The 57,411-nt window shown below is 39.5% G+C and carries 59 protein-coding genes (1 of these 59 only partly in view); 34 read left to right on the forward strand and 25 right to left on the reverse strand.

Annotation, left to right across the window (positions count from 1 at the left end; translation table 11 throughout):
* Nucleotides 1-448 precede the first annotated feature (448 nt).
* From SFU91_07915 to SFU91_07930, 4 genes are all read left to right on the forward strand, one after another.
* On the forward strand, nucleotides 449-691 hold the full coding sequence (locus SFU91_07915; GenBank protein ID MDX2128945.1) for a hypothetical protein: 243 nt from the start codon (nucleotides 449-451) through the stop codon (nucleotides 689-691).
* A gap of 67 nt (nucleotides 692-758) precedes the next feature.
* A complete protein-coding gene (locus SFU91_07920) occupies nucleotides 759-923 on the forward strand; it encodes a hypothetical protein (protein ID MDX2128946.1) in 165 nt (54 codons plus the stop codon).
* On the forward strand, nucleotides 920-1,717 hold the full coding sequence (locus SFU91_07925) for a hypothetical protein (GenBank protein ID MDX2128947.1): 798 nt from the start codon (nucleotides 920-922) through the stop codon (nucleotides 1,715-1,717). Before SFU91_07920 ends, SFU91_07925 begins: the two co-directional genes overlap by 4 nt.
* Before the next feature lie 18 nt (nucleotides 1,718-1,735).
* On the forward strand, nucleotides 1,736-2,557 hold the full coding sequence (locus tag SFU91_07930) for an RNA methyltransferase (protein MDX2128948.1): 822 nt from the start codon (nucleotides 1,736-1,738) through the stop codon (nucleotides 2,555-2,557).
* Nucleotides 2,558-2,586: 29 nt separating this feature from the next.
* Here the strand turns inward: SFU91_07930 and SFU91_07935 are convergent, their stop codons facing one another.
* On the reverse strand, nucleotides 2,587-3,240 hold the full coding sequence (locus tag SFU91_07935) for a DUF1287 domain-containing protein (protein ID MDX2128949.1): 654 nt from the start codon (nucleotides 3,238-3,240) through the stop codon (nucleotides 2,587-2,589).
* A gap of 306 nt (nucleotides 3,241-3,546) precedes the next feature.
* On the opposite strand from SFU91_07935, the gene SFU91_07940 reads away from it, so the two are divergent.
* From SFU91_07940 to SFU91_07965, 6 genes are read left to right on the forward strand one after another with little or no spacing between them, the layout of a single operon-like run.
* Complete coding sequence (locus SFU91_07940) at nucleotides 3,547-4,482, forward strand: hypothetical protein (GenBank protein ID MDX2128950.1); 936 nt, start codon at nucleotides 3,547-3,549, stop codon at nucleotides 4,480-4,482.
* A gap of 26 nt (nucleotides 4,483-4,508) precedes the next feature.
* Nucleotides 4,509-6,221 (forward strand): adenylate/guanylate cyclase domain-containing protein, encoded by a 1,713-nt coding sequence (locus SFU91_07945; GenBank protein MDX2128951.1) that lies wholly within the window; start codon nucleotides 4,509-4,511, stop codon nucleotides 6,219-6,221.
* A 28-nt stretch (nucleotides 6,222-6,249) separates the two neighbouring features.
* Complete coding sequence (locus SFU91_07950; GenBank protein ID MDX2128952.1) at nucleotides 6,250-7,470, forward strand: hypothetical protein; 1,221 nt, start codon at nucleotides 6,250-6,252, stop codon at nucleotides 7,468-7,470.
* A gap of 5 nt (nucleotides 7,471-7,475) precedes the next feature.
* The gene (locus SFU91_07955) at nucleotides 7,476-7,922 is read left to right on the forward strand and encodes a peroxiredoxin (GenBank protein ID MDX2128953.1); all 447 of its coding nucleotides are present in this window, start codon (nucleotides 7,476-7,478) and stop codon (nucleotides 7,920-7,922) included.
* A 1-nt stretch (nucleotide 7,923) separates the two neighbouring features.
* A complete protein-coding gene (locus SFU91_07960) occupies nucleotides 7,924-8,769 on the forward strand; it encodes a hypothetical protein (protein ID MDX2128954.1) in 846 nt (281 codons plus the stop codon).
* Nucleotides 8,769-9,725, forward strand: coding sequence for a UbiA family prenyltransferase (locus SFU91_07965; protein ID MDX2128955.1), 957 nt, complete (start codon nucleotides 8,769-8,771; stop codon nucleotides 9,723-9,725). Before SFU91_07960 ends, SFU91_07965 begins: the two co-directional genes overlap by 1 nt.
* Nucleotides 9,726-9,732: 7 nt before the next feature.
* Here the strand turns inward: SFU91_07965 and trpC are convergent, their stop codons facing one another.
* The 4 genes from trpC to SFU91_07985 are packed head-to-tail and all read right to left on the reverse strand — an operon-like array spanning nucleotide 9,733 to nucleotide 12,847.
* Nucleotides 9,733-10,533, reverse strand: coding sequence for an indole-3-glycerol phosphate synthase TrpC (trpC, locus tag SFU91_07970; protein MDX2128956.1), 801 nt, complete (start codon nucleotides 10,531-10,533; stop codon nucleotides 9,733-9,735).
* On the reverse strand, nucleotides 10,530-11,207 hold the full coding sequence (locus SFU91_07975; protein ID MDX2128957.1) for an ABC transporter ATP-binding protein: 678 nt from the start codon (nucleotides 11,205-11,207) through the stop codon (nucleotides 10,530-10,532). The genes trpC and SFU91_07975 overlap by 4 nt, the downstream gene beginning before the upstream one ends.
* Before the next feature lie 14 nt (nucleotides 11,208-11,221).
* Nucleotides 11,222-12,178, reverse strand: coding sequence for a hypothetical protein (locus SFU91_07980; protein ID MDX2128958.1), 957 nt, complete (start codon nucleotides 12,176-12,178; stop codon nucleotides 11,222-11,224).
* A 3-nt stretch (nucleotides 12,179-12,181) separates the two neighbouring features.
* The gene (locus SFU91_07985; GenBank protein ID MDX2128959.1) at nucleotides 12,182-12,847 is read right to left on the reverse strand and encodes a riboflavin synthase; all 666 of its coding nucleotides are present in this window, start codon (nucleotides 12,845-12,847) and stop codon (nucleotides 12,182-12,184) included.
* A 104-nt stretch (nucleotides 12,848-12,951) separates the two neighbouring features.
* Here SFU91_07985 and SFU91_07990 point away from each other — a divergent pair, with 104 nt between their 5' ends.
* The 3 genes from SFU91_07990 to coaE are packed head-to-tail and all read left to right on the forward strand — an operon-like array spanning nucleotide 12,952 to nucleotide 14,556.
* Nucleotides 12,952-13,566, forward strand: coding sequence for a hypothetical protein (locus SFU91_07990; GenBank protein ID MDX2128960.1), 615 nt, complete (start codon nucleotides 12,952-12,954; stop codon nucleotides 13,564-13,566).
* The gene (locus SFU91_07995) at nucleotides 13,550-13,939 is read left to right on the forward strand and encodes a hypothetical protein (protein MDX2128961.1); all 390 of its coding nucleotides are present in this window, start codon (nucleotides 13,550-13,552) and stop codon (nucleotides 13,937-13,939) included. The genes SFU91_07990 and SFU91_07995 overlap by 17 nt, the downstream gene beginning before the upstream one ends.
* Nucleotides 13,940-13,956: 17 nt before the next feature.
* Nucleotides 13,957-14,556 (forward strand): dephospho-CoA kinase, encoded by a 600-nt coding sequence (coaE, locus tag SFU91_08000; GenBank protein ID MDX2128962.1) that lies wholly within the window; start codon nucleotides 13,957-13,959, stop codon nucleotides 14,554-14,556.
* A 20-nt stretch (nucleotides 14,557-14,576) separates the two neighbouring features.
* Here the strand turns inward: coaE and SFU91_08005 are convergent, their stop codons facing one another.
* Nucleotides 14,577-15,923 (reverse strand): glycosyltransferase, encoded by a 1,347-nt coding sequence (locus SFU91_08005; GenBank protein ID MDX2128963.1) that lies wholly within the window; start codon nucleotides 15,921-15,923, stop codon nucleotides 14,577-14,579.
* Between the two features lie 182 nt (nucleotides 15,924-16,105).
* A complete protein-coding gene (locus SFU91_08010; protein MDX2128964.1) occupies nucleotides 16,106-17,641 on the reverse strand; it encodes a GNAT family N-acetyltransferase in 1,536 nt (511 codons plus the stop codon).
* A 105-nt stretch (nucleotides 17,642-17,746) separates the two neighbouring features.
* Between SFU91_08010 and SFU91_08015 the strand changes: the two genes are divergently transcribed.
* The 7 genes from SFU91_08015 (at nucleotide 17,747) to SFU91_08045 (ending at nucleotide 23,456) form a co-directional block, all read left to right on the forward strand.
* Nucleotides 17,747-19,036, forward strand: a complete 1,290-nt coding sequence (locus tag SFU91_08015; protein MDX2128965.1) for a tetratricopeptide repeat protein — start codon at nucleotides 17,747-17,749, stop codon at nucleotides 19,034-19,036.
* 2 nt (nucleotides 19,037-19,038) lie between these two features.
* Nucleotides 19,039-19,431, forward strand: a complete 393-nt coding sequence (locus SFU91_08020; protein ID MDX2128966.1) for an EVE domain-containing protein — start codon at nucleotides 19,039-19,041, stop codon at nucleotides 19,429-19,431.
* 1 nt (nucleotide 19,432) lies between these two features.
* On the forward strand, nucleotides 19,433-20,020 hold the full coding sequence (locus tag SFU91_08025; GenBank protein ID MDX2128967.1) for a hypothetical protein: 588 nt from the start codon (nucleotides 19,433-19,435) through the stop codon (nucleotides 20,018-20,020).
* Entirely contained in the window at nucleotides 19,924-21,462 is a 1,539-nt protein-coding gene (locus tag SFU91_08030; protein ID MDX2128968.1) for a tetratricopeptide repeat protein, read from the forward strand. Before SFU91_08025 ends, SFU91_08030 begins: the two co-directional genes overlap by 97 nt.
* A gap of 183 nt (nucleotides 21,463-21,645) precedes the next feature.
* Nucleotides 21,646-21,903, forward strand: coding sequence for a helix-turn-helix domain-containing protein (locus tag SFU91_08035; protein MDX2128969.1), 258 nt, complete (start codon nucleotides 21,646-21,648; stop codon nucleotides 21,901-21,903).
* The gene (locus tag SFU91_08040; GenBank protein ID MDX2128970.1) at nucleotides 21,900-22,259 is read left to right on the forward strand and encodes a HipA N-terminal domain-containing protein; all 360 of its coding nucleotides are present in this window, start codon (nucleotides 21,900-21,902) and stop codon (nucleotides 22,257-22,259) included. Before SFU91_08035 ends, SFU91_08040 begins: the two co-directional genes overlap by 4 nt.
* 6 nt (nucleotides 22,260-22,265) lie before the next feature.
* A complete protein-coding gene (locus tag SFU91_08045; GenBank protein MDX2128971.1) occupies nucleotides 22,266-23,456 on the forward strand; it encodes a HipA domain-containing protein in 1,191 nt (396 codons plus the stop codon).
* Nucleotides 23,457-23,518: 62 nt separating this feature from the next.
* Here SFU91_08045 and SFU91_08050 read toward each other — a convergent pair whose 3' ends face one another.
* Nucleotides 23,519-24,739 carry a DUF2914 domain-containing protein gene (locus SFU91_08050; protein MDX2128972.1) on the reverse strand — a complete coding sequence of 407 codons (1,221 nt, stop codon included), beginning with the start codon at nucleotides 24,737-24,739 and terminating at the stop codon, nucleotides 23,519-23,521.
* A gap of 2 nt (nucleotides 24,740-24,741) precedes the next feature.
* Nucleotides 24,742-25,428, reverse strand: coding sequence for a hypothetical protein (locus tag SFU91_08055; GenBank protein ID MDX2128973.1), 687 nt, complete (start codon nucleotides 25,426-25,428; stop codon nucleotides 24,742-24,744).
* A 309-nt stretch (nucleotides 25,429-25,737) separates the two neighbouring features.
* On the opposite strand from SFU91_08055, the gene SFU91_08060 reads away from it, so the two are divergent.
* Together SFU91_08060 and SFU91_08065 are read left to right on the forward strand one after the other, a co-directional pair.
* Nucleotides 25,738-26,466 carry a methyltransferase domain-containing protein gene (locus tag SFU91_08060; GenBank protein ID MDX2128974.1) on the forward strand — a complete coding sequence of 243 codons (729 nt, stop codon included), beginning with the start codon at nucleotides 25,738-25,740 and terminating at the stop codon, nucleotides 26,464-26,466.
* 56 nt (nucleotides 26,467-26,522) lie between these two features.
* Nucleotides 26,523-26,954, forward strand: coding sequence for a rhodanese-like domain-containing protein (locus SFU91_08065; protein MDX2128975.1), 432 nt, complete (start codon nucleotides 26,523-26,525; stop codon nucleotides 26,952-26,954).
* A gap of 32 nt (nucleotides 26,955-26,986) precedes the next feature.
* On the opposite strand, the gene SFU91_08070 is transcribed toward SFU91_08065, so the two are convergent.
* The 5 genes from SFU91_08070 to SFU91_08090 all read right to left on the reverse strand — a co-directional run bounded on the left by SFU91_08070 (nucleotide 26,987) and on the right by SFU91_08090 (nucleotide 32,062).
* Nucleotides 26,987-29,020 carry a jacalin-like lectin gene (locus tag SFU91_08070; protein MDX2128976.1) on the reverse strand — a complete coding sequence of 678 codons (2,034 nt, stop codon included), beginning with the start codon at nucleotides 29,018-29,020 and terminating at the stop codon, nucleotides 26,987-26,989.
* 96 nt (nucleotides 29,021-29,116) lie between these two features.
* Nucleotides 29,117-29,935, reverse strand: coding sequence for a nitroreductase family protein (locus SFU91_08075; GenBank protein MDX2128977.1), 819 nt, complete (start codon nucleotides 29,933-29,935; stop codon nucleotides 29,117-29,119).
* A 9-nt stretch (nucleotides 29,936-29,944) separates the two neighbouring features.
* The gene (locus SFU91_08080; protein ID MDX2128978.1) at nucleotides 29,945-30,292 is read right to left on the reverse strand and encodes a hypothetical protein; all 348 of its coding nucleotides are present in this window, start codon (nucleotides 30,290-30,292) and stop codon (nucleotides 29,945-29,947) included.
* A gap of 120 nt (nucleotides 30,293-30,412) precedes the next feature.
* Nucleotides 30,413-30,937 carry an isoprenylcysteine carboxylmethyltransferase family protein gene (locus tag SFU91_08085; GenBank protein ID MDX2128979.1) on the reverse strand — a complete coding sequence of 175 codons (525 nt, stop codon included), beginning with the start codon at nucleotides 30,935-30,937 and terminating at the stop codon, nucleotides 30,413-30,415.
* A gap of 21 nt (nucleotides 30,938-30,958) precedes the next feature.
* Nucleotides 30,959-32,062: a 3-oxoacyl-[acyl-carrier-protein] synthase III C-terminal domain-containing protein gene (locus SFU91_08090; GenBank protein ID MDX2128980.1), complete on the reverse strand. Its 1,104-nt coding sequence runs from the start codon at nucleotides 32,060-32,062 to the stop codon at nucleotides 30,959-30,961.
* 307 nt (nucleotides 32,063-32,369) lie between these two features.
* On the opposite strand from SFU91_08090, the gene SFU91_08095 reads away from it, so the two are divergent.
* From SFU91_08095 to SFU91_08125, 7 genes are all read left to right on the forward strand, one after another.
* Nucleotides 32,370-33,701: a dihydrolipoamide acetyltransferase family protein gene (locus tag SFU91_08095; protein MDX2128981.1), complete on the forward strand. Its 1,332-nt coding sequence runs from the start codon at nucleotides 32,370-32,372 to the stop codon at nucleotides 33,699-33,701.
* 53 nt (nucleotides 33,702-33,754) lie between these two features.
* Nucleotides 33,755-34,093, forward strand: coding sequence for a hypothetical protein (locus tag SFU91_08100; protein ID MDX2128982.1), 339 nt, complete (start codon nucleotides 33,755-33,757; stop codon nucleotides 34,091-34,093).
* Between the two features lie 17 nt (nucleotides 34,094-34,110).
* Nucleotides 34,111-35,013 (forward strand): lipoyl synthase, encoded by a 903-nt coding sequence (gene lipA / locus SFU91_08105; protein ID MDX2128983.1) that lies wholly within the window; start codon nucleotides 34,111-34,113, stop codon nucleotides 35,011-35,013.
* Nucleotides 35,014-35,046: 33 nt separating this feature from the next.
* The gene (locus SFU91_08110) at nucleotides 35,047-35,646 is read left to right on the forward strand and encodes a hypothetical protein (protein ID MDX2128984.1); all 600 of its coding nucleotides are present in this window, start codon (nucleotides 35,047-35,049) and stop codon (nucleotides 35,644-35,646) included.
* Nucleotides 35,647-35,726: 80 nt separating this feature from the next.
* A complete protein-coding gene (locus SFU91_08115; protein MDX2128985.1) occupies nucleotides 35,727-36,413 on the forward strand; it encodes an SDR family oxidoreductase in 687 nt (228 codons plus the stop codon).
* 250 nt (nucleotides 36,414-36,663) lie between these two features.
* Entirely contained in the window at nucleotides 36,664-37,725 is a 1,062-nt protein-coding gene (mutY, locus tag SFU91_08120) for an A/G-specific adenine glycosylase (GenBank protein MDX2128986.1), read from the forward strand.
* 63 nt (nucleotides 37,726-37,788) lie between these two features.
* Nucleotides 37,789-38,778: a DNA glycosylase gene (locus SFU91_08125; GenBank protein MDX2128987.1), complete on the forward strand. Its 990-nt coding sequence runs from the start codon at nucleotides 37,789-37,791 to the stop codon at nucleotides 38,776-38,778.
* Between the two features lie 11 nt (nucleotides 38,779-38,789).
* Here the strand turns inward: SFU91_08125 and SFU91_08130 are convergent, their stop codons facing one another.
* Together SFU91_08130 and SFU91_08135 are read right to left on the reverse strand one after the other, a co-directional pair.
* A complete protein-coding gene (locus tag SFU91_08130; protein MDX2128988.1) occupies nucleotides 38,790-40,454 on the reverse strand; it encodes a Ppx/GppA phosphatase family protein in 1,665 nt (554 codons plus the stop codon).
* Nucleotides 40,455-40,534: 80 nt separating this feature from the next.
* Entirely contained in the window at nucleotides 40,535-42,811 is a 2,277-nt protein-coding gene (locus SFU91_08135) for a tetratricopeptide repeat protein (GenBank protein ID MDX2128989.1), read from the reverse strand.
* A gap of 155 nt (nucleotides 42,812-42,966) precedes the next feature.
* Between SFU91_08135 and SFU91_08140 the strand changes: the two genes are divergently transcribed.
* Nucleotides 42,967-43,998: an ABC transporter ATP-binding protein gene (locus SFU91_08140; GenBank protein ID MDX2128990.1), complete on the forward strand. Its 1,032-nt coding sequence runs from the start codon at nucleotides 42,967-42,969 to the stop codon at nucleotides 43,996-43,998.
* Here the strand turns inward: SFU91_08140 and SFU91_08145 are convergent.
* Complete coding sequence (locus SFU91_08145) at nucleotides 43,991-45,451, reverse strand: PQQ-dependent sugar dehydrogenase (protein MDX2128991.1); 1,461 nt, start codon at nucleotides 45,449-45,451, stop codon at nucleotides 43,991-43,993. The two genes, SFU91_08140 and SFU91_08145, sit on opposite strands and share 8 nt — an antisense overlap.
* A 114-nt stretch (nucleotides 45,452-45,565) precedes the next feature.
* Between SFU91_08145 and SFU91_08150 the strand changes: the two genes are divergently transcribed.
* Entirely contained in the window at nucleotides 45,566-46,678 is a 1,113-nt protein-coding gene (locus SFU91_08150; protein MDX2128992.1) for a glycosyl hydrolase 53 family protein, read from the forward strand.
* 197 nt (nucleotides 46,679-46,875) lie between these two features.
* On the opposite strand, the gene SFU91_08155 is transcribed toward SFU91_08150, so the two are convergent.
* The 8 genes from SFU91_08155 to SFU91_08190 form a co-directional block, all read right to left on the reverse strand.
* A complete protein-coding gene (locus SFU91_08155) occupies nucleotides 46,876-47,649 on the reverse strand; it encodes a TdeIII family type II restriction endonuclease (GenBank protein ID MDX2128993.1) in 774 nt (257 codons plus the stop codon).
* Nucleotide 47,650: 1 nt separating this feature from the next.
* A complete protein-coding gene (locus tag SFU91_08160) occupies nucleotides 47,651-47,839 on the reverse strand; it encodes a hypothetical protein (GenBank protein ID MDX2128994.1) in 189 nt (62 codons plus the stop codon).
* A gap of 2 nt (nucleotides 47,840-47,841) precedes the next feature.
* A complete protein-coding gene (locus SFU91_08165; protein MDX2128995.1) occupies nucleotides 47,842-49,428 on the reverse strand; it encodes a DNA methyltransferase in 1,587 nt (528 codons plus the stop codon).
* Nucleotides 49,429-49,480: 52 nt separating this feature from the next.
* Entirely contained in the window at nucleotides 49,481-49,879 is a 399-nt protein-coding gene (locus tag SFU91_08170; GenBank protein MDX2128996.1) for a hypothetical protein, read from the reverse strand.
* Nucleotides 49,863-50,513, reverse strand: a complete 651-nt coding sequence (locus tag SFU91_08175; protein ID MDX2128997.1) for a DUF4065 domain-containing protein — start codon at nucleotides 50,511-50,513, stop codon at nucleotides 49,863-49,865. Before SFU91_08175 ends, SFU91_08170 begins: the two co-directional genes overlap by 17 nt.
* A gap of 61 nt (nucleotides 50,514-50,574) precedes the next feature.
* Nucleotides 50,575-51,783, reverse strand: coding sequence for a DUF1343 domain-containing protein (locus tag SFU91_08180; GenBank protein ID MDX2128998.1), 1,209 nt, complete (start codon nucleotides 51,781-51,783; stop codon nucleotides 50,575-50,577).
* Nucleotides 51,784-51,808: 25 nt separating this feature from the next.
* Nucleotides 51,809-52,303 (reverse strand): DUF4149 domain-containing protein, encoded by a 495-nt coding sequence (locus tag SFU91_08185; GenBank protein MDX2128999.1) that lies wholly within the window; start codon nucleotides 52,301-52,303, stop codon nucleotides 51,809-51,811.
* A gap of 130 nt (nucleotides 52,304-52,433) precedes the next feature.
* On the reverse strand, nucleotides 52,434-53,282 hold the full coding sequence (locus tag SFU91_08190) for a TSUP family transporter (GenBank protein ID MDX2129000.1): 849 nt from the start codon (nucleotides 53,280-53,282) through the stop codon (nucleotides 52,434-52,436).
* A gap of 813 nt (nucleotides 53,283-54,095) precedes the next feature.
* On the opposite strand from SFU91_08190, the gene SFU91_08195 reads away from it, so the two are divergent.
* The 3 genes from SFU91_08195 to SFU91_08205 all read left to right on the forward strand — a co-directional run.
* Complete coding sequence (locus SFU91_08195) at nucleotides 54,096-55,268, forward strand: transglutaminase domain-containing protein (protein ID MDX2129001.1); 1,173 nt, start codon at nucleotides 54,096-54,098, stop codon at nucleotides 55,266-55,268.
* Between the two features lie 125 nt (nucleotides 55,269-55,393).
* Nucleotides 55,394-56,146, forward strand: coding sequence for a hypothetical protein (locus tag SFU91_08200; GenBank protein ID MDX2129002.1), 753 nt, complete (start codon nucleotides 55,394-55,396; stop codon nucleotides 56,144-56,146).
* Between the two features lie 147 nt (nucleotides 56,147-56,293).
* Nucleotides 56,294-57,411, forward strand: partial view of an FAD-dependent oxidoreductase gene (locus SFU91_08205; GenBank protein MDX2129003.1) — the 5' portion only. The gene runs 97 nt beyond the window's last position; only the first 1,118 of its 1,215 coding nucleotides appear in the window; its start codon is at nucleotides 56,294-56,296; its stop codon lies beyond the right edge, outside the window.

Genomic DNA, 57,411 nt, shown 5'->3' on the forward strand with positions numbered 1-57,411 from the left:
TGCGAGCTTGACGAGCATCATAAAAGTCTCGAAATGACAAGGAGTGAGGTCATTGATCCTGTCGAAATGACCGTGTCGTTTGTGCGGGTGTTTCGACAAGCCGTGGCCACCTCATCTATCGCGTGCAGGATTCCGAACGCGCTTCGCTTGTCGGAATGACATGCTTAATCCTGTTCATCATTTTAATCCCATAAATCATAGTTCAGACAGTGGTTTCGGCAGGCTCAACACCTTAAATTGGTGCATGTGGAAGGCCAGAGATTTCTCGCTTCGCGCTTGACGAGCATCATAAAAGCCTCGAAATGACAAAGTGCAAGGTCACCGATTCGACCAATTCGCCTGCAAGTTGCTGTTTTAAGGAAGAAAAAACATTGCCAAGCATCCTCAATTCGCTTAACTTCACCTGTCTTGCAAAGTGCAAGAAAACACTTATGAAAAGGAGATAAAAATGACAAAGTTTGGAGAACTCCTGAAACCAAAACGCCTCAAACTCGCTGATGTGGCCGAAAGAACCGGATTCACCGAGGCGTATTTGAAAACCCTAATTGACTCCTCAACCGAATCATTGACAGTGAAAGAGGCCACAATATTAGCGCATCTGATTGATATGCCTTCGGATGAATTTATGAAAGCTGTGAAACCATCGCTGATTAAAACCCCACCGGCTTTGCGTTCAATTCAAAAATCATAAACGTGGTTTGGCATACAGGTGTTTTGAAAAAATATTTTGAGAAAAGTCAACTGTTTTGGAGGTGTTTATGGCGGAGAGTCGTTTAGCAAAAGTCTTGCTGTTCATTTCTGCAATCTATGTGATTTCGCAAGTGGTGTTACTCTTGACGCTCGGCGCAAATCTGCTTTGGATTATGCTTTCGCTCGGTCTTTTTTTGGCTTCTCTCGTCATCAGCACAATGGCGATTGTTTGAAACCCGGCAGACCCGTCATTGAAAGCGTTTCGATGCGGCGTGCGATGCGCTCGAAAGAGGATCAAGAGCGAATGATTCGTGAGGGATATGAAATTGATGATGAATTTTTAGGAAACGGGGTTTCAAAAAAAGTTAAGTCTGTTTCAAAAGCCCGTTCGCAAAGCGCGGTTTCCGATTTCTCTTTGCCCGACGCCCCGCTGTTTGAACTTCCTGAATCCACCGCGCTTCAAACAAAGTCCAATCAGCTCTTAACAAAAGAGCGCGAGATGCAAATGAAGCTTTTGGCCCAAGCCCCAATGTTTGGCGGTGTTGAGAAGATGTCGGCAATGCTCGCCAATATTGACGATAAAAAACTTTCCGCAATGCTAAAGAATATGGGGTATGAAGAGATTGAACCCCTTGCGGTGCGAAATGCCGTGCAATCGTTGGTTCAAATCAAAGAAGAAGGAAAAATTGAAACGGTGACACAGGGCAGTGCGATTCCAAAAACATCCTTAGATACAGACGGCTTTTACGACTACATTCGCCGCTGTATGAAAAGTGATGAAGCCGGAGCGCGAGCAGAAGCACCAAAAATTATTGATACCGCCAATTTATTGAGCCTAAGCGCCGGTAGTTCAGGGCTTTCTCCAAGAGCCTTAAAAGTAATGAAAGGTGTTCACACGGCTTATGGCGAGCGAAAGTGCGCCAATTGTGTTGCCTTTAACCAATCAGCGAAATTGTGCGGGAAACTTTCCATAGCTGTTGAAGTTGCCGATGTCTGCGATGGCTGGGAGCGTGGGTCTTATTATTGATTCAATGAACCTAAGCTTATGAAAGCAGCGCTCAGTCTAGCAAAGCGCAAAGTTTACTCTCGCTTATCGGAAAAAAAATTTCGCTTGACCTCAGGTCTATTCTTAGCCGAAGGCGAACGCACTGTGATGCAGCTTGTTTCCAACTTGCCTTCACCCGATTTCTTGGAAGCAATCATCCTACGCGAAACTTCGCCCGAATCCATTCATCACATCGCTCCGCCCGCCAAGCGATTTCACCTTGAAAACATCCCAAACGACCTGCATTCAAAAGTATATTGGGCAACGAAGGATGAATTTGATCTCATCGCAACGACCGAAGAGCCGCAATTTATGATAGGTATATTTCGAGAACCCAAGTGGGTGATGGAAGCCTTCCTGCAAAACCCCAATCGCAGCCCATTCATCGTGGCTTTAGACGGCGTTCAAGACCCCGGCAATGCCGGAACAATTCTTCGAACGGCGGCTTGGTTTCGAGCCACCGGTGTTATTGGTGGGGAAGGCACTGTTGACTTTTATAATCCGAAAACCGTTCGCTCATCGGCCGGGGCGCTTTATTCCATCCCCAATCTTCGTGTTCAAAATCTTGAAGAAACCGTAAAAAGTTTAAAGCAGAACGGGTATAAAGTTTACGCAGCCGATATGCACGGAGAAGCGTATCGCACGGTTTCAATTGAGGCGAAATCGCTCTTGGTCATCGGGAACGAAGGCAACGGGATTTCCGAAACGATTCTGAGCCAAGCCACCCGGCTTTCAATTTCAGGGGATGCGAACGCAGTGGAATCGCTCAATGCCGGGGTTTCTGCTGCAATTTTAATCGCTCATTTTGCACGGGCGTATTGAGAATATTTCTTGAGCGTTATTCCAGAGGGTTATTTTAACGGGGGATAAAGGTAGTGCCCAATAATTTTGAAATCGAAAAGGCAATCCTCAATTACTTGTCCTCTCCCAATGTTGTGAATAATTTTATAGCCTTGATGCTTATCTGAACGAACGGCGGAAACAAGCCCAATGTGGGTTATCGCGCCGCCTAAATTCCAACAGACAATATCGCCGGGCTGGTAATCAAGGGCGGATAAAGTAATGGGTTTTTCAATTCCTTTTCTGGCGAAGAACCGCATCAAATTGGGTACCCTTCGGTGGTCGATATTTTTATCCGGCTTTTTCAATCCCCATAGCTTTGGATAACGACTAAAATTTTCTTTGATGTCAAGATGAACTTCTCGTTGCAGATCGATTTGGAACATTCGATAGGCACGAATCACGACATCGGTGCAAACGCCCTTATTAGGAGGAAGGTCGCCATTGGGATATGAAAGGACATAGTATGCGGGGTCGTAGTGGACTTTCGTGAGCGTTAATCGAAAAGCAGAATCGGCGAGTGCCTTTTGAAATGGGGCTTGTGCGGCCACAGTTTGATAAAAAGCGAGGATGAATAAAAGAATTGTGCCGTGCAAAATCAAACGGTACATTTCTAAGAGGAGGCTGAATCGGAGGGCGTGTAAGCCGTGGTCAATTGTTTTCATGAAACGATGAAGTCTTGTAAAAGCCTTGCACGAAGAAATGTTTGCTTAAAAACAAGTGTTCATTATATCACACGAATTAAGGTAAGAATGAAGTAACTTTCAATTAGGATATAGATTTTCATCTCTGCGTATTATGAAGAATGTCCTCAAGACTTAAATCAGAGGCATAAAATATTTGAAATCACTTCAATGCAAAATTCTCATATGATATTAAAATTTCTCTCGATGAGAGGTGTTTTTTTGTTCACTATTGTGTTTTTCATTTTTGCAAAAAATGTATTCTCACTTGAATTCAAGTCAAGTCATGTGCTTACACCGCATGAAGTTGAATTTTCGGAAATGATTGACACGGCGAAAACAAAGAAAAAAAACTCCCCCAAAAAAGCAACATCCAAAACTAAGGTTTCATCTCCCGCGAAAGTAACCAAAGAACCCAAAGCGCAAACAAAGGGAAGTTCGGTTGAATCAAAACCGATAGCCCCTCAAAGTGCTCCGATTCCGCAGGAAGTGAAATCCAAAGACGTGACACCGAGTCAAAATTCTTTAGAAATGCCTACGAAAGAGCCGATTCCGATTGAAGCGCCCAAAAAAGAAGTCGCTCCTAAATTTGGTTCTTTAACAGGAACAGTCAAATTACCAACAGCAACTCGAGGGAAGCGGGTTTTCCGTGGAAGTGCCTACCGTAGCCGCCTCTCTTCAACGAATGAATCGTGCTGCGGCTCCGAATCTGATGGAGAGTCGAAAGCGTCATTTGATGTGGTCGTGAGTGCTCATCCGTTGTCATTCAAGGTTGAAACCGAACCAACGACGGTTCAAATGAAACAAAAGAATGCGGTCTTTGTGCCACATGTTTTGCCCGTAACTCCGGGTACAACCGTAGAGTTTATCAATAACGACGGGTTTTATCATAATGTCTTCAGTAAAACACCCGGAAATACATTTAACATTGGACGTCGAGCAACGGGAGAGGTGGTATCGAAAACCATCGCTAAACAAAAAATTGTGGGAGCAGGAGAGGTGAAAATATTCTGCGATATTCACGCTCAAATGAATGCCGTGATTCTCTCTTTGGAAACCCCTTACTTTACTAAGCCCTCGGATAATGGTACTTTTGAATTAAAAAATCTTCCCCCGGGGAAATATGAAATTCGCTTGTATCATCCTGATTTTACAGAGGTTCGAGAAGAACTTGTGATTGAACCCGGCCGTGCCACGCGCCGCGATTTCCAATTTTCAAATTAATTGACTTAAGAAGATTACACCAAAGAATGAGAATTACCATTCAAACCAAGCTTTTCTTGCTCACTTTTGGAATCACGACCGTTGTATTGCTTGCGGTGGTTTTCTCGGTGAATTATGTTCAAACAAAAACTATTGAGGCCAAAATCTCTCGTGATTTCTCCCAAACCCAAGCCGTTTTTAATCAAGCGCAAAGCCTTCGGTACGAACGCCTTGTCGAATCCGCTTATCTGATCAGTGAAAATTCACTCTTCAAAGCCAATGTTGAATTGCGCGACCCCGCGTCAGTGTATTTTAGCATTGAAGAATTTTCAAAGTTTTTGAAAGTGGATGTGTTTTTTGTAACTGACCCCGATGGGAATCTCTTGGCTTTTTTGGGAGACACCTCGCGGCACGGCGTTGATTTCAGTTTCGCACCAACTGTTCAAAAAGCCCTTCGCGGGGAAGACCCCGAAATCAACCCCACTTTACCCGATTTATGGAGCATCGGAATCGATACAATTTTTCAAATCGTTACGGTTCCTATTTTTACTGCAAATGATAATCGCTTGTTAGGAACTACAACGCTTGGCATCAAACTAACACAATTTGAAGCAAAACAATTGAAAGGAAATTCAAACATTGATATCACATTTTTCTTAGGCAATGTTTTGGTTGCAAGCACGATTGATTCACTCAAAAAGGAAGATGCGAGAAATTTTTATTCTTCTTTTGAAAAGGAGGTTCAAGTGAATATGAGTCAATTGAAGGCAAGTGATGTGTTTGAATCAAGTCTTTTTAACGAAATTCAATACACCTTTATTTCGCCACTCGGAAGAGGCGCGCCGGGGTATTATGTCGCAACAGTGAAGAAATCGCAAGAGCTTCAAATTCTAACCACGCTTCGCGAAACCATTTTATATGTGGCAGGAATCAGCTTATTACTAACCATCGTATTTGCGGTTTTAATGGGAAGATTGCTCTCAAAGCCAATTGTAACCCTTTCCGGCGCAATGACTCGTGTTCAAAATGGCGATTTGGGTGTTGAAGTAACTCCCACGACAAAAGATGAAATCGGTCAGCTTTCTATTGACTTTAATAAGATGATTGTTGGGCTGCGCGAGAGAATGCAACTTCAGCGATATGTAGGAAGTCATACGCTTGAAATGATTCAAAAAACCTCCGGTTCGTCGGAAAACAACCAAACAATGCTGGGAGGTTTGAGAGAAGAAATCACGATGCTTTTCTCTGATATTCGTGGCTTTACTTCATACAGCGAATCTCGCTCACCCGAAGAAGTCATTGGAATGCTCAATCGCTACCTTGGGTTTCAAGCAGATTTAGTGAGTGACTTTGGCGGCTCTGTCGATAAATTTGTGGGAGACGAAATGGTGGCACTTTTTGCCGGAAAAGATGGCTTAAAGCGTGCTTTGCAGTGTGCTATTGAGATTCAAAAAAGGAAACAAATTGAACGTTCAAAAAACCCTAACGATTCAATGATTGACATTGGAATTGGTGTTAATTTTGGTGCGGTGGTCTTAGGAAATATGGGCGCACAAGACCGAATGGATTATACTGTAATCGGCTCAGCCGTCAATCTTTCTGCGCGGCTTTGTTCTGCGGCCAAAGGCGGTCAAATTCTTGTGCGAAAAGATTTATTGCGGTTGCTCGAACTTGAACGGAATTTTCAGATTGGAACCATCGAATCAATGACATTCAAGGGAATTTCAACACCGTTGGAAATCGCAGAGATTCGCTATTAAATTCTTCACTCAATTGATTAGAAATTTTATGAACAAAAGAATCTTGATTTTAGGGTTACTCTTTCTCATCGCTCTCCAAAATAAATCCCTCCACGCCCAAGTGGAAATTGGGGGAGAGGCTGTTTTTGAAATCTCGAAGGGCGGGAATCAATCAAATTTCATCTACAATGAAATCCCAAACGAATTCCGAAATTGGCACCCTTCAATCACGCAATTCAATCTCTTCGTGAATGCACTGATTGGTGAGAGTTTTGAATTCAACGGTCGCGTTCTTTTTGATACTTGGGGCACTGGTCGGTTGAATTCACCTCGCATCGCGCTTGCTTCGCTAAATTGGATTATCTCAGATGATTTATCCGCCTCCTTTGGAAGAATCCTAAGCCCAATTGGGTTATTTCCTCGTCGGCAACTATTAAGCCAAAGCCTTTTTGCGAATTCACCCTTGACTTATAATTATCATACAAAAATTTCAGATCAACGCGGGTTTTGGGGAGCCGCCGGTACCAGTGGCACTGCTTACACGACGGATGATGTTGGAACCACCACTTTGAATTTCGCTGCATACACCACAGGTGCTTCAATCAATCTACGTCTCATTTCTGATGCGATGAACCTTGAATTGGCTGTCCTTGCCGCGTCTGCTAATCAATCTCTTTATACTAACCTAGCTAATTTCGCTGTTGCCGGACGTTTAGGTGTATCACCCTTTATCTTTTGGCAACAAGGGTTTTCTGCAAGTTATGGTGGATTTATGCAAGGAAGCGGGGTCAATGCGATTGCAAGAGAGAATCGGGCGTTTGAAAATTATCGTCAATTGACAGTTTCTACCGATATTACGCTTGCATATTCTTATTTTGAACTCACCGGTGAAGCATTTTACTCAAAATGGAATGTTCCAAGATTCACTAACGCAGCTGGCTTTGAAACGAATGCTGCTGGAAATTTGGTTGAATACTCGCTTGAAAATATTAGCGGCTATGTTGACTTTAAGTATGAGCCTGATTTTTTTACCGGAAGTTTCATCGCAGTTCGATATGAAAAAATGATTTTCCCGAAGTACACTCATCCAACCACGGCACTTAAGGAGACTTGGGATACGGATATTCAACGCATCTCAATGGCAATTGGGTATAAACTCACACGCGGGGTTTTGCTCAAAGTCGCTGTTTCAGATCAAGCGCTTAGTGGTCAAACTTGGCAAAGTATTGATGATTACACTTTTCGAGCAATGATTATCGCAACGTTTTAATTAATATGATTTCAATAGGAACAAAAGCACCTGATTTTTCACTTCCAGATTCATTTGGAAAAATGATTTCTCTTTCAGCATTTGCCGGAAAATATGTATTGCTCGTTTTTTATCCCGGCGATAATACTCCGGTTTGCACTGCTCAGCTTTGCGGCTACAGAGAAAATTTTTCAGCGTTTACAGAAAAGGGGATTGAAGTGCTTGCGATTAGTACAGATAGTGTGGCTTCTCACGAGAAGTTTTCAACTCAATACAGTTTTCCATTTCCTCTTTTAAGCGATGAGAAAAGAGAAGTTTCTCGTCTTTATGATGCTTTATCTTTTTTGGGGATTTCACAACGGGCGTATGTGCTCATAGGAAAAGATGGTTTTGTGAAGTTTTCTTTGAGCGAAGTCCTGCCGCTCTTTCATCATAATGCAACTGAACTGCTATCCAAAATTTCGCTTGATTAGGATGATTCAAGACAAGCTTTTCTTTTTCCGCTTTAATAAAATTAAATCTTTCCCTTACCGCTTTCTGTGTGCAATTTTCTTAGTTCATGCTTTTTTTTGTGCCTTCACAGTTCAAGCACAGCATGTACTTCAACATCAAATTGATTCCCTTACTTCAAGTTTCAATCATGAATTCGCACTTCTTGAGGCGGCAAGCCCTCAGGGAGATTCAACTTCTGCGAAATTAACGGGCAACTTGATTGATCTGACCTCCAAACTCGCAAAGTCTTATTGGATGCTTTCCTATTCCTTTTCAACACCAAATGAACGAAAAGAAACCCTTGAAAAAGGGATAGCCATTTTGGAAAAAACAAAGAAGCTAAAGAATAATGAATTAATTCGGGGATTAATTTCGCTTCTTGAAGTTGAACGGCTTCCTCTAATTGGCTTTGAGGAAAAGTTTACTAAAATTCCTCTCCTAAAATCAGAGATTCAAAATTTGGTTTTTCAATACCCGCATCAAAATGAAGGGAATATTGCGTACTCATTGCTTTTCCAACATATCAGTCAACTGAATTTTTTTGAACGCGCTCTCGCCAAATATTGGTATAAAGTTCAATTGCCTGAACCTGTTAGCCCTGATATTGAAATTATATTCTTGTTGCAAGCCAAAGTCGATGGTGCATATCCGGCTTTTGTTCACTATAAACTGGCAGAAACTTATATAAAGCTCTATAATTTTCTTGGTATAGAAGAATCTTTGAATCAAGTTCTATCAGTACCAAATGAGTATCCTTATTTGGATGACCATTATAAAAAACTTGCGTTCGATTTAAAGGCATATTATAAAACCCGGGGTGCTCGGTAATGTCACAAGGTTCGATCATCATTTCGCCGCTACCGAATCCGTTTTTACGCGCGTTAGATTACTTTTTTTTACTCCGACCGACTCAATTTTTTCCACTGTGGACAACCGTTTTAGCTGGCTATATTTTATCATTAAACCTCCCGATTTTTTCATTTCCTATGTTCCCCATAATGGCATTTACAATGCTCACCTTGAATTATGCGGGGATATTTGTCCTCAATCAGATTGTCGATCGAGAAACTGATCGAATTAATAACAAGTGTTTCATTGTCTCTCACGAGATGATTTCTCTTTGGTCTGCGTGGGTTATCGGAATTGGTATCACCACGATTCCACTTGTATGGGCATTGATGAATTCCAAACCTTTATTATGGGTCATGATTTCGTGGACGGTTGCCGGCGTATTATACAACTTTGTTGGGTTCATGAATCAACCTGTGTTAGGCGCATTAACAAACGGTTGGCTTGGGTTTACATCGTTTTTTGGAGGTGTTTATTTGAACCCTGAGTTTCAAGGCCCTTCAGCGGGGCTTGTGTTTCTTTATGCTGCACCCTATGGGCTTGCGTGGCTTGCCGTTCATTTTTTAGTCACAATTCCAGACGCAACAGGAGATAAGAAATCTCAAAAAAATACTTTCGCGGTGCGCTATGGAATGAAAGCGACTGCAGCGGCGGCATTTGTAACAGATGCAATCTGCTTGCTGATTTCACTTTCTATTCAAGAGTGGATTGTAGGTTCGGTTGCGTTAATTTCACTTCCTTTCTTTTTTATTGCTTATAAGGCAAAAACGTCTGAGAAGATTTTTCTGCCCGTAAAGCTTTCGATCATCCTGCTTTCACTCGGGGTAATGCTATTTATTCCGCTATATGCCTTGGGTTTTATCCTGATTTACTTCTTATCAAAATTTTATTACAAAAAAAGGTTGAATCTCAACTACCCATCACTAAAGCCTTAACCCAAAGTTATTCTCGGAATCGCCAAGGGTAATGAAAAAGTGATTCCTCGAGTGGAAGGTTTTTCGTAAGTCCTTCTCCAATCAAAACGGCATCGAAACCCGCTTCTTCCATCAGGCGAACATCATTTGCACAATTTAGCCCGCTTTCTGAAACTGTTACAATACCATTTGGCAATTTTGATTTTAACTTAAGTGATAAATCAATATTTACTGAGAAATCTCTCAGGTTTCGATTATTGATGCCGATAATATCCGCCCCAACGGATATCGCTCGGGAAAGCTCTGTTTCATCATGAATTTCAGTTAAAACAGCAAGTTGGAGTGTTTTTGCTAATCGAAGCAATCGATACAGTTGCTCATCGCCCAAGGCTGCTACGATTAAGAGAATCGCATCTGCGCCATAAAGCCGCGATTGATAAACTTGTAATTCATCAATGATAAAATCCTTTCTTAAAATGGGCAATTGAATCTGATTCTTGATGAGTTGGAGATAAGATAAGTGCCCTTGAAAAAATTGTTCATCTGTAAGAATAGAAAAGGCACTCGCGCCAATTTTCTCGTAAGTCTCTGCTCGGGAGAGGGGATCAAAATCCTTAACGATCACCCCTTTTGAAGGAGAAGCCTTCTTTATTTCTGCAATCAACCGAATTGAATCGGGAGCATGTCGCTTTAAGCTCTCATGAAATTTTCGTGGCGCAGAAAGAAAGGGTAGGGAAGCCTCATATTGGGAAATAATGTTCGATTTTGATAGCTCAGAAACTTCACTTCGCTTTTCTTCTAAAATGACATCCAAATAGGTCGTGTTCATAGCGCAGGCTCGCTTTGCGGCTTTTGTATGATTGTTTTAAGATTAAGTTGGGTTGGAAATCGTTCGGCGACTTCTTTTTCGTGCGTGACTAAAATTAAGGTTCTATCGGTTTGCGCAGTTAAGTTAAAAAGTAACTCAAGAACAATTCTTGTGTTTTCTTCATCTAAATTTGCGGTGGGTTCATCGGCTAAGATGATTTTGGGATCATTGGCAATAGCGCGAACAATCGCAACCCGTTGCTGCTCGCCGACACTGAGTTCACGGGGTTTTTTATCAGCTTTATCGGATAAGCCAACCGTATCAAGTAACAACGCTGCTTTCTCCGATTTGTTTTTTTCATTGGAGCCGAATTTCATCGCTAAAAGGATGTTTTCTTTAGCACTGAAACCTTGCAGAAGATTAAAAGACTGGAAAACATACCCAATTGACTTTGCACGGAAGGCGTCTCTTTGAGATTCGCTGAGAGATGTAATTTCTTCATTCAGTACCTTGATGGTTCCTTCGGTGGGTTTCAAAATCCCCGCAATCAAGTTGAGTAGCGTTGATTTCCCCGAACCGGAGCGACCAACCAACGCAATTTTAGCCCCCGATTCAATTGAAAACTGAGGAATCTTTAGCAATGGCTCACGGCTTTGATGATACTTCATTACCACATTGTTGATTTCAATAGACATATCGATTGAGTTTGTTAATCAATTGGAATTTCTTCGCTTAAAATCCTTTCAATATTGAGTGCTAAACTTCGGCGTATTGAAAGATAATCTTTCGGTTGAAATGAAATTTCATCTTCAAAGGTCGGTGCCGAAAACCGTTGTGATAAAAGATGAAGCGAGGGTAGTGGAAGTTTTCGAAGTGAATCCGGATTGCAGTCGATTTTCCGGCGAAATCCGATTCCTTCTACTTCATAAAGTACACCACGCCACTTTAAAAATTCCATTAACTCATGATTCGATGCAATCTCGAATTCAGATGTTAATTTTTCACCATAAAGCCTTGCTTTAGTTGTTGAAGTGGCGTATGCAAAATAAAAATAAGCCAAACGATTGGCTGATAGTGATCGAATATTTTTCTCGTCTTTGTCAAAAATGGAGGCATTAAGATCAGATGTTTCGATTTCATCAATTGAGAAAAAGGTTAGGGTTGAGTTTGAAGGAACTTTTTTCTTCACCCATCGACCATTAAAGCCTAAATACCGTTCCGATTGCAGTTGTTTCGATACAGGAAAGCACTCAACCCACACTTCATTCTTTTGAGGAAAAACCCTTTCAAGGCAATTAATTAGCTGTGTCAATTCATCATTATGAAAGGAAGCGGAACTCCCGATATAAATCCAAACCTCACGAGCCTCGTTTGACGCGATTGCGTCACGAGAGTAATCTGAAAATAAAGATTGAATCTCAAGAATAGCTTTAAGTGTATCATCCGGGAGATACGAAAGTGACTCAAGTGAAGGCTTATGTGAAGTTGCCGCATTAAGCAGCGCACTATCAACCAAAGACTTGAACCAAAAGTAAGTCGTCCCTAAAATGAGAAGAATCAAAAGGAGGAGAAATCCCGTTTGAGATGCAGGAAGCCGAACGGGAAATCGCTTTGAAAACCAACTTCGACGGCGTCTTTTTAAGCTGCGATTTTCCTGACTGCTCATTGATTAATAACCGCTTTCTTTGAATCCTGATTTGACAAGCGAATCGAGCGTTATTGCCGTTGAAGGTTCTTGCGAAAAGTAAGATGCCGTAATTTTTTCAATGTATTTCCCTACGATGTCAAATTCTAAGTTAACAACTTCCCCGGCTTTTTTGTGTTTAAGTATAGTATTGGCGTAGGTGTAAGGAATGATTGCAACTTCAAAGGTATTATCTTTGATTGAAGCAACCGTTAAGCTAATCCCGTCAATACAAATCGACCCTTTCGCAACTATCCAATTTTTGAATTTAAGGTCAAATGAAATCTGAAATCGCCAACTATTTCCTTCTTCAATCACAGAAAGAATTTTCCCGATGGTATCCACATGACCTTGAACAATATGGCCGCCAAAACGCTCGGTAGCCAGCATCGCCCGCTCGATATTAACTTCATCTCCAACTTTAAGGTGACCTAAAGTGGATTTCATGAGCGTTTCTTCAACAGCGTCAAAAGTAACTCTCGATTTTGAAACATTGGTTACCGTAAGGCAAACTCCATTGATTGCAATACTTTCATCAACACGAAAGGGTTCATCATTTTTTGGAACAATATCAACGGCAATCACCATCGATTTTCCCTTCTTTTCTAAAGAATTCACTTTCCCGATTGCTCGGATTAACCCGGTAAACATCGTTTTATTATTGATTGATGAAAAATAACGATTAAATTCAATCGTTAATTCAACAAGGGATATTTTCAGCCTTGTCAAAAAATAAAATAACCTTCGAAGTAATTATGAACATCTCTGTGAAATTCGCAGTGCTGTTGTTTTTCTCTGTTCTCGTTCAATCCTGCGTCAAAAAGCCAATTGATATTTCGGGCACGGTATCAATGGAATATGCCGGAACGCAAATATCAACGACAAAAGAGAGTTTTGTTTTCTTACTTCATGACTCCATTGCAACTCCCTATTTGAACAAACGAAGAAAAGAATTCCAAGAAGAATTGGAAAGAATGAAAATCGTTCAAAGTGAAATTTTCGCAAAGTTTGATTCTCTTAAGTCGGCGATTTCAAACAAAGAAGTCAAAGCCCTTCACCTACAACTTGATTCCATACAAAGTTCCGCCGTCGAAATCAAAAAGCGAATCAATGAATTCAAACACGATTATGTCGTTTTCACAGCGAAAGAACTTGCAAAAAAAGCGATTCTAACCGCAAAGACAGCAGAGAACGGCGTATTTGGTTTTGATCAAATTTCCATCGGGAAATATGTCCTCATCAGTATCTATGAAGAAAAAGATCATAGTGGATTTCTGATTTCCACCGTTGAATTCACTGGAAAACCAATCAATGTACGCTTAGAAAATCATTCAATCGAGCCCGTATTAATTTATGAGCCCGAAAAGTAAATACCGTTATCTGAAAGTCACGTTTCTGATTCTCCCATTGCTTTTGGCATGTGAAAAGAAATCGGACCTTCGGCGTCTTATTCCAGAAGAGACATTTGTAAAGCTGTATATCGATCTTGAGTTTGCCAAAGTTGATTTTCTTTCTAAACCGGATTCATTGAAAGATACCATTGCATTTCAAGATTCTTTGGTCTATCTCTTTAAGGCCTATCAAGTATCACCCAAAGCTTATCAAGAACAATTGAACGCCTATGCTGTTCATCCTTTAGAATGGCAAGCTGTACAAAATATTGCCAATACTCAAATTCGAAAGTTGCGAGAGGAACAAGATTCAATCAAGAAAAGTCGAGAAATGCGGTATCGAATTGAGTAAATAAATAGATTGAACCAATGATAAAACTTGGAGTAACTGGCGGAATTGGAACCGGAAAAACCACCGTTTGCGAAATTTTGAAAGAATTTGGCTGTTTTATCTTTTCTGCGGATTCTATTGCAAAAGAAGTTCAAGAAAAAAATCCAACCGTGATTCTTGAAATGAAAAAACTTTTTGGTGATGCGATTTATCAAAATGGTGTTCCTAATCGAAAGAAAATTGCAGAAGTTGTATTTGCTGATAAAACCCAATTGCACCGACTCAATGCAATCATTCATCCAGTGGTGACAAAGGCATTTGAGGACGCTGTTTATGAAGCCTTTATGGCCGGTTACCAAGTCATCGTAAAGGAAGCAGCAATTATGTTTGAATCAGGAAGTGACAAAGGTCTTGATGCTATTTTGGTCGTTGCGTCAAGTTTAGAAACCCGTCTGAAAAGGCTTGAAGGAAGAGGAATTTCCAAAACTGATGCTTTAAAAAGAATTGAGCATCAACTCTCTCAAGAGACGTTATTGGAAAAATCAAAGTTCGTGATTTGGAACGATGGAACTATAGCAGAACTTCGCAAGAAAACTCAAGAAGTTTATAATGGGGTTATTGATCGTTTGAAACAATAGCACTTTTTCAGTCATTGCTTCTAATACACCGTAATCATTTGCCCCAATTCTTTCGAAAGTTGCTCAGCTAATCGTTTCCGATTGTACTTTTGAACGGTATCTTCTGATGGTCTTGGCAAATGACCCTTTTTCCACAAGTCAAAAAGAATTTCGAGTTTGGCGGCAATTTCGAGTGGTTTATCCGGAGCGGCAATAAACCCGTTCGCTTCACGAATAAAGAGGGCGGAAGCACCATCAGGCATAATCCCAAAGATGGTGCGGTTGCAAGCAACATATTCAAAAAGCTTTCCAAGAGTAATGCAATCATTGTTTTTAGCCTTTCCAAGCGTTGCCCAGAGAACATCTGCTTTTAAGTTTTCAAGAATCGCTTCTTGATGAGATACATAGCCTTTAGTTGTAATTAACCCATCCAGACCGGCATTTTTAGACTGCTTGAAATACTCATTTGGAAAAATTCCTGTGAAACTGAGTTCGATAAAATCCTTGATTTCAGGTCTTTTTTGGATTAACGCTTTTAACCCTTGAAAAAGAGGGACTGGTGTACGGTCATCTCGAAATACCCCTGAATAAGTCAGTCGAAATTTGTTTCCCTTGATATAACTCCGGTCAAGCCCTTGAAAATCTTCTTCGTCAAAGCCGTGAGGTATAATTGAAACATCAGTATGCTTTAGTTTCCCGTGATACTTTTTCACCAACAATTCTTTCAGGGTGCGATTCACAGAAACAACCTTATCTGCGGTTAAAACCACGGTTTCCTCAAGTGCTGCGTGCTTTCGCTTGTGAAATGGCGTAAGATAAAAATGCGACGGGTTATCTACCCAAGGATCACGAAATTCAACCGCTGTGGGTAATTGATACTTTCGCCGAAGCTCAAGGGCAATAAGATGAGAACTGAAGGGTGGAGCGGTTGAAAAAATTACTTCGATATCGCCGTTTTTCTCTATGATTTCTGATGCCTTTTGAATCGCAAAGCTATTCCAACCGATTTTATTATCCGGAATAAAAAAGGATTGACTAATCATGCTCATAAAACGGCGGGTGTTTTCGGCAGGCATCTTAAACTCGCGCTTACCGCTTGCCCGTGCAGCAGCTTTTGTAATATCTCGGGTGTCGGTACGATGGATTTCAACAGGCAATCCCTCAAGTTCATTCAATAGGGTTTCATCGTAAGCATAATAGGCAGTTGGGGAAATCGTCAAAACAATCGGTTTCCAGCCGAATTGCGGCAAATATTTCACAAACTTTAACGTTCTCTGAACGCCGGAAAGTCCCATCGGCGGGAAGTAATACGCTAAAATTAGAACCTTTTTTAATCCGCTTTCCAAAACGGGTTCATTTTTTTCGAATAGGGTAAATGATGGTGTCACAGGTGAAAAAATACGCGTTGATTACGGGATTCCCGTAATGGAAATTCATTTATTAACTAACTGGGTGTTTTGTGATGATTGTAAGGCAAAGATACGAAATCTTTAGGTCACAAGTTTTTAGAAGACGTGATTTAAAGCACTTGAAGATATTCAGAAAATATTAACACATTTAACAATGTTGATTAAAAACGTAAATCAAACCGATACTCCACAATATCTTTTCCATAGTCATTGTGTTTGCGTTCATCTGTTTTTTTAAAACTATAAGACTCATAAAGTTTGATCGCATCGGCTTGGTCAGCCAAAACCCACCCATAAATAAAAGGGAGTTTTGCCATCTGTGCAAATTGAATGGCGGATTCCAACAGATTTCTCCCAATGCCTTTTGAACGACTTGTCGGATGAACAATGAACCATTTTAACTCCGTGCCCCAAGGCAATTGCCCGCTGACAATCAATGAACCCATTATCCGTTGATTTTGCTCTGCCACAAAAATTCGATCGCGATGAGGATTGTAATTTTGAACAAATTGACCAATTTTTACAGCGCACTGTGCTTCAAAAACCATATTAAATTGATATTCTCGGGCATAAATCGCCCCGTGTAAGAAGATGATATGTCCAATGTCACCGGATTTGAATTCACTTCTGATAATTAATTGAGGATCTGAAATGTCAGGCTTGATAGTCTTTATTGGAGAATTTTCATTGGTAGAATCCATCCCTCGAACAAAACTAAAGTCTTGCTTTGAATCATTTAGAACAGACTTATTCCCTATTTTCAAATCTTTTTTTGAACTAGTAACCGTTTTTAACCAATCTTTTTGGGGTGAGCCAACCCATATTTCAGTACGAATTTTGTTATCGATTTCAATAATCTCCTCCGGATGAAAGTGCACTGCCTGAATAGGTTCGTTTAGCCCAAGATGTTTCCAAAAATGACTAACTGAAAGCAAAGAATCGCCAAAATGTCTGAATTCCACCCAACCGTGACATTCAAACCCCGTCAATGATTCCCAATCGGCAAAAAAAACAGTCGTTGGAGAAGGAAGTGATAAGTTGAAATAGGTCTTATTTTTTGATTGATCTCCCCAAAGCAGATAGTTATCGTGTAAATCGAGAATGAAGCGAGGACTTAGATTCGGGGTTCCGTTCGCTTCAAGAGTTCCAATAAAACCGGGGAATTTTTTCTGAAATAGGTTTTTGATTAAAATCGAAAGAGGCGTTTTGACATAGTTAAACTTTTTAGGTTCTGATGTTGGTAAAGTAAAGGACGGATACTCGATAAGTAAATTTTGAAGTGGGTTCAACAATTCAGGATTTGCCCAAATCGGCTCAATCAATTTGTTTTCTTTTGTCAGAAGATCAAACACTTGGGCTATCTGTAATTCAAAAACTTGCTTTCCCTCTGAGCGGCAATCATCATAAAGTAAATGTCCTTCTTCAGTTACAGGATCAAATGAATTGATTGCTTTTGTGAGTCCTTTGACTTGAAAACCGTGAAAATTAAGGGGATTAAGAAACGAAAGGGCAGCTTTTGGGTTAATTAATATATTTTCTTGTATCGGTGAATTGCAGCGGTCAGAAAAAACGATAGAAGTAGGGGTGATGTCTATAAGAGTAACAATCGATATCTGAACTAATCCCTTTGAATTTACTGTTGCTATAAAGCCTATACGGGCTGCCTCGTCGGCAGCAGCGCGCAGTGTGTCGTGCATTTTCTAAATCGGTTACAAACTTATTGTGTTTTGGTTCTGATTCTTACAGATAATAACATCAAAAATATTTAGGTTCAAATAAATTGGAAAATACTTGTTGCAAAAATGACTTACTTATCCCATCAACTCTATAAAGTGCGCTTCACGCTTCAAGATAAAGCTGCAATGCGGTTTCCCTTCATGCTTCTTTTAATCACTTCAGTCATCGGTCTTTGTGGAATGCCATCGAAGATGATTGCTCAGCAGGTTACAAATTTTTCACAACGGCGTTCTTCTCAAACCATTCTGCCCTTTGATACCGAGATTCGACAAGGGATTGAATACATATATAATCTTGAATTTGAAAAGGCCGATAACTTATTTGTGACCATCAATAAGGATCATAATAATCCGGCAGGAAAGTTTTTTATTGGAATGGTGACTTGGTGGAAGATTATGATGGACATTGATAACACATCGCTTGATGAGCAGTTTTCTAATCAAATGGACGAAGTGATTGACCTATGCGATGAACGCTTGGAGCGTGATGATCGTGATATTCAAGCATTGTTCTTTAAATGCGCTGCCTTGGGTTTCCGGGGCCGACTTCGCGCCAATCGCGGAAGTTGGCTAAAAGCCGCCAATGATGGCAAAGATGCTCTTCCACTTATCTCAAAGATTCGAAAGCTTGACGATGCCAATTATGACATGCAATTTGGGCTTGGGCTTTATAATTACTATGCAGAAGCGGTTCCTGATAAATTTCCTGCAACAAAACCGCTAACCATTTTTTTTCCAAAAGGAAATAAGAAAGAAGGAATTCGTCAACTGGAGCTCGCAGCCGATAGCGCTCGATATGCTGCTGCAGAGTCGCTCTACTTTCTGCTGCAAATCCACTATGTTTATGAAAAGAATTTCAACAAAGCAATTGAGTATGCCAAGCGGCTTCACAACCGATTTCCCAACAATCCATTTTTCTATGCTTATTTAGGTCGATGCTTTTATGCCGGTGGTTTTTGGAAAGAAGCTGAAACATTGTATTTCGATATTCTTCAAAAAGCCAAGTCGAAATCGCTTTACACCTCAGCCCGGTGGGAGCGTGAAGCCCATTATTATATTGGATTAATTAAAATGCATCAGCGAAATAATGCCGAGTCTTTTGCACATTTCATCAACGCCTATCAACTTGAAAAGCAAGTAGAACCCACTGAAGGCGAGCCTTCCGCATTTTATACCTTAACACATCTTCGTTTAGGTATGCTCTACGACCTTCAAGGGAATCGACAAAAAGCACTCGAACACTATAAAGTTGTACTCAATACAAAGGACTATAACAACGCCCAACAGCATGCAAAGAATTATATGAATTCACCTTACACTGGTGCAGCGCTTGATCAAACTTCAAATTCGCAATGATTATGGCTTATTTTCTTCTTAAAACAGAACCTTCAGATTACAATCTTGATCTTTTAGAAAAATCAAAAACAGCTTTTTGGGATGGTGTCGCGAATAATCTCGCGATTAAACACCTAAAGACAATCCAAAAAGGGGATTTGTGTTTCATTTATCATACCGGAAACGAGAAGGCAATCGTTGGTTTAGCGAAGGCCATATCGCTACCAAAGGAAGATGAAGCAAAAGGGTGGGGCGTTGATGTCAGCTTTGAAAAACGGTATTCTAAACCCATTACACTCAGCGAAATCAAGGCGGATAAGAATTTTGAAGGTTTTGATTTAGTCCGCAACTCACGACTCTCCGTTATGCCGGTGCCCCCGCCTTACTTGGAAGTATTGCTAAATAAGTATTTGTGATGTGAAAATTTCCGCTTCAAATTTAGATGCATACTGGCGAAAGTATAAGAACAAACTCTCGAAACAAAGTACCACTCAAGCTTCAAAAACCTTTGAATTATTAGAGAAAGCTTTTGAAATTGGCTTTGCTATCATTGAGCGAGAGAGACAAAATGCGAAGTTGTGTATTCAATATATCAAAGAAGCTGAGGCATTAAACGACAGGTATCCGTCTCATTTTATTTCTGCGAAAATAAGCTTTTACAAAGGGCGATATCACTCCGAGCATGATGAAACTGAAGAGGGAATTCAATGTCTTGAAGAGGCTCTAAAAAGTTTATCCCAAGTTGATTCGAGAGACAAGCATATTGAACAAATTGAATTTGTAGCTGCTGCTATATATGTTGAGTTAGGGATTGCGAATGGGAAATTAAGCCGTTATGAAAAAACGGTTGAATACAATCGGCAAGCAATTCAGATTTATGAAAACTCAGGTCCATTCATGATGAAACCGTGGTTTTTCCTATCTCGAATATCGGGAATGTTTATTTTGCTCAAAGTGATTATCAAAATGCTGCCCGCAACTACCGAGAAGCACTACGGGGATTAAAACGACCGGATCATCTAAAAACCATTGCCTTATTATCAGATAACCTTGGCCAATGCATTATAAAATTGGGCGATTTCACCTCGGCCGCAGGGTTGTTTCAAACTTCTCTCAAAATTTCTCATCAAATAGGTTTAGCATTTGCAGAAGGGAGTTCTTATCAAGCTCTGGGAGATTTGTATCGAGAATTGCATGATTTCGAAGAGTCTGAAAAGGCACTTCAAATGAGTCTTTTCATTCGCAAACGAATTGGAGATCTTCGCGGTCAAGCCCATTCTCTTGAAGCAGTTCGCTCTGTTAAATTATTCGGTAATCAGTTGGTCGTTGGTGGCGATTTCACTTCTGTTGGTTCATCTTTACCCGCCAATCGACTCGCAATTCTTAACACCACCAATAATTCTTGGAGTTTACTCGGAACAAATTCAGCCAATGGTGTTAATGGAAGAGTAACAAGTATTGAAGGTGGTTCTGCTTCAAGATTTGCAGTCGGAGGTGCTTTTACCTCAGCAAATGCCGAACTTGGAAACCTTAATGTCAATCGCATCGCGATATTCTCGAAGGAGATTGGACTTACCCAATGGAAACCAATTGGCTTTTCTGATGCGGAGGGAACAAATGATACCGTAAGATCAATCGCGTATTTCGATGGAAACTATTGGGCTGGGGGGAAGTTTTCAGAAGTTGGAATCGGAAACAATGAGTTTTCATCCGGTTTTGGCAGTTGGGAAGATCAAAATAACCACTATAAAATTATGGCAGCCTCGTTACCGATTTCACCAATTGCTTTCACGGGAACTTCGTCAGCTGTGGGAATTTCAAATGGTGGAAGTGGTACGATATCTGTCCGTTTCTTTCCCACAAAACCAATAAATCCAGAGGATATTCCAATCAATGTGTCACCATACCGATGGGTCATTTCACAATCAGGATTTGATTTAACTTTTGGCGGACAATTTTTTGTTAATCTATCTCAATTACCAAACAATGGAATCACCGGACCTGCTTCGATAAAGATTTTTCAGAGAAGGACAATTGGTGTTGGCGGTTTTAATGAACTTTCAACAACATATTTGGAATCAACGGCACAACTGCGTGCAAATTTTTCAGGGGATGGAGAGTTTGCACTAGGTGGGCTACCCGGTTCTGTTCTCTCATCACCCGAGTTAAACAGCCCTCGGGGTTTTCAACTTGATCAAAACTATCCTAATCCTTTTAATCCTGAAACACGGATTCAATACCAATTGCCCGCATCATCCTTTGTTACTCTTGAAGTTTTTGATGTATTGGGGAGGAAAATTGTAACCCTGCTTAATCAGAACCAAAAGGAAGGGAACTACTCGATTCGTTTTAATGCGTCTCAATTCCTATTGACAAGTGGTGCTTATTTTTATCGGCTAAAAGCAGGAAACTATGTAGAAACCAAAAAAATGGTTTTAGTAAAATAAATGATGAATTGATTCGGCAATAAGATTACTTCGGATTTTAGAAATACTTGATTTGCGTATTGTCAAATTCGACGAAGGGCTCGAAAAAATCCGAGCCCTTTTTTCGTTTTCCTGATTTCTTTGGTAAAGAATTTTTTTTCATTTATATTTAAACTTAACAAAGAAATCACATCTTAATCAGTTATGACCGTTAAAGAATTAGGTGAATCCATAAAAATCAGGAGAAAATCGCTAAAAATCACTCAACCGGATTTATCAGAGCTTGCAGGGATTAGCCCCAATACTTTATATAAGTTGGAATGTGGCCTCACAAACCCCTCAATGGATGTTGTTTCTAAAGTTGCCGATATTTTGGGTTTGGAACTGACTTTGATTCCAAAAGTAAAATCAATGCAAGAATCAATTAATGAAAGTAATGAAGATTTGGTTTCACGATCATGAGTGATAGAATTAAACCTAGAAAAGCCGCTGTTTATTTCCGAGATGATTTCGCAGGAATACTGAGTGAAACTGCAAATGGATTTTCATTTCGATATCTTGACTTATATTATTTTGATTCTTCAAAACAGGCAATTAGTCTAACCCTCCCCAAAAATCAACAAGAATATCAAAGCACCATTCTCTTTCCATTTTTTATTTCGCTTTGCAGTGAGGGCGCAAACCTAAAAAGACAACTCCTTTATGCCGCTGTTGAAGAAACTGATTTTTTTGGATTGCTTTTAGCCACAGCCGGTTATGATACCATCGGTGCCGTTACGATCTCTCCGTTTGAAAAAGACATTTCTGTCACATTTTAGAATAAGATGGAAAACGGGCAGAAGAATGAAGGAATCCTTCACGACAATCGATTGATGGATCATACACCGCATCTTTTTGAAAATGTTGAGAGTAAGCAAGAGTTTAAACCGGTACACAAAACAATTTCAAAAAAACATCAAGATCAAACCCTAAAAATTCTTGCTGAGAAAGGGGTTTGCCCCGGTTCTTTAGCAGAAGAAAAAACAGGTTATGGAATAAGTACATTGAGGTCTGTTTTTTTTGGGAAAAAAGTTAAACCAATTTTACCTTTTCCTTCGCCACTTGTCAATGAAAGATCCGCAGAGCGATTTCTACAAAATCGAAAATCAATTTCGATTCCGGGCGTTCATGAAAAGGTGAGTTTGATTCAAGAAAAGAATCGATTGCGACTTACAGAACCGAATGAATTCGGTACTCATCTCTTAAAACCTATCCCGCGCGATCTCTTGCGTGCTGATCAAGTTCCCGCCAACGAATCGCTTACGCTTCAGATCGCGAAGCAAGTTTATGGAATTGCTATTGCTGAATGTGCTCTCATATTTTTTGAGAATGAAGTCCCCGCGTTCATCACCAAACGATTTGACCAAATGGCAACTATCGAAACTCTCTCGGATGAAAAGAGGTCAGTTCGTGATCAAAAACTTGCGGTGGAAGATTTCACTTCGCTTTTGGGGCTTTCACCACTCACGCACGGGAATAACTATAAACGCGAATCGAGCTATGAAACTGTTGGGAAAACACTCAAGAAATATGTCCCTGCTTGGCGTATTGAAATCGAGAAGCTTTTTCAACGAATTTTGTTTTCATTTCTTTTTTCTAACGGCAATTTTCATCTGAAAAATATTTCGTTGATTGAAACTACATCAGGCGATATGATTCTTTCACCAGCCTATGACATTAAGAATACCGAGTTACACGAAGAAACGCCTGTGCTCTCACTTCAAGGCGGGCTTTTTGATGATCACTTTAAAAGCCTCGATTATGAGCATTTTGGATACCCATCGAAAATTGATTTCGTTGAACTTGCAAGACGATTTGAAATTCCAGAATCACGAATTCATAAAATACTTGCACCTTTTATCACAAAGCAACCAGAAGTAAAATCACTCATCGATCGCTCTTTCCTCAAAGAAGAAGTAAAGAAACTTTATTATGTTCATTATCTAACACGGCTGAACTACCTTGAAGGAACTTAAACATTTAACATAAACACGGTCTTGATACAAAATGTCTTTGTTTTTTTCACTCGTTCACTTTGTTAACGGGTTATCCAAACAAGTTTGCGGTTAGTTTTATCAATTTTCTTGACAGTAAAATCAACCCGACCAAGCAGAAAGCCGTCTTCAGTCATAATGTCCACTTCCCAAGGTCCTTCAAAAACAACTCTTTTGTAAGTAAATCCACGGAAACCGGTCTCGCGCCCACCTGTGAGTTGATATGAGAGGGAATCTGTTTGAACCCAACCCCTTTTGGAATCTTTGTAACGCCAAGCATGATACACTCTTTTTTTTAATTCGGTTGGCGCAAAAACAGACGCAAAGCAAAAAATGGTATCACCCTCTTGATATAAAAAGGTTTTGTTCGTTTTTCGCCAAAATTCCCATTTAACAGGGTTTGCTTCGTAGGCCAATTGGTATTTATCTCCGGATTTGATTGCTGTATGAAAAACGCCTGCAAAACGTATTGCAATTGGAACCGGTGGAATGATATTAAATTGATAGAGAAGCACTTTAAGGGCAAATAAAACTGCAATTGAAGAAAGAATGATTCCAAATCGGGGTTTTAACGAATATTGTTTTTTCCACAACACCATTACCCAAAGGATAAAAACATAAATAAAACATAACCCAAAAGCAATAAGGCCACCCAAAAAAAATTGATCCTTCGTCATTTTTTTGGTGAGAATTGGGATGAAAAAAGTAAAAAAAGAGAATAATGCGAGAAAGTACAAAGGGAGTTGAAACGCACTTCGGCTAATTCTTCTCTTAAAAACTTCAGCCAAATACGCTGCTCCCGTAAGAATACCCATAAAGGCAAATGTTTTAAAGAGAACCGCACTCTGAAAATAAAACTCTAAATTTTTGCTGAACAACCCCCCTAAACAAAATTGAGCGGCAAATTGAATTCCGTTTTTGAACTTCAATAGCTTTTCAGATTGAATGGTGTGGTGCTCAAAAAGGGCACTCATCAGCACAAAGATTCCTCCAAAAATTGCAAAAAATGCTGTTAAAACAGTGCTTTTTAAATCGTCAATTCGTCTTGCAGTTAAAGCATTAAGAAGAAATCCGGCAATAAAAATGATTGACCAAAGCCAAAGGGAATAGGCACTTTGATCAAATCGTTGATATGCTGCTCCCGCCTTTTTGCCAAGGTTTTTTCCGGCATCAAGAAGTTTTTTTTGAATTTTGTGAGGATTGACTTCTGGTTGGTTTTGATTCTCTTGGGTTTGAGTGGGATTTTGTTTTGACTTTTCGGTCATAACTAAAAAAGTGTTCCGAAAGTCAAATTAAGTGAAATGCTCCCAAAAAAGGTTAATGCTCCTTTACTTTCAAGCATTTGAACACCTGCAGGTAAATAGCTAAATTGGTACCTAACGGAAAGACCCTGAAGCATAAGCGGATTTGCTCCGAAATAAGCGCCTGCTCCAACTTGACCGTTAAACCCCAACGCAATGTAACCTTTAGAAAAATCAAAGAAGCCGGAGAGCCAATTATATACATAGCCAAATGTAGGACCTGCACCAAATTCAATAAAGGGCCTAAAAGAGCGTGTAATTTCATTGCGAAATAGGCGATGTTGAAATGTCGCGGTTAAAGGGAACATCATCAAACTGTTTAGTTTTGGTCGAAATGGGGGTCTTCCAAGTGGTGCGCTTGGGTCTGGAGAATCCGGATCATAAATCCAATTCTGACCCGTAAAAAAGTCAAATGATTGACGCTCATTGGGGTCATTATCACTGGTTACGCCAAAAGACAGTACAAACATCCAATCAGGGTCAAAGCTTTTCACATAATTGAAATTCACCGCATAACTTCGAGAAGTTAACCCCAAGCTTCCTGAAAAGCCGGTTCTCGTAGTAAAATTTGGCCCATAGTATTCATCATCCGCTTCGATTTCAATTTCTTCAACGGGTTTGGGCTTCTTTGACTGTGCTGCCAAATTAGTCATACCGAATGTGAAGTAAGAAAATGATAAGAGAAGAGCCATCATGAAGCTTTTCGAACAAATTAGGGAATAAATTGTACGATCAAATGAAAGAGGAGAAAAACGATAAGGCATGATGAATAACAATTTTTTGAATACTGGTTCCAAAATGCGACTTATGGGCGATGCGAAATTCATATGAATTTGCGAACCTAAGATATTGGATTTCATAGACTTCATTTTCTTGGATAAGTTTTACTTTACATAATTTATCTTATACAACAAAAATTGGAATCGACGGCAACATTGTGTATAATAGCCAAAAATTAAGATATGAACCTAGATCATAACCCTAAAAGCGGCTCATTATTTGGCGTTTCAGCCTCAGATTATGATAAATTATCTGAGTTACGACCTGAATTTCTTGAACGATTTTCAATATGGGAAAAACATATCTCATTAACATTCCCGAACCAACGGAATCTTAAGGCTTTAGACCTTGGATGCGGTAACGGATATATAACACTTACTTTAGCAAAACTCGGATATCAAGTTGTCTCCATAGACGGAGATCAAGAAATGCTGAAACTTACAAGAAATAAACTTGAAAACGAAAAGTTAATCGGTTCAGTTTCGCTTGGTCATTACTTTTTACCCTTACCTGACCAATTTGTCACTGAACATGAGAATCATTTTGACTTAATCGTTCTTTCTAGTGTGATTGAGTACATTGAAAAATCTGATCAACTACTTAAACAATGTCAACTCTTACTGAAACCTGACGGATATTTAATGATTTCTTTTCCTAACAAAAAATCAATCTATAGACTGTTAGAACGACTTTTAAAGAACACTCCAATATTTAAGAACTCTTATGTAAGATTTCAAAAAAAGCAATATGATCTTTCAGACATTAATTTCATTTCAATATCAAATAACTTCACAATCGAATTTACAAAATACTACGCTTTGCCATTTCAACGTTATCTAAAGTATTTCACTAAATCCAATTCGATTGATTGGCTTTCAACTCTTATTTTAGTAAAATTTAAGAAAAAGTAATATTTATCGTAGCACAAATCAAAGATATGAAATCAAAGATATTTTACTTGTTATTCATGCTGAATTTCATGATTTTGAACGATAAAGTAACTTTGAAATATTTCTCTATTGATCGGCATTCATTAATCATTCATGAAATAGAATCAGATAGTTCAAAATTCACAACTTTAGAACCCGACTCTCTAGAATCTTTTCTTTTTTCAAACAAAGAATGCGTTATTCTTGATGTTCGCACCAAAGAAGAATTTGAAGGGAAAAGCTCTCCAAATTTAGGAACATTAAAAAATGCAATTCACATCCCCTATCAAGATTTAGAAACAAGATCGGTAGAATTAGAAAAGTATAAAAATCAAACCATTTTAGTTTATTGCGCAAGAAGTCGCCGTAGCCTTATTGCTGCCGAAATACTCTCGAAAAAAGGGTTCAAAAAGATTATCAACCTTAACGGAGGGATTCAGATGATAAAAAACAAAAAACTTAAAAAATAGCCTCACAATATAAATTTGTCTAATCCAATTAGTTACTTGCAATATTCACCATAAAGCCGATCCAAAACAAGGCTTGGAACTCCATTAAGGTTCGGTGAATACCTCAAAATAAAACATTGAGAATATTCAGAATCATCTATAGTTTGCTGCCCTAAACTTTTCCAAATTCCATTATCCAAATAAAATACATTTACTTGAACCGACGCCGCATCTCTTGGCAATTTCAAACTGTGTTTCTTTTTTGTATTGAAATCCCTCAAATGTAGCTTTTTTAATAAATTTCCTTGATTGTATTCAATAACGGCCTCAACTGAATTTGAAGTTTGGTTGTCAATAAAAATCATTTCCCTAGATTTCGCCTTAGGATTCGATGGGCTGCAATCATTGTTGTTTCCCTCAAGACTAAATGGATGATCAACCCAAGCCGACCAAGAGCCATTGATTTGCGCTCGAACCCTCCAATGCCAATTCGAGAGCTTTTGATTGTCAACAAATCCGGTTGTGTTAAATGAGAAAAAATTGGAATGTAATTTGGTTTCGCTAATCGTTGGCGGTTCTCCCTCACGATAAACCTCAAAATGATAAATTGCGGCATTATCAGTAGGGTTCCATTGAAAAAACCAGTCCATTGGATCTTCCCTATTGTTACATCCGTTATCTAAAACCGAATTCGCAAGTGGGAAAAGACTTGTAATCGCAGGTGAAGGAACGGGTTGTTGAAAAATTGGCTTCCCGGTGGTTGGCAACCCTTGGGTTATGGGAGCGCTCGGTTCAGAAGGGTTATTCCCACAGTCGTTATTCGGCGGTTCAATCGAAAAGAAAGATTTAGGGCTCCAAACTGACCATTCACCTCCAATTTGAGCACGAATTTGCCACGACCAGTTGTAAAGCATGCTTTGTTCAACCGGAAGCGCTTGAGAATAAACAAAAGTAGGAGAAGTCAGCGCTTGCTCATTCAAAATCAAATTTTGTTTTGTATCAAAGACCTGTAAATGGTAAAGCGTTGCTCCGGTTTTGAATTCCCAAGCAAACATCCATTCTAATTTATCCCGACCTTCGGTGCAAGCATTATCTAATACTTCATTTGGTTTCGGTTGAAATTGAATAGGATGTTGAATCATAGCGGGTACAGGCTTGATTGGAGCAGGCGGCTCGGGTTCATAAACCAAACCCAAGGCATCGATGTATTTACCGACTCTACCTGTAAATCCCGTGATTAAAAAGCCTGCCGGAACTTGGATTTCTTTCTTTTGCTTCCCTGTTAATTTTCCATACACCGGCGAGTTCCTGAGATTGGTATGAATTTGAAGATTGTGAATATAATTTCCGCCTTTTCCATCGAAGCTTAGGGATACTCGCGTAATTCTCTCTTGAGCTTGAAGGATAAATCGTTGAAGCGATCCTCCATTTCCCCCGAAAGATTTGCTTTCACCCTTCGCATTAAGTATCGAAATGCCATCAATCCAATCTCCTGCGCGAATTTGTATTTCTGTTACGCTGGGTAAAATCGCTTGAAATGGATTTCCAGACTTGCCTCCGAAAATTTCTGATTGAGGCTTTTTTTCACCAAATTCTTCCATCACGACCCCAATCCCATTAAGAGATAGGGATGAACGACCATAGAAGCCGAGAAAACGATAACCTTCCGGAATGACAATTGAAAAGGGTTCCCTACCCTTTTTTTTTCCATATTCTGGAGATTGACGCTTATTCGTTATAAATTGGATGGATTCGACGGAAGCAATCTGGCTACCGCTCAAAGTTCCTTTTACTTCGATAAGATTTTCATCAGGGTCTAACTCAAATCGATGAATGGTTGAAATCAGATTGCCTTTTTCATTAGCAGCCAACGCTCTATCACAAAAGACTTTGATTCCTTCAAGCCAAACCCCAGTTTTAACTTGGATTTCGACGACAGATTGGCATGTGGTTTCGAAATCATTTCCTTGATTTCCACCATACATTGGTGTTGTTTTTATTTGTGCGTAAAGATGGGTTGGAAAGGTTATGAGAAGAACCGCGATACTTAAGCTGCAAAAAAGAAACGAATTGAATCCCACTTTCATCTTTGGAATATTTTGATTTAAAAAGAGGGATGTAAAAATTAACCTTGAAGTCAGAATCTAAAGAAATTATATGAATCGTAAATGATGTTTATTCCGTTACTTTTTAGGAATCCACGGCTTGCCAAATTGCTCTTCAAATACAAATTTCGAAACAACTTTACGCTGCGTGCTTGACCAATCAATCGTCGGGCGTTTTGATTTCGAATCGATATACCCGAACCTAAATAAGGCAATAAGTTCGAAATTATCCGGAGGACTGATGGAATCAATACATTTTTGCCAAAATTCTCCGCCTGCTTCCATCGGGAGAGAAATAAATTGAACACCGATGCCAAGCGAAGTAGCAGTCAACCAAATATTCTCGATTGCCATACCCAAAGCCAGCAGCGAATACATCCCCGAGTTTTCAGTTTTTTTGTATTCTTCTTTGGTGAGTAATACCCCAAGAATCAGGGGCGATTTCGAAACTAATTTTTTTGAATCGATGGCTAAAATCCAAGGGACACGAAGTTTATTCATGACTTCTCCGCCCTTTTCAGAAAAAATGAAGCGAATAAACGGTCTCAATGGGGCAGGCATATTATCAATATGAATTCCATCGCCCAATTTATCAGTTTCCTCCTTGGAAAATCGGAAATATTTAAGATAACGCCTCCAAAAATCTCCTTTTTCCATCACAACCCTCATCGACTGACCTGCAATTTTGCCCAATTCATTTCTTTTTTCAGAATCACGAATGAGAACAAATCGCCAAGGCTGAGAATTAAAATGACTTGGCGCGTGACTTGCAGCCTCCATCAGCATTTTAATATGTTCTTCAGATAAAGGCTTGGGGTCAAAGTGACCATTGGTGGTTCGTCTATTTCGAATCGCTTCAAAAAGCGACATCGTTGGGGCTGAGTGCGATGTATTCATAGCGGTGAATTATAAAGTAAAGATATAAACCATCAAACAGGAATAGCTGAAAAGCGAAAACAGCGCATAAGGAATATGACCCTTAGATTTTGCCGGAAATCGGGTCATCAATAAAAGGATAATCAGCTGCACCAAAAAAAGCCCACCTAAACTTAGGTTGCTCACGCTCGCGGTAATGAGAGAGACCGTTACAGAAAGGATGACGAAAAAATACAAAATGTGATGGAACGGTCGCCATTTATGCGAACGGAAAAACCCAAACCGTACTGCATTCCCAAAAAAGAAAGTGAGCCAAAATAACCCGTATCCTACCAAATAAACAGTTCCTGAAAAATTGGTGAATGGAATAAGCGTCACTTTCTACAAAATTTTGATTTAATAAATTACTTTATGTAAAGTATATATTTCCTAAAATCCTTTCAAATGTTTACCATTTGAAAGAGAAATTGAAAAAGGAACGCTTTCTTAAAAATATTTTCATTTTTCACTCAAAGTTGCCAAAGCCTTCTCCTCTTCTTCTATTCTGACATTCAATAACCATACATTCAAGATTGTGAAAATAATTGAAGTTATGTAAAGTTTAAATAAAATCGGGAAAAACAAAATTTCCATTCGAACAATCCAATAATTTGGGTGGCGTACAAAGCGATAGATGCCACTTTGGATTGGTCGTGAACCGGGCAAAACAATAATCTTCGTATTCCAAAACTCACCAAGAGATTTTATGACATAATACCTTACAATCTGCAAAAACAGCAAAAATGTAAGCAAACTTCCCCAAAATGGAAAAATCGAAGGTTTCAAAAGAATAAATTCTGTAATCATACCGACAAACCAGCCCAAATGCAAAAGGACCATCCATTTGTAGTGGCTTTCGCCGTATTCAATTGCCCCTTTCGCTTTAAGCTGTGTTTCGTTATGCCTTGATACCATTAGCTCCATCAAACGCTGAACAGCCAGCAAAATAATAAGATACAGAAAATACTCTTTTGTTAAGTCCATTAGTAAAGTTATTCGATTTGACTAAAATTGGAGCAGAAGTAGTTCAGAACTAAATCCGGGGCCTAATGCTCCCAAAATGGCGTAATCCCCGGAAATCTGATTTGCATTTGATAAATGTTGCTCCAGAATAAAAAGAACTGTTGGAGCAGACATATTTCCAAAATTTGTTAAAACATGATATGCGTATCGAAGTTGCTCCCTATTGATGCCTAAACTTGATTCATAAGCCTCTAAAACCTTTGCACCGCCCGGGTGAGTAATAAAAAAGCGAATATCGCTTTGATCTAAGTGTCGTTTTTTCAATAACTTAGCTACACCCTCTTTCATAAAAGTTTTCACAATTGTGGGAACATCTTTCGAAAGAACAACATGAAGCCCCTTTTCTGTGAAATTCCAACCCATTACTTCAAGCGAATCAGACATTGTTTCCGTTTGTGACTCTAATAAGAAAACCGGCAAATTCTTAAGAGGTTTGGGAGCATTTACTTCTTTTCCTACAATAATTGCACTCGCAGAACCATCACCAAATAGAGCGGTAGAAATTATCGCCGCTTTTCCAATATCCTCGCGCTGAAAAGTTAAACCACAACATTCTGTTGCAACCACTAAAATGATACTGTTATGCTCCGCAAGTGCCAAAGAACGGGCTAATGAAATCGCACCTGCTCCCCCACCGCATCCTAACCCCCAAAGCGGAAACCGTTTAATATTTTTTCTAAAGGGGAGCAAATGAATCAGTTTTGCATCGATTGAGGGGGTCGAAAACCCCGTCGTCGAGGTGAATACAATCGCATCAATATCAGAATAGTCAAAGCCTGTCGTATGCATTACACTTTCAATTGATCGCTTCGAAAGCTCTAAAGCGCTATCTTGATATAATTTATTCTTCGATTCAAATGTATGGTCCTTACCAAACCACTCCATTGGTGCTGAAAAATAGCGTTCTTTAACTTCCGAGTGATCAAATACCGTGAGAAGTCGTTCAATTTCCTGACCAAGCCTTTTTCCATAAACAAACCGAGCAAATTCCTTAACATCCTTTTGTTCTAATTTGTATGGCGGTAAAGCCGTACCAACACCAATGAGTTTTGGAAAGTCAGCTTTATTTTTGAATTGAGAATTCATATCAATTGATTCAATTGGAAGAAAGAAAAGAAATTTTGGGAATAGTGTTTTTTCTATATATTTGCATTCCTCTAAAACTGTTTAGAAGCATGTTAGAAATCTTGAAACGCTTAGTATTGACAAGGGATTTCATCTATTGCACCCTATCGAGTCATTTTTTTGGAAAATGGTTCTTACAATCAAATTGTGTGTTCAAGTTGCCAATGTCACCGACCTTTTTGGTTATGCACCTTCGATTTAATCCTCCTATTCTTAAAGAATCTCAATATTCAAATCGTTTATTCAACTTACAATCAATAAAAAAGTAATGGCCAAAATTGACGTTGTGATGCCCAAAATGGGTGAAAGTATTATGGAAGGTACGATTCTCAAATGGCGAAAGCAACCCGGAGAAAAAGTTCAAAAAGACGAAAATATTCTTGACATATCGACCGATAAAGTCGATGCCGAGGTACCCGCAACAGAGGCAGGCATTTTGGTAGAGACCCTCTTTAAAGAAGGCGATGTCGTGGCTGTTGGTAAAGTTATTGCTCGAATCGAAACAGATGCTGCCAACGCAGTGGTAGCTTCTCCGGAATCCGCTCCTCCTTCTCCTGCGAAATCAGAATCAGCACCTGCTCCTAAATCCGTTCCAGAAGTTTCTGTGACAAAACCAGCTGTATCACAAGATGAATTGGCTACTTCATCCTCCGACCGTTTTTATTCACCAGTTGTTTTGAATATTGCTCGGACAGAAGGAATTTCGATGGCTGAATTAGAGACTCTCGCAGGAACCGGCCAAGGTGGCAGAGTTACCAAAACAGATGTCTTAAATTATGTAAAAAACCGCGGAAGTAAACCAGCGCCGCAGGTTCAGGCCGCTCCAAAGTCTGAAAGTCTTCCAAAACATTCATCTGCTCCCGTTGTTTATGACGCCAGCCGATCAACCGTTGTCCCAATGGATAACATGCGTAAGCTTATTGCAGAGCATATGGTTCGCTCAAAACAAACATCAGCACATGTGACATCCGTTTCTGAAGCCGATGTTACCGGTCTTGTGAAACTCGTGAAGTCCAAAAAAGCTGCTTTTGAAGCTGCAAATGGTGTAAAATTGACATTTACTCCATTTTTTGTTGAAGCAGTTGTCAATTCGTTGAAAGAGTATCCAATGCTCAACGCTTCTGTAGATGGGGATAAGATTATTATCAAAAAATATATTAATGTTGGAGTTGCGGTCGCTTTGGGTGAAAAAGGAGATGGAGGACTCATCGTTCCTGTTGTTAAAAATGCGGATGAGAAAAATTTGGTTGGGATTGCTCGTTCGGTTCAGGATTTGGCTGCGAGGGCAAGAACGAAAAAATTACTACCCGATGATATCCAAGGCGGAACTTTTACCCTCACCAATTATGGAACTGCCGGAAATCTTTTCGGTGCGCCTATTATCAATCAACCTCAAGTTGCAATTTTAGGTACAGGAGCTATTGTTAAGCGACCGGTTGTTAAAACCCTAGAGGATGGAAGCGATACCATCGTGATTCGCTCGATGATGTATCTTTCACTTTCTTATGATCACAGAATAGTTGACGGAGCATTGGCAGGGTTCTTTTTACAAACCTTAACCAATCATCTTGAATCGTATAACGAAAAGAGTTCAATTTAATCATGTAAGAAAGGGAGCAAATGCTCCCTTTTTTTTAACCAAATGTTTTAATTATGGGGATTTGGGGTGGCGATTTTTTCGATAACGATGCGGGTTCTGCCGCAAAAGCTATATTTGATGTGGCAATTGCTGACGGTTTAAACGCAGCGGATGCTGCCAAAGAAGTATTAAGCGAACTCGATACAATGGCAAAAGATGAGGGTTTGGGTAGCGTGATTTATGTTGCGCTTGCTGCCCTTCTCTTAGATCAAAATGCATTAAGCGAAGATATCCGTTTGAAAGCGAAAGAGTCCATAGCTACCGGAGCAGCCTTAAAACCTTGGGAAAGTTCTGAATCTGCTTGGTTTTCGGATCGCAAAAATAAATTAAATGACCTCCTCAGTCGTTTATAAGCCAAAATCTCATAACAATGCTTACATTCAAAGAATTAAAAGTTATTTCTTCACCCGAGCCCATAAAAAACAGCCCAAAAACGCCTCGACCGGATTGGCTAAAAGTTACGATTCCTTCAAGTGAGGGCTATTTTCGATTAAAAAAGCAAGTTGACCAGCATAAGCTTCATACAGTATGCGAAGAAGCGCGTTGCCCAAACATTTCGGAATGTTGGGCTTCAGGTACCGCTACCATTATGATTCTAGGAGATACTTGCACCCGATCCTGTGGTTTTTGCGCAGTAACCACCGGAAAACCTCCGGTACTTGACAAGGAAGAACCAAAGCGAGTAGCTGAAATGGTGCGTATTATGAATCTTAAACATACGGTGATTACCAGCGTGAATCGAGATGAATTAAAGGACGGCGGAGCTACAATTTGGGCTGAAACAATTCGCGAGGTTCGAAAATCGCTCCCGACCACGAGAATTGAAGTACTAATCCCTGATTTTCAGGGAGATAAAACGGCAATGGATCTCGTTTTTCATGAAAAACCAGATATTTTGAACCATAACACTGAAACAGTTCCAAGACTGTATCGAATCGTCCGTCCGCAAGCCAAGTACCAACGAACACTTGATTTGTTAAGGTACGCGAAAGAAGCCTTCGATTTGGTAACAAAATCAGGATTAATGGTGGGAATCGGGGAAAACTCAGAGGAAGTTGAAGAAGTGATGTCTGATTTGCGAGCCCATAAGTGTGATATTCTTAGCATCGGTCAGTATCTCCAACCGACAAAGCTTCATTTGCCAGTTGACCGTTTTGTCCCACTGGAAGAATTTGAGCATTATCGGCATTTGGGTAAGAAAATGGGTTTTAGACATGTTGAATCCGGTCCATTAGTTCGTAGTTCTTATCATGCCGAAAAGCAAGCTGAATAGAATCATTTAATTTAGAACTTAGCCTTATAGATTATGTTAGTGGTTTTATACTGGTTTTTGGGTGCATTGTGCCTGATATTCTTTCTTTCTGAAGAATTTCAATCATTTAATAAAAAGTTTGATACCAAGCGCTCACTTATTTTTGGTGCCGCTTTTATCATCGTGATTTTCAATTTATTTGTTTACAACAAGTCGACTGATTTTGGTAACCGCCCTTTCGACCCCATCTCATTCGTGATTTTTGGGCTTTTTAATGGAGTCCTTGAAACTGCTTTATTCCTTACAGCTTTCAAGCTTGGGGAAATGTTTATGTCAAATTATACACAAAACAAGTGGCTTTTGTTTTTTGCGGGATTGTTAATGTTTATGGTTTATGGCGGAATATCACACGGTGGATTCTGGCTTTATGAATTTCCTCCCCATTTGCCTGCCGACCCGTCAAAAATGACATATAAAGTGTTTTTTATGCCGGTTCAATTGGCACTTACGATAAGTTGGTCTGTGATGTATTTTCTTTATCGAGATTTTTGGGGGATTTCTTTTCTACATATTTTGGTTGATTTGAATGTGGTTTACTCAATACACTATTCCATTTTTTCAAAAAGTCTTTCTTTTCAACATTATTTCGGATAGGAATGGAATTCTATAAAAAGCTATACTTTCATAAGCGCCCCTTAGGGGCGTTTCTAATTTAGTTTCGAATCGAAAAAACTATGAAATACGAAGGAAAAGTTTTCGTTGCAGGTGCAAGCGGAAGAACCGGCTTATGGGTAATTAAACGGTTAACACACTACGGAATCCCATCAAAAGCATTCACAAGAAAGAAAGATTTTGATGCCGGCAGCTCGCTTTGTGAAGTTTCATTTGGAAAAATTCAAGATAAAGACAGCATAAAAAGGGGCTTAGAAGGCGTTAATGCCGTAATTTGTACTGTTGGCGCGTCGAGCCTTTTTGGGGAATCCTCCCCTTCAGAAGTTGATGGTGAAGGGATTATTTCGCTTGTCAATCAAGCAAAAGAAGCAAAAGTAAAAAAGTTCATTTTGGTGAGTACAATCGCCGTGACCAAACCTTTTCATCCTTTGAATCTTTTCGGCGGTGTTTTGAATCAAAAACTTCGATCTGAAAATCACCTTAGACAAGAATACTCCGAAGAAGATTTCAGCTACACCATCATTCGCCCCGGAGGCCTAAAAGATGGGCCGCCGTTAAGTTATGCCTTAAAAGTTGATACAGGAGATAAGATTATGGGGATGGTTGATCGCTCTGATGTTGCTGAACTTTGTGTCCTTTCCTTAGAAAGTCCTTTCGCCCATAGAAAAACCTTTGAAGTAATTCGAACTGAGCTAAAGATACAAACGGATTTGAATGCCTGCCTTTCTGATCTGGAGCATTTAACTTGACATAATGTTGATTATTCACTCAATTAATTGAATACAAGCTCCATAATTTTTTGTGTTTCAATTAAGAGTCTGCTCCGAAAAATATTAAGAAAATTATTTGAAAAGAAATCGAAAAAAGAGTCTCAATACTGATTAATGAAGCATAAATTGTTAACCTAATTCTGACTCTTCTCGAATATAAATTTCCTATTTATATATTAAAAAAAATATCAACTATAGCTGTCTAAATTATTTAATTATTGATACTTAATTGAGTTTAAATAAATTTTTACTTAAGTGGTTTCGTGAAAATAAGCGGAATCTTCCTTGGAGGTTAGAGAGAAATCCTTACAAGATTTGGATTTCAGAAGTGATGCTCCAACAAACACAAGTATCCACTGTTATCCCCTACTATCTTCGTTTTTTAGAGCGATTTCCTACAATAGATGCCTTGGCAAATGCTCCAATCAATGATTTGATGAAACTCTGGGAAGGGTTAGGGTACTATTCAAGAGCAAAAAATCTAAAGTTGGCAGCACAAGCGATTATCGAAAAATACGGCGGTAATCTACCTCAATCAAAAAATGAACTTTTGAACTTAAAGGGTTTTGGAGACTACACGAGTGGCAGTGTGGCAAGCATTGCGTTTGGGGAAAGATGTACAGCAATTGATGGAAATGTACTTCGTGTAATCTCACGATTATTTGAAATTCGAACGGATATTACAAAGCCTGAAACAAAACATCAAATTGAGAAAATCGTTTACGATTTGTTACCGGCCCGAAATCCGGGCGAATTTAATGAAGCTTTAATGGAATTCGGGGCTTTGATTTGTACCCCAAAAAAACCAAACTGCATTGGTTGTCCGCTTCGAGTCTATTGTAAAGCGTATGAATCAGCAAGTGTGGGAGAATTGCCCTTTAAGCCAAAAAAGCCCAAAATCCCACACAAGGAAATCGCTGTCGCGGTAGTTAAAAAGGGAGAGAAAGTTCTTATAGCAAAGCGACCGGAGGGCGGATTACTTCCAAATTTGTGGGAATTTCCGGGCGGGAAAATTGAGCCCAACGAAACAGCAGAAGCATGTTGTCAACGCGAATTGCTAGAAGAAACGGGATTGACGATTGAGGTTCAAGATAAAATTACTTCGGTTAAGCATAGCTACACTCATTTTAAGATCACCCTTCATGCGTTTTGGGCAACGGTCATCAAAGGAACGGCAAGAGCAAAAGCAAGCCAAGAGATTCGATGGGTTAAACTTACAGAACTCAATCTTTTTGCCTTTCCTAAAGCAAATCAAGAAGTTCTAAAAAAAATTCTTGATCAAAAGGGTTAGTTCTTTCAAGATCATTTTCGAGGTTTGTAATTTTGAGTTTTTTTATAATTTTTCTTATGTAAAGTGAATTCATCGAATTCGTCGCCTTTTCTTTTGCAGGGTACCTATTTTTCAGGTGAAATATCATTCCTATCTGATTTTGATTTGGAATCGACACTTTTTTGCGGGCAAGCTTTTCGGTGGCAGCGTTTCTTCAGAAATTCAGAGATCATTTATGCTGGGGTTTTAGATGAGGCAGTGGTTTGGGTACATGCGATTTCCCCAAAAAGGATTCGGTTTGACTCAACGAAAGCTACTCTTTATTTTCGGCCGTGTAACGAGTTTCTTGAACATTATTTTGGAAAAAACGATCAACCCAAGGATTTTCTTCCAGCGCATTTTGAAGAAAAATATCCTCATTTATCCTTGATTTTCAATGAATTTGGAGGCCTTCATCTCCTTCGACAACCGCTCTATGAAACACTGATTTCATTCATGTGCGCACAGGGTGTTGGAATTACCCTTATACGCCGCCAAGTTTCAAGACTTGCTGACCTTTCAGGCCAGACTCTTCAGAATGCGGATTTTGTTGCCTCCCGATTTCCTACCCCGTCTCAACTCGCGTCATTTACTTTACATAAAATTACTTATTGCACAAACAATAACAGAATTCGGGCCAAAAACATTTTAGCAATATCTCAAGCTATTGCTGAAGGACGATTGAATTTGGATTATTATGAAAACTTGAGCCGCTCACCAATCCGGTTGAAAAAGGAACATTACCATCAATTACGTGAAGACTTGCTTCGTTTTGATGGAATTGGTGAAAAAATTGCGGATTGTGTTTGCCTTTTTGGGCTAGGCGCTTGGCACGCATTTCCAATCGATACCCACGTTCGGCAGTTTATGATTGAATGGTTTGGAATTCGGATGAAAGGGAAAACCATTAGTGCTAAAAATTATGCAAAAATTCAAAAAAAAGCGTGGAAAGAATTAGGTGAAAATGCAGGTTATCTTAGCCAAATTCTTTTCCATTATTGGCGCACAAAAATAAGAGGATTGGGGGTTGAGTAAATTCCTTTTCCTCAAGACCCTTTTCTAATTGAGATTTCAACTTTCTTTCTGAAAGCAATTTCCATCATTTCGGTCATTCTCATCGCCGCCCAAATTTCAATTTCAGGGTCAGAAAGCGCCGCAATTCTGAAAATGATGCGCTTTTCTTCAATACGGATTCCTTCCACTGCGATATTCTGTCGATGTGTTCGGTCAAATGCATTGGCGAGCCTAAGAATAGAGGCTAAAACTGTGACCACCCGTTTGGCCTTTGGGCTGAGCATCTCAAAATGCTCATGCTCCGGTTTTGGAAGCGATTTTCGATGGTATCTTGCCACATTAGCCATAATTTGAATCTCTTCAGGTTGAAAACCTCGCAATTCGCCGTTCAAAATTATGTAATGACTGTGCTTGTGGTGGGAAGATGCAGAAATAAAATACCCGATATTATGCAAAAAAGCAGCATATTCAAGTAGTTCCCTCTCAACTTGCGAGAATCCGTGTAATCTTTTGAGCAAATCAAACATCCTCACCGAAAGCCCGGCAATGTGTTTGGAGCGGGCTTCATCCCAATAACATCGTTTAGCTAATTCCACCACGCTTCTTCTCCGAACATCAGGATATTCATAAGCAAGCCGAAATTCTTCTAAATGTCCTGAAAGGTAATCAATCACAATCCCTTCACGAAGCGCAAAATCGGAAATAACCATTGTTTTTAGGTTAAAAAGCTCAAAAACAACTTGAAAAAGTAAAATGCCCGGAATGATTAAATCTCCGCGTTTTGGATCTAAGCCGGGCATTGCTCGGCGGGCGTCGCTTCGAGCGGCAAGAATCTTCTCCGTTAATCGTTCAAGATCCTTTTTTTCGATTTTAGGTGCAGAATTTTGCGGATCAAGCGTCAAGCCTTTATCTGCAAGAATCATTGCAGCAATATTTTGTGCGGTTCCAGATGATGCAATTGCAAGCTCAAATCCAATTTTTTTTGCTTCTATGGCGATCGGTTTTATTTCGTCCTTCAGATGTTTCCTAAGTCGCCTTTCCTCGGCTTTTGAAATAGGGTCTGTTGAGATAAATCGCTCAAACATTCGCGCGACACCCAGTTTTTTGCTTACAGCGAGTTTTAATTCGGTCGCATTGCCTACGATAAACTCCACAGAGCCTCCTCCGGCATCCACAATCAGCGCTTTTCTTTTGCCAAATTCAACTGCATTACGAACGCCGAGATAAATGAGTCGTGCTTCCTCTTCACCGGAAATGATTTTGGTGCGAATTCCTACCGTATTCGTCACCCGCTCCATAAAATCCCCACCGTTTTTAGATTCTCGAATGGCACTTGTTGCAAATGCTACAATATGATAAGGTTCAACGCCCCGCTGCTCCGCAAGTTTTCGAAATCGGAGCAAGGTTTCAATCCCAGAATTCATTGCTTCATCCGAAAGGAGCTTGGTGGTGATGCTCCCATCGCCAATTCGAATCATTTCTTTGGCTCTATCAATGGTCAGGAAATTCATATCCTCTTGCAACTCAACTATAATCATGTGAAACGAGTTGGTGCCAAGATCAATTGCTGCTAATCGGAGCGGGTTTTTTTGCAAAAAAGAAGTGTTGGGAGCATGTGATTTCAGAGAACTCGAGGTCGTTGTTTTTTTTGAAAGCACATTTGAAGGAGATGCTTGCTTTTTGTATTGATTTTGCATTGATTGGGTAGATTTCAGCGTTATTTCTCAAACAGTTAATCAGTAAAAGAACCAACTTAATTTTGAAAGATGCTCCCGTGTTAAACGTTTCTCTCAAGCAACGGCAATTCAACATTCACGGTTGTTCCCTGATTTCGGCCGGGGCTTTCAACCCATACTTTTCCATTATGAAGTTCAACCAATTCTTTGACAATCGACAACCCAAGTCCGGTACTATTTTCTCCTTCAGTCGGCGAGCTGGTTAGCTTTGAAAATCGTTGGAAAAGAAGGGCGAATTCGTCTTCCAAAATTCCTTGCCCCTCATCGCGAACCGAAAGTCGCACGGCAAATTGTGTTTGATGAAGGTCGTCATTCGCTAAAAGCGTGTGATCCAAAATGGGTTGTGATTGAAATGATTGAACTCTCAAGACTGAAATGTCTATTGATTTTCCCCTTTCCGTAAACTTTACCGCGTTGAGAACCAAATTGTTTACGACTTCTCTAAGTCTCTCCTCATCGCCGAAAACCATACAAGTTTCATCGATATTCAGTGTAAGGCTCTGCTCTTTACGCTTTGCCCATTCTTGATATGTGATAGAAAGGACTTGAACCAATTGCCCAAAATTTATGGGACGCTTTTTTACTGATATTTGACCGGTTTCAAGGGCGGCGTTACTTAATAAATCGTTCAGAAGGGTTACCATTCTGTTGGAGAGATCAACAATGATATTCAGATACTGCCTATCTTGATTGGAACGACCATCTTTTCTTTCGAGCAGTAATTTTGCAAAATTGGCAATGCTTCCCAATGGGTACTTCAGGTCGCTGGCAGCAACACCCAAAAGCTTGGTTTTCATTGCATTCGCAGAACTGAGTGCCTCATTCATCGCAGACATTTCAGAATTTTTCAAGCGATAAATATCCGCCTCGGCTTTTCGCAGCTCGGCCTCTTTTCTGGCTTGCTCCAATTGATAAAGCACTTCAATACTTTTCAACCTTTTGGTACTTTCTTCACTAAATACTTCCTCTTTGATCTTTTGAAATAGCTTATAGTGATGAAAAGCGAGGCTAATATTGAGCATTCGTTCAAAAACTTCGCTCAAAACAAAGTGTGAGTGATAAATTTCCGCTCTTGCTTTAAGAGATTCAGCAATTGAAAGTGCTTTTTGTGCGAATGACAGCGCTTCATCAAAACGCCCAACTTTAGATAATGACCCCGCAAGAAGCCTGCAACAAGATGCCGCTACAATGCGATCTTCCATCATCTCACGTAATTTGAGCGATTCCTCATAGAAGCGAATCGCTTCTTGAATGTTTCCGGCCTTTTCATAAACCCCGCCGATTTCTGCGAGCGATGATGCCCTCCCCCAAAGATCTCCAATTCGATCCTGAATTTCGAGACCCTTATTCAAAAAAGAGAGTGCATTTTCAAGATCATTGAGATGAAAATACTGAGACCCAATCGCATGCAACGACTCTGCCTCACCCCGTGTATCACCCGTATTCCGCCGTAAAATCAAGGCTTTCTTGAAAAACTCAAGGGCTTCTTTATGATTGCCAAGTGCATTTTGAACAATCCCGATTCCGTGCAAAGAAAGTGCTTCCCCATTGATATCGTCACACGATTTCCGAAGTGCTAAAGCTTGATGCAAAAATTCATTTGCACCGGCATAATCACCCAGATTTAAATGAATGAAACCAATGTTATTTATCGCATTGGCCTGACCGGAGAGCTCTTGAACATTGAAAAATAACTCTGATGCTCTGTTGTAGTGTTTTAAGGCGTTGGTGTAATCGCCCTTGTGAAAAGCAACATTTCCTAATCCGGTTTCTGCATAAGCAACACCATAATCAACATCATGTTGAAGAAAAATTTGATGTGATTCTGAAAAAAACTGATAAGCAACTTTATAATCGCCTTTGCTATAATAAACATAGGCTTTTCGGTAAATCAAATTGCCAACGCCCTCATCAAACTTAATGTCAATTGCGTTCTGAAGCGCGCTTTCAATACGTGTCAACGCTTCTTCATACTTCCCTTTTTTTTCTTCGGAGGTGGACATTAAGATATGCGCCCAAATGACACCTCGCTCGTCTTTTGTTGACTGAAAAAGCTTTTCCGCTTTTAAAGCTAATTCAAATGAATCCGTGAAATCCGAAAAACGAATTCTGCAATAAGCAAGAGTTAGCAATAAACGCGGGTAAAGCGGGTTATTATGAAAATTAGATTGAGGAAGGTTTTTTTCGATTGTCGACAATAATGACGTGGCGATTTGAAACGAACGCTTGGGGTCTGCAAATCGAATATCCCAAGCTAATGTGGTTTGTGATTCAAGCGTTTCTAAATTGAAATCTGTCTTATTATACTCTTGTTCCAAAAAGTTCAATGATGATTTATTCTCCTTTTTTGGCGACTTTATGAATTGGTTTAAAAACGACTGAAAGTTAACAAATATTTTTAATCCATTTGATTTCTTAAAAAAAAATCAAACTTTTTCTCCTATTTTCTTAAAATTTTTTGAATAATGAATCAATGAAAGAGGATCAACAAACTAAAGAAAACGGTCAATTTCCTGTGATTAAAGTCAACGGACTTAAGACCTACTTTAGAACTGAAAATGGACTTGCGAAAGCCGTTGATGATGTTTCCTTCTCGGTATTTGAAGGGGAAACGCTTGGATTAGTGGGCGAATCCGGTTGTGGAAAGTCTGTAACGGTGATGTCGATTCTCGGGCTTCTGCCGAAGCCACCTGCCGAGATTGCCGGTGGCACCATCTATTTTGAGGGAAAAGATATTCTATCAGCTACAGAAGACGAACTGAGAAGAATTCGCGGAAAGAAAATCTCAATGATTTTTCAGGAACCAATGACTTCGCTCAACCCCGTACAAACCTGTGGCAGTCAAGTGGCTGAGGTATTGCAATTGCACTTGAAAATGACAAAAAGTGAGGCTAAAACCGCTTCGATAGACCTATTAAGAAAAGTGGGAATTCCCTTACCCGAGCAGCGTTTTAATGAATATCCGCATCAACTTTCGGGCGGGATGCGGCAGCGCGTGATGATCGCAATGGCCTTGGCTTGCCGCCCGAAGGTCTTGCTTGCCGATGAACCCACAACGGCGCTTGATGTCACGGTACAAGCGCAAATCTTAAAGCTAATTAAAGAACTTCAAAAGGACATTGGCATGAGTATGGTCCTTATTACACACGACCTTGGCGTTATCGCAGAAACTTGCGATCGTGTGGCAGTGATGTATGCGTCGAAAATTGTTGAAACGGCAAGCGTTAAAATGCTCTTTCAATCTCCGCGACACCCCTATACGATTGGTCTTCTTCGTGCAATTCCAAAAATGAATGAAAATGCCGATCGATTATACACCATTGAAGGTACTGTTCCTCAACCGACAAACTACCCAAAAGGTTGCCATTTTTGCACACGCTGCGACTATGCCGATTCAAAATGCTGGACAGAAAAACCACCGCTTGAAACCGTAACCGAAGGCCACCAAGTAGCGTGTTGGAAAACCAAAGAAATCAATGCGTTCCTAAAAATGGCAACTACTTAATCAAAACCATTTTTTTGGTTTGAAGGAAACCTCCGGCACGCAATTGATAAAAGTAAATTCCACTCGATTGGTCACGTGCATCAAATGTCACCGAATACCTTCCTGCTTCTTGCCTTGCAGAGACAAGCGTTGAAACTTTTCTACCCAACACATCAAAAACATTGAGCTCGATTTCGCCTGCTCGTGCAAGGGTGTAATTTATTTGCGTGGTTGGGTTAAATGGATTCGGGAAGTTATCCTCCAATTCAAACATGAGATTGTTTGAACTTCTTGGTGTTGAAAGCAATAGCCCCGTCAGGCGAAACACTCTGCCATTGTTTACATTCGCGACATACATTTCACCCGTGTTATCGAAACCGAACGTTGAAAGTGAAAACGATTGTGAGAGCTGAACTAAAAACGTAACTGTGGGTGAACTCGAAGGGTTTCGTCTCAAACTCCATATTCTCCCTGATCCATAATCGCCGAAGATGTATGCGCCGGAAAGTGATGGGATTTGCGTTCCTCGGTACACATATCCTCCAGTGATGGAGAGGTTATTATTTTCGTGGCTATAACTATGCAGGGGAAAAACAGCATCTGGAATAACCGGGTCATTGGTGTTATAGGTGAGTGTGCCTTCGTATTTTCGCCATCCATAATTCTTTCCGTTTTCAATGATGTTCACTTCTTCGCGCTGCCCTTGCCCGACATCGCCGGCCCAGATTTCCCCTGTGGTATCTACACTAAACCGCCATACATTTCTTAAACCCCAAGCGAAAATCTCTTTTCGATTTGTTGGATGTGAAGCGAAGGGATTACTTGTTGGAATAGCGTACTCTAAACCCGAATCTTTTTGGTTAACATCGATGCGCATCATTTTGCCGTGATAGTTCGTCAAATTTTGCGCATTGTTTTGTGGGTCTCCGCTTCCACCGCCATCGCCAATTGTGAAGTAAAGAAATCCATCTTTTCCGAAAGCGATTGCGCCGCCATTATGATTTGTGTTGTTTTGATTTTTTGAGGTGCTGAACAAAATGAGTTCGCTGTTGGAATCTGCAGAATCGGGGTTTGAGGTTACGCTAAATCGTGAGACAACAATACGAAGTGGGTTCGTTTGATTTGTAGGGTTTGAACTGTTTCCACGCGTTGTAAAAACGTAAAAAAAGCCATTTGAAGTATAATTTGGGTGAAATGCCAAGCCCAATAAACCCAATTCCCCACCTGAGGTGATGCGAGCGCGAATGTCTAAAAATGTTTTGCGTAGCGTTGGCGCATTTCGATCAACGATGTAAATAATCCCATTTTGAGAGACGATAAATAGCCGAGAATCTCCGCAGTTTTGAATATCGACGGGGTTCCCGAAGGTGAGTGATGAAAATGGCTCGGTGAGTGTTACTTGCCCGTTTACACAGATTCGGGTGAAGAATGTAAAGGAAATCAAGAAAAGAAGTTTTATCGTGTGAATTTTCATCCTCAATGATTTTGGTTTAGAATTTATATCTTTATAACAACAACGGCCGTGTTTCGTTTCTGATAGAATATTTGATTGATCACTTTTACGACCTTCATGAACTCCTTAATTAAAATGATTCCTCGAAAACCCTTATTACATCTGCTTTTCTTAGTGGTTGTATTTTCTTTAATGGGGTGCAACATTGATTTTACTAATTTCCTTGAACCTTTCCCACCCGAAATCAATTTGCGAATCAGACCCGCAATTCAATTGCGCGGTGCCGACCTTTCACTCCTTCCTGAAGTTCGCAAAAGCGGGATTACGCTTAAAAATGCCGCCGGGAAAAATGAAGATATGTTCAAAACACTTCTTGACTCGGGGATGAACTTTGTTCGCCTTCGGCTGTTTCATTCCCCAACCGATTCCGTCTCAACCCTTGAACAAGTTCGCGCTTTCAAAGAAGAAATAAACAGCCTTGGCCGAGGAACAAGCATTTTACTCGCGGTTCACTTTTCAGATACTTGGGCAGACCCGAGCCAACAAACCTTGCCAAAAGCGTGGGAATCGCTTTCGTTTGAACTTTTGGGCGATAGTCTTGAAGCATACACGGAGCGCGTCTGCCGAGAAATTGAGCCAAGAATCATTCAGATTGGAAATGAAATCAATGGTGGCTTTCTTTGGCCTCACGGCAGTCTTCAAAATCCAAGCCGATTTCGCGAATTGATGAATCGCGGGATTGCAGCCGTAAGACGCGCATCGCCTAAAACAATGATTATGCTTCATCATGCCAGCCCACAAGGCGCAGCGTGGTTTTTAGAGATGGTATCGCCTCTCGATTACGATCTGATTGGGTTTAGCTATTACCCAATGTGGCACGGGAAATCGCCTTCACTCGCAATCAGAACCTTTGATTCACTTGCCACGATTCACAACCGAAATTATATGGTTGTTGAAACTTCCTATCCATTTACGCTTCAGTGGAATGATTGGACGAATAACATCGTGGGGTTGGAATCGCAGCTTGGAGATGGCTTCCCGGCTACGCCTAAGGGACAAGCCGCGTTTCTCAAAACCGTGAAAAATCTGGTGTTTGAATCTCGAATGGGGCTTGGGATTTGCTATTGGGGCGGGGAATGGGTGAGTTTCAAAGGCGCACAAGCCACAAACGGCTCGCCGTATGAAAATCAAGCGCTATGGGATTTTCAGAATCGTGCCCTGCCGGCAATTCGAGAATTGGGGTGGTAACTAAGGTGAAAGATCGAAATCTTGCTCAAAACCTAATACCTGATAGACTTATAATGGAAAATGATTAATAAATGCAGGATTTTATAGCACTTCCCTTGCCTTACGCACAAAGTTTATAGAAAGCACCAGAGCCAAAATTACGTACATTAGCCCGCCTTTTCGCAAACATAATGTTGGTGGCAGGCGCTTTTGTTTCTCTACTTGAATTTTTTGAAATACGCATCTATTTCCTGTTGCATTTCTAAACCCACCAATTCAAAACAGTCTAACAAGTCTTCAAAAGCACCCGCACCACCCAAATAATTCCAAAATTCTTCGGCTACTTTCAACTCTTGCGATAGGTCTAACATTCCTTTTAATGTCCAACGCTGATAAGGTTCGGGGTAGTACGGATTGTAAGGAATAGCAACATAAGAATGAACTTTTGCACTCGAATTTTGTGCTAAAATGATAGCAACCCACTCTAATAATGTCCTTTTGAAGTCCTTAAAATTACTGATGTTTGGCTTTGCGGTTTTTAGGTCAAACAAATGTATTTCAGAATTTTGGGTTTCCAAATACAAATCTACTTTTACCGTTTTAAGTTTTTGCATTGTTCCTTTTTGGCATACTTGGCGTATTCTTTCTGTCTCTTGCTCTTTATCGGGTTCTGCACCCATAGAAAGGTCGTTGATGATAGTTTGAATTTCCTTTTGGGCAAATTCGCTAATTTCACTGCCTACTACAAACTGAGCTTTGGCTGTTTTGAAATTACCTGCCGATAAAGCCACTGCCACAGGTTCAAAAATGGAACTACCGAAAGTAGTATTTAAAGATTGTATGAACGAAAACAAAGCCATTCTATCCTTGCCCAATAAGGCGTGATGAAAAGGCATATAATTGCTTTCAGGTTTGTAGTTTTTGAACTTGTTTCGTAAGCAAGTTTTGATAACTTCCTGAATTTGAAGTTTTTGAGTGTTGGATAAAGCCACTTTATTTCTGAATATTGTTGAAAATAGCCATACTTATTATGTTGTACCAATCAACATAATCTCCGATTTTATCTTCCAAAAGTTTAATTTCTTCTTCTGTTAAATCTAGGTTGAGTTCGTCATTGGCTACAATTTGTAAATCTTCAACAGTAAGTTGATAGATGATTTTGTCAAGGTCTTGTTTTTGCATAATTATTTTGCTTTCAAGTGAAAAATAATTTCTGAATACGCCCCTTTGTCTTTTTCGGTTCGGTTCAATACGGGACGTTTGTATTGATTCACAATTTGCATACCTGACATTTCTGAAATTTGGGGATATAAATTGTTTTTGTCATTTGCTACTAGGAAAATATCGTAATCATCAGCTAAAAATCTTTTGCAGTTGTTCAAAACATTTGCGATGCCTTTTACGTAATCTTGTTGGGCTTGTTTGGTTTGCTTTTTAGACAAAGAGCCAATTTCTTGCTCGTCTTTTCGTTCGAAACCGAACAAATCATAGGCGTAGGCGTGTTGTTCGTGATAATCAATCAAACCCACATAAGGAGGACTTGAAAAAATGCCTTTTATTTTTTTTTGTTGGGCTAATTCGTAAAATACAGGATATTTTTTTTCTAATTCCTTTAAAATATCTATAGTTTCGGAATTACCATTTAAGCAATATTGAAACGTATTTGTTCGCAATTTTGAAAATTCAGCATATCGTTGAATCGTATCTTTGCAATACCTTTCCCACCACGAAACCATAGAAAACAAAGGCTTGCAAATTTTTCCGTGTTTGGCACAATAGTATGTAGTGGTTACAGGTTCTACCAAAGTTGCTAAATCTGCGTGTGTAGTTGCCCTGCAACTGCGAATTGTACGGCTCAAAATCACGGTAAGCACTTTTTTTGTGTGTGGATTTTGTACGTTTTTGATTTTTTCAAATACAAAATCAATCTCATTGCGAACCGTTTGTAAATACCACTTGCCTAAAAAAGTGTTTTGTTCGTCTTGACGAATTTTTATTTGGTATTTGGCTACCAACTCATTGAATTTTTCTAAAACAACTTTTTCGTGTGCTTCTGAGTAGGTTTTCTCGTCAATTTCTTTTTTTCTTACTTTAATTTTAAATTCAGGTGAAGGGAAATATTTTTTATCGTATTCGGTTAAAAAGTCAGCAAGTTCCTTCTCAAAAGCAAGGTGCGGCGAATTTGTAACAAACTTTTTTATGGCTTTACTTATCTGTTCTGTTTCTTGGTAAAGGTTCGCCAAATCCACTTTTGAAACTTTTACATTGCTAATCAAAGCATTAAAAGCCGAAACATCTATTCCAATGGCGTGTATGCCTAATTCGTTAGCTTGTACTAAGGTTGTTCCACTGCCACAAAAAGGGTCAAGCACAATATCACCTTCTTTGAAAAAGGTTTGTATTTTAAATTCGTCAGTGTGGTCGTCCAAAAAATATTCTACTAATTGTGGAATATATTTGCCTTTGTAAGGGTGCAAACGGTGTACATGCTTTGTGGTTTCAGCTTCTTTCAAGTGTTCAAAACTCAAAGCCCAATTCAAATCACTACCTAATTTATTTTTCCAATCCAACTCACGACTTCCATAATAGCCTTGGTAGTAGTTGATAAGCTCTTGTTTATCGATTAAAACTGTTCCATTGTTCCCTGTTTTGGCTATTCTACCATAGTTTACCAAGTAGGAAATGTTGGAAGTCGTTACGTTTTTGCTGATATGTTGACTTGCAAACTCGGCTGCTTCTTTAAGAGTTAGCAAATTTGTTTTTGCAATCATTTTTAATAATTTTGTCTTTAAGGAAAGTAATTGTTTTTAGTATGAATTTCTTTTAATAATTTCCAACAATATTATCTATTGCTGAATAAGTAACATCATCAATTGTTCCCACACAAACATCGAAATATTTTCTCTCAATTGGTTGGTAAAATTGAATTAAGGCAGCTGAATTTTCATTTGGTGAAAAATCTTTCACAATTTCTTTGTATCCTTTATGAATTGGGAAGGTTACTGAATCAAATCTTTTTGCTGACGCCGTTAATGGAATACAATTGATAATATGGGAAGTGTTTTCAATTGCCTTTTTAGACATTAACACTAAAACCGGCCTTTTTATCTTGTCTTTCCTTTTATCACTATGAAGAACAACTTCTGAATCGGCCACAAGCCAGACTTCTTTTGGCTTTATAAGTCTATATTTTTGAAGTTGCTCTTTAAGACTCTGATTCATATTTGGGGCGAAGCAGCGCTAATGGAGCAAGTTCTTGAGCATAAAAATCTTGTAATTCATTATTTGGAAATGGATACTTTTTGAGGTGCTCTAATGCCAGTTTTTTACCTTGAATTCTATCATTTTTCAACGCATTTTTTACTGTAGTTGTGTCTAAAACTTCCACTCCAATTGATTTTTTTTCTTTGGTTCCTTCGTTTTGTGTAATTCTTAACATTGGCTCGGTTTGATAAACGACATTTTCTAATTGACTTGCACTTAATTTTGCATAACGATTTAGCATTTGTGATAAAAGCTTAACCGCATCTTCATCTTCCACAAGAAAATTCTTTGAATCACTTGTAGGCTCAATCCAAATTGGTTTGAGAGAATTATCATCAACACTTCGTTTTTGATTAAGCTGCGTTACATCAACTTTCAAGAGATTTTCTTCAAAAAGAAGTTCAATTTGCTTTTTGTAATTATTGATTACAGGGCCGTTTGGAAGCTTAATAAATCGTTCGTTGGTATAACGCACTCCAAAGTTCTTAATGTAGATATACTCAAAGAGGTACGCCAATTTGTTGTAATGAAACACACCGACCTTACCTAAAGTCTCAACGATGCTTACGGTTAAACGATTGAGGCGATTCATACTCGTGAAGAAATAATTTGACACAAAAATAAAGGATTCAATATGATTTTCATAAAAACCTTTATTCCTGAATCACTTCTTCCCTAATCTTCTTTGTTCCGGCGAGCCTGTCGAAAAACTTACCGCTATCGGGAAATGAAAATGCAGGATAAGTTGATTTCAAGGCTTTGAGCAGCTTGAGAGCAAGGTCGAAGGGTTTGTAAGCCTTGCGGTCGGTGATGGAAAAACGCACGCCCGTACACATCGTATCGCGATACTTCGGCGACTCCGCCTTCCCCGCAATCACGCGCGGCGTAAAAGATACCGTATCAATCACCACACCCGAAATTTTCGAATCCAATAGTTTGCGTTTAAGCACCGCGGCATCAAGTTTGGGTGCGCCAATTTGTTCAAAAGGCCACAGCGTGCCACGGCCTTCGCTGATGTTGGTGCCTTCAATCAAAACGGTGGCTGGATAGATCAAGGCGGTTTCAAGGGTGGTGATGTTTGGCGAAGGGGGAATAAAGGGCAAGCCCATTTCGTCGTAAAATTTCGTTTTATCGTAGCCTTTCATCGGCACTACGGTGAGTTTTGCCTTTGGAAATTCCGTTTGCTGAATGACCTTTGCGATCTCCCCCACCGTCCTAGCGTGAACAAAAGGCACAGTAACTCTCCCAACAAATGACCGCAATTCAGGCTCAAGCTGCGGCCCTTGCGCAGGAATTGGCGCAATGGGGTTGGGCCGATCAAAAACCAAGAGCGGCTTCTTTGCTTCCGCCGCCGCTTCTATTGCTAAGGCTAAAGTGCTGATGTAAGTGTAGGTTCGCGTGCCGATATCAAAAATATCAAAGATGAGCACATCGATTTCAGCCATCATTATGGGTGTTGGCTTGCGGGTTTTGCCGTAGAGCGAGTAAATGGAGAGTGTGCCAAGCGTGGAGTCTTTTACCTTTGCACCGGCTTCAAGATTGCCGCTAAACCCGTGCTCCGGCGCAAAGATGGCGGTGAGATTGACTCCGGCAGCTTTAAGGCGTTCGTAATTCGGAATGCCTTTGGAATCAATGCCGGTGTGATTGGTGATAAGTCCGAATCGTAATGCTGGGCTTGGATTTGCAGCTTTTTTCCTTCTTGAATTTGATTTTTTAATTGGTGGTGCAAAGGCTTTGTAAGTTGTGTTTAGTTCCTCCAAAAAAACTTCAAGCCCAAGTTTGACGGTGGGTTTCGGGGATTGCGACATCGCAAGCGAGGCCGTGACAATAGGCAAAAAAAAGAAAAACCAAACTTTGCGCATTCGTCTTATTGAATTAACATTAGGTTCAAGTTCCCTTTTTGCCAAACACTGTTAGAGCGGCGTAAATGATATTCAATAGGAGATTGATTGAAACAAGCGTGGTGTAGCGTTTATGAAGCACATTGAATTCATCGCGAAAGGCTTGCTTTGTGGTATCGAAATTATCGAAATCCACAATCTCCACAACCCGTAAATGCTCTAATCGATTGGTCACCACAACGCCATAATAAAACACCAATGCGAGCATTGTAAGCGAAAGCCCAAGCTTGATGTAGCGTGTGGTTTCGCGCTCATCGGGGCTAAAAGCAAGAAGCGCAAGGCTTGAAAGGATGAGCAGTGCAGCCGCCGAAAATTCAATTTTATTAAGCTTTTGCAATACCACGCCGTTCAAATGCCCGGCGAGATTGATGCTGCCGGCTTCGCGAAAAACCGTACCTGCAACGGCAAATGCAAACATGATGATAGCGCCCATCCAGACGGCATTGGCGAGGTATTCGAGTAGGAAAAAGAGTCGTGACATTTGTTGAAATAAGAGTTTTGAATAATTAGTTATGAGTTATACACTATTAATTTCCAATAAAATGCGAGGTCATTGAGCCTGTCGAAATGACTGAGCGCCCGACACGGTGGTTTCGACAGGCTCAACCACCTCAAATCTGAATCATTACCTTCAAAGTATCAAACCCGAACTTGAGAATAATCGCTGCCATTACGCCCAAAAAGAGAACGCGAATAAATCCGCTGCCCTTCAATACCGCCAGTTTTGTTCCTAACACTGCACCGGCAATGTTGCAAAGTCCCATCGGAATGGCAATGTGGTAGAATATCTTTTGAGTAAAGGCGAAGAAGAGAACGGCGGAGAGATTTGTTGAAAAATTTACCACTTTCGCTGTGGCACTCGCACGAAGAAAATCAAACCCAAAAATTCCAATGAAGATGAAAATTAGAAAGCTCCCTGTTCCGGGGCCGAAAAACCCATCATAAAACCCAATCACAACACCTAAAATGATGGCATACGGGACTTCACGGTTGTGCGGCAGCTCCGGTGCGTGAATCGAGCCGAAGTCTTTCTTAAATGCGGTGTAAATAAACACCGCGATGAGCAATGTGAGAATCACCGGTCGCAAGGCGTCTTTCGGGAAGTAGCTCACCGAGCGTGCGCCTAAAAACGAAAAGATAAACGCTGCACCGGCTGCCCAAAGCGCGATACGCCACGGGATTTCAACCGTGCGCGAGAAGCGATAAGTCGCGATGCTGGTGCCTGAAATCGATGAAAATTTATTAGTTCCGAAGATAGGAATCGGGTCCACATTGGGGTAGCATATCAGCAGCGCAGGAAGCTGAACCAATCCCCCGCCGCCGACGATGGAATCAATGAATCCGGCAAGAAACGCAAAAAAACACACCGCCAAAAGTTCCGGCGAAAAAAGGTCTTGAAGCGATGGCTCAACCGATAAAATTTGAATTTGTGAAAAAATCTCTTGAATGAAGGCAATCATTGAAGAAAGGAATTAGTTGACTGAAACGGGCGTGAAGTTACATTTTTTCACTCTTCTTAATTTGAAAATTTCTCGCATACATGCCTTATCTCCGTGAAAGTCGCGGTCTTTCTTTGTGACCTTTGCGGTTGAAAATCGAGAATCTAATTTTCTCAATAACCCCGATTTGCTCAATAAATTTTTATAAACCATTTGGAACTTGATTCAAAAACGCTTAAACTCAATTTATACCAAGAAGAACTTTCGGAAACCTCAAATTTCCATTGGTTCTTCCCCGTTCTCTCCAAAATTTGATTTTTGTTGTTCGATTTTAGAATGCAACGGAACAATAATCCGAAACAAAATAACCGACAAAGACTGCCAAAAGTATTACCAAAAGTAATATTTCTGGGCAAAAAGTGAAGAATGCATTGGTTTTGACGATGAAAACAAGCTTGGTTTTAACGGTAAGAATGCAGCACAATCACGGTAAGAATGCAGCATAATCTCGGTAACAATGCAGCATAATCACGGCAACAATGCAGCATAATCGTGGTGAGAAGGCTGCATCGTGACGGTGAAAATGAAGCGTTTTCGCGGAGGTTGTAAATCTCTAACTTTTGTATTTTTAATAAGCCCGATAAGAAAAAAAACAACCCTGATTTGAAAAGAAAATGATCAAAATCAAAAATCCTACTTATAAAAATTCTTATTAAATTGATATTATTTTTGGTCATTAAGCCCATTAGACTGTTGAGAAATCGTGACCAAATTACTAAATTATCCAAAACGAGATAAATAAAATAGCAAATGAAACTTATTATCTTAATCCTATTGATTTTTTTTACCGCTGTCAATGGTTTTTCTCAAAAATCTTCAGAAAATGATTTTAGATTAATTGACAAAAGAGCATTGCAAATCCCTGATTCGCTAACGAAGACAACGTCACAAATTGCAACTTTTTTTAACAATGAATTTTCTTCTGAAAAAGAGAGAGTCCGAGCCATCTTTATTTGGGTTGCAAGCAACATTCAATATGATGTTGAGAATATGTTTGCAATTAACTTTAATGAGAAAAATGAGGATAGAGCTGCAAAAGCCCTCACGACTAGAAGAGGAATATGTAGCAATTATGCGGCATTGTTTACTGAAATTTGTCTTAAATCAGGGATCAAAGCAGTCATTGTAGAAGGTTACACCAAGCAAAATGGTTTCGTTGACTATATTCCACACGCGTGGAGTGCCGCACTCATCGAAGGGAATTGGTTTTTATTTGATCCAACGTGGGGTTCTGGTTATATGTCAGGCGGGAAATTTATGAAAAAAATTAACAACAAATACTTTAAGGTACAACCTTCGATATTAATTCAATCCCATATCCCATTTGATTACTTGTTGCAATTCCTCAATTATCCTATAACAAATCATGAGTTTTATCTTGGTAAAACAAAGGAAAATAAGTCAAAACCATTTTTCAATTTTATTGATTCACTTAAATTCTTTGAGCAACAAACACTAATCGATCAACTTTTATCAACCGCTTATCGAGTTGAAAAAAACGGTTTGAAGAATTCAATTATTTTTGATAGACTTCGGCAGCTTAAAATGGAAATCGAAGTATATCGGCAGAATAAAGTAGTGAATTTGTTCAACACCGCTTCATTTGAGTATAATGAAGGAATAAGGGTTTATAATGATTTCATTAATTTCAGAAACAAACAGTTTAATCCTAAGAGATCAGATGAAGAAATTCAAAGCATGCTTGACTCTGTGGAAACGAAACTAAATAGCGCCAAGTTAAAATTGAATCAAATCTCAAGTTCTGAAGGTACTACAATAAATTCAAATAACTTAAATTTGGTTAAACAGCTTAGCAAATCAATAGAAGATGCTCAGTTTCAATTAAAAGAACAGCAAGATTGGCTTAGGTTATATTTAAGTAAAGGTGAATCTGGAAGAGACGGAATGTTTAATAAGCGGACAATTTTTGGTATTCCAATTAATTGATAGTTGTATAATTGTCATACAATAGTGGTGCAGTTTTTATTAATTTTTATGATGATTAAATTTTAGTATTACTTTTTATTCATCCGTAACTTATTCATTAATTTATTTAATAAACTGATTTTAACATGAAACTCCTTCTCTTCTCATTCCTAATCTTATTTTCTTCTTTAGCCTTCGCTCAAAACCAATCTCAAGATGTGGTTTATTTGAAAAATGGAAGTATTATTCGCGGTTCAATAATTGAGCTAATTCCGGAAAAGACCATAACAATAGAAACAATTGATGGAAGTAAATTCATCTTTAAGATGGCTGAAGTTGAAAAAATTACAAAAGAAGACACGCGAGGTGATAATGCATCTCAAAATCAATCCACCAAAAAAACTGGATATTTGGGGCTAACACTTGGGCCTTCTATCCCGGTTGGTGATTTCGCTGAGCGAAGTAACGGCTTAGCCACAACCGGCCTACAATTAAACCTCATCAATATGGGGTATCTGTTCACAAGGAATTATGGCATTGCTGGAATTTGGTTTGGCGGTGCTAACCCTTTAGGCGTAAGCGGATTTGACCCGTGGTCTTATGGGGGACTTGTGGTTGGTCCGATGGTATCATTTCCAATAGGAAAAAGAATTGAGTGGGATTTTCGTGCAATGGTGGGTTCAAGTTTAACCACTTTGCCGAATATCGGAGCTGGTGAAGAAGATGCTTATTCATTTGCCTTTAGCCTTGGCGCTGTACTTCGTATAAATATTGGTGAAAATTTCGCTCTAATGAGTAATATCGACTATTTTAGTACTTCCCCGAAATTTGAAAGACTGCGAATAGAGCAAAAAATCACAACGGTTTCTATTTGCTTTGGTTTAGCGTATCGGATTTAACAAACAATCAATTTTTTTTTTTGATCTTTCAGATAAATCCTCAACGATTATTTTATTCTCCTTCTCCAAAATTTAATTATATTTTTTTTATATTATTTTTTATGTTACGAATGAAGTTTTCCTTTAAATAAGCTTTCTATCAAATCCGTGGTTATATCCGTACTTGGTGCCGGAATTCAAGGCACATTAGTTGCCTTAGCATTAGCTCAAAAAGGACATTCAGTGACTTTAATCGATAAGTCTCCAAGAGCACTATTTCGGGCGAGCTTGAGAAACGAAGGAAAAATTCATCTTGGGTTTATTTATGCAAAAGATAAAAGTTATCGAACTTCATCATTAATGCTCAAAAGCGCGATACGATTTGCGCCAATTGTTGACGAAATTTTAGAACGACAACTTCCTTGGGAAAATATGCGTTCGTTACCTTTCGTTTATGTTATTTCAAAAGAATCGATGCTCGCCCCCGACGAATTAATAAAGGTATATTCAAATTTAGACAAAGATTATCAAGAGCAAAAAGGCGATGCGTCAGTGCATTATCTTGGATTAAAACCCGAAAACTTATTTCGTTTAAGCACATCAAAAAATCACTTTAATTGGATTTCACCTCAATTTGCTCAACAATTTGTTGAAACTAATGAATATTCGCTTGATCTTGTTCAGTTTCAATCCCATTTATCAAATTCACTCGAGATATCCTCCATTCATCAACGATTTAATCATACAATAAATGAAGTCGTCAGAACCTCAAGTGGGTTTCGGTCGGTCTGTAACAATGAAACCGGAAGTAAAACCGAAATTCGCTCAGAAATTGTCATCAATTGCTTATGGGAAGGTCGATTATTGATTGATCAACAATTGGGAATCACTCCGTTGCATCAATGGGTTTATCGATTAAAATACCGATATATGGCAAAAAGGTTGTCACTTCCTCCAGATTTATCTTCTTATACATTTGTATTAGGTGCTTATGGTGATATTGTCTCATACCCAAATTCCGATTATTACCTCTCGTGGTATCCGATAGGAATGAAGGGCTGGTCAAGCGAAATTTCAACCCCGCAGGAATGGGAAACTCCTTGCTACGGTGAAATAAATCCGGAAGTTCAAAAAAATTACTTTCATGAATCAATTAAAGAATTTCAAAAAATTGTTCCAATATTACATAAAGCAGAAATGTCCTATGTGGATGCGGGAATTATTATGACTTGGGGCGATACCGATATTACTGACCCGAATAGCAAATTACATGAACGGTGGGAGGT

This window comes from Chloroherpetonaceae bacterium (assembly GCA_033763895.1).
Taxonomy (GTDB): domain Bacteria; phylum Bacteroidota; class Chlorobiia; order Chlorobiales; family Thermochlorobacteraceae; genus JANRJQ01.

Excerpts from the sequence above, each read along its gene's own strand:
- SFU91_08165 (MDX2128995.1), bottom strand. The coding sequence starts at position 49,428 with ATGATTGCAAAAACAAATTTGCTAACTCTTAAAGAAGCAGCCGAGTTT.
- SFU91_08035 (MDX2128969.1), top strand. The coding sequence starts at position 21,646 with ATGACCGTTAAAGAATTAGGTGAATCCATAAAAATCAGGAGAAAATCG.
- SFU91_08055 (MDX2128973.1), bottom strand. The coding sequence starts at position 25,428 with ATGACTAATTTGGCAGCACAGTCAAAGAAGCCCAAACCCGTTGAAGAA.
- SFU91_07920 (MDX2128946.1), top strand. The coding sequence starts at position 759 with ATGGCGGAGAGTCGTTTAGCAAAAGTCTTGCTGTTCATTTCTGCAATC.
- SFU91_08160 (MDX2128994.1), bottom strand. The coding sequence starts at position 47,839 with ATGCAAAAACAAGACCTTGACAAAATCATCTATCAACTTACTGTTGAA.
- SFU91_08095 (MDX2128981.1), top strand. The coding sequence starts at position 32,370 with ATGGCCAAAATTGACGTTGTGATGCCCAAAATGGGTGAAAGTATTATG.
- SFU91_08090 (MDX2128980.1), bottom strand. The coding sequence starts at position 32,062 with ATGAATTCTCAATTCAAAAATAAAGCTGACTTTCCAAAACTCATTGGT.
- SFU91_08150 (MDX2128992.1), top strand. The coding sequence starts at position 45,566 with ATGATTCCTCGAAAACCCTTATTACATCTGCTTTTCTTAGTGGTTGTA.
- SFU91_08020 (MDX2128966.1), top strand. The coding sequence starts at position 19,039 with ATGGCTTATTTTCTTCTTAAAACAGAACCTTCAGATTACAATCTTGAT.
- SFU91_08085 (MDX2128979.1), bottom strand. The coding sequence starts at position 30,937 with ATGGACTTAACAAAAGAGTATTTTCTGTATCTTATTATTTTGCTGGCT.
- SFU91_07945 (MDX2128951.1), top strand. The coding sequence starts at position 4,509 with ATGAGAATTACCATTCAAACCAAGCTTTTCTTGCTCACTTTTGGAATC.
- SFU91_08060 (MDX2128974.1), top strand. The coding sequence starts at position 25,738 with ATGAACCTAGATCATAACCCTAAAAGCGGCTCATTATTTGGCGTTTCA.
- SFU91_07960 (MDX2128954.1), top strand. The coding sequence starts at position 7,924 with ATGATTCAAGACAAGCTTTTCTTTTTCCGCTTTAATAAAATTAAATCT.
- lipA (MDX2128983.1), top strand. The coding sequence starts at position 34,111 with ATGCTTACATTCAAAGAATTAAAAGTTATTTCTTCACCCGAGCCCATA.
- SFU91_08170 (MDX2128996.1), bottom strand. The coding sequence starts at position 49,879 with ATGAATCAGAGTCTTAAAGAGCAACTTCAAAAATATAGACTTATAAAG.
- SFU91_08145 (MDX2128991.1), bottom strand. The coding sequence starts at position 45,451 with ATGAAAATTCACACGATAAAACTTCTTTTCTTGATTTCCTTTACATTC.
- SFU91_08110 (MDX2128984.1), top strand. The coding sequence starts at position 35,047 with ATGTTAGTGGTTTTATACTGGTTTTTGGGTGCATTGTGCCTGATATTC.
- SFU91_08075 (MDX2128977.1), bottom strand. The coding sequence starts at position 29,935 with ATGAATACATCGCACTCAGCCCCAACGATGTCGCTTTTTGAAGCGATT.
- SFU91_07915 (MDX2128945.1), top strand. The coding sequence starts at position 449 with ATGACAAAGTTTGGAGAACTCCTGAAACCAAAACGCCTCAAACTCGCT.
- SFU91_08045 (MDX2128971.1), top strand. The coding sequence starts at position 22,266 with ATGGAAAACGGGCAGAAGAATGAAGGAATCCTTCACGACAATCGATTG.
- SFU91_08015 (MDX2128965.1), top strand. The coding sequence starts at position 17,747 with ATGACTTACTTATCCCATCAACTCTATAAAGTGCGCTTCACGCTTCAA.
- SFU91_08175 (MDX2128997.1), bottom strand. The coding sequence starts at position 50,513 with ATGAATCGCCTCAATCGTTTAACCGTAAGCATCGTTGAGACTTTAGGT.
- SFU91_08115 (MDX2128985.1), top strand. The coding sequence starts at position 35,727 with ATGAAATACGAAGGAAAAGTTTTCGTTGCAGGTGCAAGCGGAAGAACC.
- SFU91_07975 (MDX2128957.1), bottom strand. The coding sequence starts at position 11,207 with ATGTCTATTGAAATCAACAATGTGGTAATGAAGTATCATCAAAGCCGT.
- SFU91_08185 (MDX2128999.1), bottom strand. The coding sequence starts at position 52,303 with ATGTCACGACTCTTTTTCCTACTCGAATACCTCGCCAATGCCGTCTGG.
- SFU91_07995 (MDX2128961.1), top strand. The coding sequence starts at position 13,550 with ATGAGCCCGAAAAGTAAATACCGTTATCTGAAAGTCACGTTTCTGATT.
- SFU91_07990 (MDX2128960.1), top strand. The coding sequence starts at position 12,952 with ATGAACATCTCTGTGAAATTCGCAGTGCTGTTGTTTTTCTCTGTTCTC.
- SFU91_08200 (MDX2129002.1), top strand. The coding sequence starts at position 55,394 with ATGAAACTCCTTCTCTTCTCATTCCTAATCTTATTTTCTTCTTTAGCC.
- SFU91_07930 (MDX2128948.1), top strand. The coding sequence starts at position 1,736 with ATGAAAGCAGCGCTCAGTCTAGCAAAGCGCAAAGTTTACTCTCGCTTA.
- SFU91_08190 (MDX2129000.1), bottom strand. The coding sequence starts at position 53,282 with ATGATTGCCTTCATTCAAGAGATTTTTTCACAAATTCAAATTTTATCG.
- SFU91_08100 (MDX2128982.1), top strand. The coding sequence starts at position 33,755 with ATGGGGATTTGGGGTGGCGATTTTTTCGATAACGATGCGGGTTCTGCC.
- coaE (MDX2128962.1), top strand. The coding sequence starts at position 13,957 with ATGATAAAACTTGGAGTAACTGGCGGAATTGGAACCGGAAAAACCACC.
- SFU91_08070 (MDX2128976.1), bottom strand. The coding sequence starts at position 29,020 with ATGAAAGTGGGATTCAATTCGTTTCTTTTTTGCAGCTTAAGTATCGCG.
- SFU91_08180 (MDX2128998.1), bottom strand. The coding sequence starts at position 51,783 with ATGCGCAAAGTTTGGTTTTTCTTTTTTTTGCCTATTGTCACGGCCTCG.
- SFU91_07985 (MDX2128959.1), bottom strand. The coding sequence starts at position 12,847 with ATGTTTACCGGGTTAATCCGAGCAATCGGGAAAGTGAATTCTTTAGAA.
- SFU91_07950 (MDX2128952.1), top strand. The coding sequence starts at position 6,250 with ATGAACAAAAGAATCTTGATTTTAGGGTTACTCTTTCTCATCGCTCTC.
- SFU91_07965 (MDX2128955.1), top strand. The coding sequence starts at position 8,769 with ATGTCACAAGGTTCGATCATCATTTCGCCGCTACCGAATCCGTTTTTA.
- SFU91_08130 (MDX2128988.1), bottom strand. The coding sequence starts at position 40,454 with ATGCAAAATCAATACAAAAAGCAAGCATCTCCTTCAAATGTGCTTTCA.
- SFU91_07955 (MDX2128953.1), top strand. The coding sequence starts at position 7,476 with ATGATTTCAATAGGAACAAAAGCACCTGATTTTTCACTTCCAGATTCA.
- SFU91_08050 (MDX2128972.1), bottom strand. The coding sequence starts at position 24,739 with ATGACCGAAAAGTCAAAACAAAATCCCACTCAAACCCAAGAGAATCAA.
- SFU91_08040 (MDX2128970.1), top strand. The coding sequence starts at position 21,900 with ATGAGTGATAGAATTAAACCTAGAAAAGCCGCTGTTTATTTCCGAGAT.
- SFU91_08140 (MDX2128990.1), top strand. The coding sequence starts at position 42,967 with ATGAAAGAGGATCAACAAACTAAAGAAAACGGTCAATTTCCTGTGATT.
- SFU91_07935 (MDX2128949.1), bottom strand. The coding sequence starts at position 3,240 with ATGAAAACAATTGACCACGGCTTACACGCCCTCCGATTCAGCCTCCTC.
- SFU91_08065 (MDX2128975.1), top strand. The coding sequence starts at position 26,523 with ATGCTGAATTTCATGATTTTGAACGATAAAGTAACTTTGAAATATTTC.
- SFU91_07980 (MDX2128958.1), bottom strand. The coding sequence starts at position 12,178 with ATGAGCAGTCAGGAAAATCGCAGCTTAAAAAGACGCCGTCGAAGTTGG.
- trpC (MDX2128956.1), bottom strand. The coding sequence starts at position 10,533 with ATGAACACGACCTATTTGGATGTCATTTTAGAAGAAAAGCGAAGTGAA.
- SFU91_08010 (MDX2128964.1), bottom strand. The coding sequence starts at position 17,641 with ATGCACGACACACTGCGCGCTGCTGCCGACGAGGCAGCCCGTATAGGC.